This is a genomic window from Streptomyces sp. L500, from assembly GCF_054551825.1.
Window position 1 is genome coordinate 1 of sequence record NZ_JBTOLC010000038.1, and the last position, 56,135, is coordinate 56,135.

50 protein-coding genes are annotated in these 56,135 nt (G+C 71.7%); 30 read left to right on the forward strand and 20 right to left on the reverse strand.

Annotated features, from left to right (window positions below; genetic code table 11):
• Positions 1-318: acyl-CoA carboxylase biotin carboxyl carrier protein subunit (locus ACX9I7_RS25810; RefSeq protein ID WP_459388668.1), on the forward strand; the 318-nt coding region annotated here is incomplete at its 5' end.
• A 215-nt stretch (positions 319-533) separates the two neighbouring features.
• Positions 534-1,085: a TetR/AcrR family transcriptional regulator gene (locus ACX9I7_RS25815; RefSeq protein ID WP_387567320.1), complete on the forward strand. Its 552-nt coding sequence runs from the start codon at positions 534-536 to the stop codon at positions 1,083-1,085.
• Positions 1,086-1,149: 64 nt separating this feature from the next.
• Here the strand turns inward: ACX9I7_RS25815 and ACX9I7_RS25820 are convergent, their stop codons facing one another.
• On the reverse strand, positions 1,150-2,190 hold the full coding sequence (locus ACX9I7_RS25820) for a DeoR/GlpR family DNA-binding transcription regulator (protein WP_459388669.1): 1,041 nt from the start codon (positions 2,188-2,190) through the stop codon (positions 1,150-1,152).
• Between the two features lie 121 nt (positions 2,191-2,311).
• Positions 2,312-3,760, reverse strand: a complete 1,449-nt coding sequence (locus tag ACX9I7_RS25825) for an NAD(P)H-quinone dehydrogenase (protein ID WP_387567097.1) — start codon at positions 3,758-3,760, stop codon at positions 2,312-2,314.
• 176 nt (positions 3,761-3,936) lie between these two features.
• Here ACX9I7_RS25825 and ACX9I7_RS25830 point away from each other — a divergent pair, with 176 nt between their 5' ends.
• The 3 genes from ACX9I7_RS25830 to ACX9I7_RS25840 all read left to right on the forward strand — a co-directional run bounded on the left by ACX9I7_RS25830 (position 3,937) and on the right by ACX9I7_RS25840 (position 7,361).
• On the forward strand, positions 3,937-4,374 hold the full coding sequence (locus ACX9I7_RS25830) for a gamma-glutamylcyclotransferase (protein WP_126915713.1): 438 nt from the start codon (positions 3,937-3,939) through the stop codon (positions 4,372-4,374).
• A 122-nt stretch (positions 4,375-4,496) separates the two neighbouring features.
• Positions 4,497-5,318, forward strand: a complete 822-nt coding sequence (locus tag ACX9I7_RS25835; protein ID WP_126915712.1) for a purine-nucleoside phosphorylase — start codon at positions 4,497-4,499, stop codon at positions 5,316-5,318.
• A gap of 357 nt (positions 5,319-5,675) precedes the next feature.
• The gene (locus ACX9I7_RS25840) at positions 5,676-7,361 is read left to right on the forward strand and encodes a phospho-sugar mutase (RefSeq protein WP_358634647.1); all 1,686 of its coding nucleotides are present in this window, start codon (positions 5,676-5,678) and stop codon (positions 7,359-7,361) included.
• 373 nt (positions 7,362-7,734) lie between these two features.
• On the opposite strand, the gene ACX9I7_RS25845 is transcribed toward ACX9I7_RS25840, so the two are convergent.
• Positions 7,735-9,768: a lactate/malate family dehydrogenase gene (locus ACX9I7_RS25845; protein WP_459388670.1), complete on the reverse strand. Its 2,034-nt coding sequence runs from the start codon at positions 9,766-9,768 to the stop codon at positions 7,735-7,737.
• A complete protein-coding gene (locus ACX9I7_RS25850) occupies positions 9,765-10,925 on the reverse strand; it encodes a phosphotransferase (RefSeq protein WP_459388671.1) in 1,161 nt (386 codons plus the stop codon). The genes ACX9I7_RS25845 and ACX9I7_RS25850 overlap by 4 nt, the downstream gene beginning before the upstream one ends.
• 181 nt (positions 10,926-11,106) lie before the next feature.
• Between ACX9I7_RS25850 and ACX9I7_RS25855 the strand changes: the two genes are divergently transcribed.
• Positions 11,107-12,459 (forward strand): tetratricopeptide repeat protein, encoded by a 1,353-nt coding sequence (locus ACX9I7_RS25855; RefSeq protein ID WP_459388672.1) that lies wholly within the window; start codon positions 11,107-11,109, stop codon positions 12,457-12,459.
• A 54-nt stretch (positions 12,460-12,513) separates the two neighbouring features.
• Here the strand turns inward: ACX9I7_RS25855 and ACX9I7_RS25860 are convergent, their stop codons facing one another.
• From ACX9I7_RS25860 to ACX9I7_RS25870, 3 genes are all read right to left on the reverse strand, one after another.
• Entirely contained in the window at positions 12,514-13,140 is a 627-nt protein-coding gene (locus tag ACX9I7_RS25860) for a PH domain-containing protein (protein WP_459388673.1), read from the reverse strand.
• Between the two features lie 28 nt (positions 13,141-13,168).
• On the reverse strand, positions 13,169-13,852 hold the full coding sequence (locus ACX9I7_RS25865) for a class F sortase (protein ID WP_459388674.1): 684 nt from the start codon (positions 13,850-13,852) through the stop codon (positions 13,169-13,171).
• Between the two features lie 104 nt (positions 13,853-13,956).
• The gene (locus ACX9I7_RS25870) at positions 13,957-15,288 is read right to left on the reverse strand and encodes a hypothetical protein (protein WP_459388675.1); all 1,332 of its coding nucleotides are present in this window, start codon (positions 15,286-15,288) and stop codon (positions 13,957-13,959) included.
• A gap of 337 nt (positions 15,289-15,625) precedes the next feature.
• On the opposite strand from ACX9I7_RS25870, the gene deoC reads away from it, so the two are divergent.
• The 3 genes from deoC to ACX9I7_RS25885 are packed head-to-tail and all read left to right on the forward strand — an operon-like array spanning position 15,626 to position 18,877.
• The gene (gene deoC / locus ACX9I7_RS25875) at positions 15,626-16,567 is read left to right on the forward strand and encodes a deoxyribose-phosphate aldolase (RefSeq protein WP_387567113.1); all 942 of its coding nucleotides are present in this window, start codon (positions 15,626-15,628) and stop codon (positions 16,565-16,567) included.
• Between the two features lie 2 nt (positions 16,568-16,569).
• Positions 16,570-18,000 carry an aldehyde dehydrogenase family protein gene (locus ACX9I7_RS25880; protein WP_459388676.1) on the forward strand — a complete coding sequence of 477 codons (1,431 nt, stop codon included), beginning with the start codon at positions 16,570-16,572 and terminating at the stop codon, positions 17,998-18,000.
• Positions 17,993-18,877 carry an aldehyde dehydrogenase family protein gene (locus ACX9I7_RS25885; protein WP_459388677.1) on the forward strand — a complete coding sequence of 295 codons (885 nt, stop codon included), beginning with the start codon at positions 17,993-17,995 and terminating at the stop codon, positions 18,875-18,877. Before ACX9I7_RS25880 ends, ACX9I7_RS25885 begins: the two co-directional genes overlap by 8 nt.
• A gap of 80 nt (positions 18,878-18,957) precedes the next feature.
• Here ACX9I7_RS25885 and ACX9I7_RS25890 read toward each other — a convergent pair whose 3' ends face one another.
• Positions 18,958-19,326 (reverse strand): hypothetical protein, encoded by a 369-nt coding sequence (locus ACX9I7_RS25890; RefSeq protein WP_387567116.1) that lies wholly within the window; start codon positions 19,324-19,326, stop codon positions 18,958-18,960.
• 152 nt (positions 19,327-19,478) lie between these two features.
• Between ACX9I7_RS25890 and ACX9I7_RS25895 the strand changes: the two genes are divergently transcribed.
• Positions 19,479-20,132 carry a uridine kinase family protein gene (locus ACX9I7_RS25895; RefSeq protein WP_358634521.1) on the forward strand — a complete coding sequence of 218 codons (654 nt, stop codon included), beginning with the start codon at positions 19,479-19,481 and terminating at the stop codon, positions 20,130-20,132.
• 181 nt (positions 20,133-20,313) lie between these two features.
• On the opposite strand, the gene ACX9I7_RS25900 is transcribed toward ACX9I7_RS25895, so the two are convergent.
• Positions 20,314-21,069: a SigE family RNA polymerase sigma factor gene (locus ACX9I7_RS25900; protein WP_387567118.1), complete on the reverse strand. Its 756-nt coding sequence runs from the start codon at positions 21,067-21,069 to the stop codon at positions 20,314-20,316.
• A 218-nt stretch (positions 21,070-21,287) separates the two neighbouring features.
• Here ACX9I7_RS25900 and afsQ1 point away from each other — a divergent pair, with 218 nt between their 5' ends.
• The 5 genes from afsQ1 (at position 21,288) to ACX9I7_RS25925 (ending at position 25,129) form a co-directional block, all read left to right on the forward strand.
• Entirely contained in the window at positions 21,288-21,965 is a 678-nt protein-coding gene (gene afsQ1 / locus ACX9I7_RS25905) for a two-component system response regulator AfsQ1 (protein WP_189453544.1), read from the forward strand.
• 110 nt (positions 21,966-22,075) lie between these two features.
• Positions 22,076-23,590, forward strand: a complete 1,515-nt coding sequence (locus tag ACX9I7_RS25910; protein WP_459388678.1) for an ATP-binding protein — start codon at positions 22,076-22,078, stop codon at positions 23,588-23,590.
• Positions 23,587-24,198 (forward strand): hypothetical protein, encoded by a 612-nt coding sequence (locus ACX9I7_RS25915; RefSeq protein WP_387567122.1) that lies wholly within the window; start codon positions 23,587-23,589, stop codon positions 24,196-24,198. The genes ACX9I7_RS25910 and ACX9I7_RS25915 overlap by 4 nt, the downstream gene beginning before the upstream one ends.
• A gap of 54 nt (positions 24,199-24,252) precedes the next feature.
• The gene (locus tag ACX9I7_RS25920) at positions 24,253-24,807 is read left to right on the forward strand and encodes a VanZ family protein (RefSeq protein ID WP_229820329.1); all 555 of its coding nucleotides are present in this window, start codon (positions 24,253-24,255) and stop codon (positions 24,805-24,807) included.
• A gap of 109 nt (positions 24,808-24,916) precedes the next feature.
• Positions 24,917-25,129 carry a PspC domain-containing protein gene (locus tag ACX9I7_RS25925; RefSeq protein WP_358634528.1) on the forward strand — a complete coding sequence of 71 codons (213 nt, stop codon included), beginning with the start codon at positions 24,917-24,919 and terminating at the stop codon, positions 25,127-25,129.
• 75 nt (positions 25,130-25,204) lie between these two features.
• Here ACX9I7_RS25925 and ACX9I7_RS25930 read toward each other — a convergent pair whose 3' ends face one another.
• Both ACX9I7_RS25930 and ACX9I7_RS25935 read right to left on the reverse strand, forming a co-directional pair.
• On the reverse strand, positions 25,205-25,672 hold the full coding sequence (locus ACX9I7_RS25930; protein ID WP_189452922.1) for a hypothetical protein: 468 nt from the start codon (positions 25,670-25,672) through the stop codon (positions 25,205-25,207).
• A gap of 191 nt (positions 25,673-25,863) precedes the next feature.
• The gene (locus tag ACX9I7_RS25935) at positions 25,864-27,024 is read right to left on the reverse strand and encodes an adenosine deaminase (RefSeq protein WP_459388679.1); all 1,161 of its coding nucleotides are present in this window, start codon (positions 27,022-27,024) and stop codon (positions 25,864-25,866) included.
• Positions 27,025-27,128: 104 nt separating this feature from the next.
• On the opposite strand from ACX9I7_RS25935, the gene ACX9I7_RS25940 reads away from it, so the two are divergent.
• Positions 27,129-27,941: an alpha/beta hydrolase gene (locus tag ACX9I7_RS25940; RefSeq protein WP_373298151.1), complete on the forward strand. Its 813-nt coding sequence runs from the start codon at positions 27,129-27,131 to the stop codon at positions 27,939-27,941.
• A gap of 24 nt (positions 27,942-27,965) precedes the next feature.
• Here the strand turns inward: ACX9I7_RS25940 and ACX9I7_RS25945 are convergent, their stop codons facing one another.
• Positions 27,966-28,970, reverse strand: coding sequence for a LysR family transcriptional regulator (locus tag ACX9I7_RS25945; RefSeq protein ID WP_126915695.1), 1,005 nt, complete (start codon positions 28,968-28,970; stop codon positions 27,966-27,968).
• A gap of 63 nt (positions 28,971-29,033) precedes the next feature.
• Here ACX9I7_RS25945 and ACX9I7_RS25950 point away from each other — a divergent pair, with 63 nt between their 5' ends.
• Positions 29,034-30,356, forward strand: a complete 1,323-nt coding sequence (locus tag ACX9I7_RS25950) for an MFS transporter (protein ID WP_459388680.1) — start codon at positions 29,034-29,036, stop codon at positions 30,354-30,356.
• Positions 30,357-31,063: 707 nt separating this feature from the next.
• Here ACX9I7_RS25950 and ACX9I7_RS25955 read toward each other — a convergent pair.
• Positions 31,064-31,963 carry an MBL fold metallo-hydrolase gene (locus tag ACX9I7_RS25955; RefSeq protein ID WP_459388681.1) on the reverse strand — a complete coding sequence of 300 codons (900 nt, stop codon included), beginning with the start codon at positions 31,961-31,963 and terminating at the stop codon, positions 31,064-31,066.
• A gap of 116 nt (positions 31,964-32,079) precedes the next feature.
• Here ACX9I7_RS25955 and ACX9I7_RS25960 point away from each other — a divergent pair, with 116 nt between their 5' ends.
• Entirely contained in the window at positions 32,080-32,997 is a 918-nt protein-coding gene (locus tag ACX9I7_RS25960) for an AraC family transcriptional regulator (RefSeq protein ID WP_459388682.1), read from the forward strand.
• Here the strand turns inward: ACX9I7_RS25960 and ACX9I7_RS25965 are convergent.
• On the reverse strand, positions 32,937-33,527 hold the full coding sequence (locus ACX9I7_RS25965) for a carbohydrate-binding module family 14 protein (protein WP_459388683.1): 591 nt from the start codon (positions 33,525-33,527) through the stop codon (positions 32,937-32,939). The two genes, ACX9I7_RS25960 and ACX9I7_RS25965, sit on opposite strands and share 61 nt — an antisense overlap.
• A 318-nt stretch (positions 33,528-33,845) precedes the next feature.
• Between ACX9I7_RS25965 and ACX9I7_RS25970 the strand changes: the two genes are divergently transcribed.
• Positions 33,846-34,670 (forward strand): class I SAM-dependent methyltransferase, encoded by an 825-nt coding sequence (locus ACX9I7_RS25970; protein WP_459388684.1) that lies wholly within the window; start codon positions 33,846-33,848, stop codon positions 34,668-34,670.
• A 103-nt stretch (positions 34,671-34,773) separates the two neighbouring features.
• On the opposite strand, the gene ACX9I7_RS25975 is transcribed toward ACX9I7_RS25970, so the two are convergent.
• Entirely contained in the window at positions 34,774-35,994 is a 1,221-nt protein-coding gene (locus ACX9I7_RS25975; protein WP_459388685.1) for a cytochrome P450 family protein, read from the reverse strand.
• 223 nt (positions 35,995-36,217) lie between these two features.
• On the opposite strand from ACX9I7_RS25975, the gene ACX9I7_RS25980 reads away from it, so the two are divergent.
• The 8 genes from ACX9I7_RS25980 to ACX9I7_RS26015 all read left to right on the forward strand — a co-directional run bounded on the left by ACX9I7_RS25980 (position 36,218) and on the right by ACX9I7_RS26015 (position 43,885).
• On the forward strand, positions 36,218-36,610 hold the full coding sequence (locus ACX9I7_RS25980) for a YybH family protein (RefSeq protein WP_459388686.1): 393 nt from the start codon (positions 36,218-36,220) through the stop codon (positions 36,608-36,610).
• Between the two features lie 73 nt (positions 36,611-36,683).
• Positions 36,684-37,082 (forward strand): YybH family protein, encoded by a 399-nt coding sequence (locus tag ACX9I7_RS25985; protein WP_459388687.1) that lies wholly within the window; start codon positions 36,684-36,686, stop codon positions 37,080-37,082.
• Positions 37,083-37,193: 111 nt separating this feature from the next.
• Complete coding sequence (gene ccrA, locus ACX9I7_RS25990) at positions 37,194-38,519, forward strand: crotonyl-CoA carboxylase/reductase (RefSeq protein ID WP_459388701.1); 1,326 nt, start codon at positions 37,194-37,196, stop codon at positions 38,517-38,519.
• Between the two features lie 68 nt (positions 38,520-38,587).
• Complete coding sequence (locus tag ACX9I7_RS25995; RefSeq protein ID WP_459388688.1) at positions 38,588-39,472, forward strand: 3-hydroxybutyryl-CoA dehydrogenase; 885 nt, start codon at positions 38,588-38,590, stop codon at positions 39,470-39,472.
• Between the two features lie 360 nt (positions 39,473-39,832).
• Positions 39,833-41,242, forward strand: a complete 1,410-nt coding sequence (locus ACX9I7_RS26000; RefSeq protein WP_459388689.1) for a flavin monoamine oxidase family protein — start codon at positions 39,833-39,835, stop codon at positions 41,240-41,242.
• Between the two features lie 157 nt (positions 41,243-41,399).
• Entirely contained in the window at positions 41,400-42,623 is a 1,224-nt protein-coding gene (locus tag ACX9I7_RS26005) for a cytochrome P450 family protein (protein WP_459388690.1), read from the forward strand.
• A gap of 14 nt (positions 42,624-42,637) precedes the next feature.
• Positions 42,638-42,847 carry a ferredoxin gene (locus tag ACX9I7_RS26010; protein ID WP_459388691.1) on the forward strand — a complete coding sequence of 70 codons (210 nt, stop codon included), beginning with the start codon at positions 42,638-42,640 and terminating at the stop codon, positions 42,845-42,847.
• A gap of 153 nt (positions 42,848-43,000) precedes the next feature.
• Positions 43,001-43,885 (forward strand): NAD(P)-dependent oxidoreductase, encoded by an 885-nt coding sequence (locus ACX9I7_RS26015; protein WP_459388692.1) that lies wholly within the window; start codon positions 43,001-43,003, stop codon positions 43,883-43,885.
• Between the two features lie 96 nt (positions 43,886-43,981).
• Here ACX9I7_RS26015 and ACX9I7_RS26020 read toward each other — a convergent pair whose 3' ends face one another.
• Entirely contained in the window at positions 43,982-45,157 is a 1,176-nt protein-coding gene (locus ACX9I7_RS26020) for an acyl-CoA dehydrogenase family protein (RefSeq protein WP_459388693.1), read from the reverse strand.
• 185 nt (positions 45,158-45,342) lie between these two features.
• Here ACX9I7_RS26020 and ACX9I7_RS26025 point away from each other — a divergent pair, with 185 nt between their 5' ends.
• Both ACX9I7_RS26025 and ACX9I7_RS26030 read left to right on the forward strand, forming a co-directional pair.
• Positions 45,343-46,245, forward strand: coding sequence for an NAD(P)-dependent oxidoreductase (locus tag ACX9I7_RS26025; protein WP_459388694.1), 903 nt, complete (start codon positions 45,343-45,345; stop codon positions 46,243-46,245).
• A gap of 153 nt (positions 46,246-46,398) precedes the next feature.
• Positions 46,399-47,253, forward strand: a complete 855-nt coding sequence (locus tag ACX9I7_RS26030) for an NAD(P)H-binding protein (protein ID WP_459388695.1) — start codon at positions 46,399-46,401, stop codon at positions 47,251-47,253.
• Between the two features lie 87 nt (positions 47,254-47,340).
• On the opposite strand, the gene ACX9I7_RS26035 is transcribed toward ACX9I7_RS26030, so the two are convergent.
• The 3 genes from ACX9I7_RS26035 to ACX9I7_RS26045 all read right to left on the reverse strand — a co-directional run bounded on the left by ACX9I7_RS26035 (position 47,341) and on the right by ACX9I7_RS26045 (position 50,020).
• Positions 47,341-48,516 carry an acyl-CoA dehydrogenase family protein gene (locus ACX9I7_RS26035; RefSeq protein ID WP_459388696.1) on the reverse strand — a complete coding sequence of 392 codons (1,176 nt, stop codon included), beginning with the start codon at positions 48,514-48,516 and terminating at the stop codon, positions 47,341-47,343.
• Positions 48,517-48,529: 13 nt separating this feature from the next.
• Positions 48,530-49,405: an NAD(P)-dependent oxidoreductase gene (locus ACX9I7_RS26040; protein WP_459388697.1), complete on the reverse strand. Its 876-nt coding sequence runs from the start codon at positions 49,403-49,405 to the stop codon at positions 48,530-48,532.
• 81 nt (positions 49,406-49,486) lie between these two features.
• Entirely contained in the window at positions 49,487-50,020 is a 534-nt protein-coding gene (locus tag ACX9I7_RS26045; RefSeq protein ID WP_459388698.1) for a flavin reductase family protein, read from the reverse strand.
• Between the two features lie 203 nt (positions 50,021-50,223).
• On the opposite strand from ACX9I7_RS26045, the gene ACX9I7_RS26050 reads away from it, so the two are divergent.
• The gene (locus tag ACX9I7_RS26050) at positions 50,224-50,598 is read left to right on the forward strand and encodes a YybH family protein (protein ID WP_459388699.1); all 375 of its coding nucleotides are present in this window, start codon (positions 50,224-50,226) and stop codon (positions 50,596-50,598) included.
• A 61-nt stretch (positions 50,599-50,659) separates the two neighbouring features.
• On the opposite strand, the gene ACX9I7_RS26055 is transcribed toward ACX9I7_RS26050, so the two are convergent.
• Positions 50,660-56,135: thioester reductase domain-containing protein (locus ACX9I7_RS26055; RefSeq protein ID WP_459388700.1), on the reverse strand; the 5,476-nt coding region annotated here is incomplete at its 5' end.

Here is a 56,135-nt window from a genome sequence, read left to right on the forward strand (position 1 = left end):
TCCCTGCCGTCCTCGCTCGGGATGACCCTGGCCCGTACCGCCGCCGCAGGCGGTGCCAAGCCCAAGCGCCGCGCGGCCAAGAAGTCCGGCTCCGCCGCCTCCGGCGACAGCCTGGCCTCGCCGATGCAGGGCACGATCGTCAAGGTCGCGGTCGAAGAGGGCCAGCAGGTCAACGAGGGCGACCTCGTCGTGGTCCTGGAGGCCATGAAGATGGAGCAGCCCATCAACGCCCACCGCTCCGGCACGATCAAGGGGATCACCGCCGAGGTCGGCGCGTCCGTCTCCTCCGGCGCCGTGATCTGCGAGATCAAGGACTGATCCAAGGACCGATCCGAGGGCTGATCCGGGGCGTTCCCCGGTCCGCCGCCGCCCACGGGCCCCGCCGCACCGGCCGGGGCCCGTGGGCGTTCGTCGTCCGGGGCCCCCGGCGGCCTGGCATCCTTGACTGACGGGGGAACGAGGGACTGACGGGGACTGTGATCGGGAGGACGGACGGAATGGCGACCGACGCGGCGCAGACGTCACCACGACCCATGCGCGCGGACGCACGGCGCAACTACGAGCGGCTGCTCACGGAGGCCCGGACGGCGTTCACCGAGCACGGGACGGACGCCTCGCTGGAGGACATCGCCCGGCGGGCCGAGGTGGGCATCGGCACGCTCTACCGGCACTTCCCCAATCGCACGGCGCTGATGAGCGCGGTGTTCCAGGGCGAGGTGGACGGCATCCTCGCACGCTCGCGCGAGCTGCTGGCGGCTCCCGAGCCCTGCCGGGCGCTGGTCGCCTGGCTGCGGGCCATCGTGGCGCACGCCAGCACCTATCGCGGTCTCTCCCGGGCGCTGATGGCCGCACAGACGGACGAGGGCTCCGCCATGTCGCGGTGCAGCCTGCCGCTGCGCGAGGCGGGCCGCGCACTGCTCGCCCGTGCCCAGCGGTCCGGCGCCATCAGCCCCGATGTGGACATCGTGGACCTGATGCAGCTGACGAACGCCATCGCGCTGGCGGCCGAACAGTCCCCGGATGACCCGGAGTTGGCCGACCGCCTGCTCACGCTCACCCTGACCGGGCTAAAAGCCCGGCCGTAGCCTTCGCCGGGGAGAGCTCGCGAATCCCCGGTGCTCCCGCGGCCATGGGGGTCATCGGACCTGCCTACCGTCGGCGGGGTGCCAGGTCCGCCACCCGGGCCGTGGCCTGCTCGCCCAGGGAGACGGCGCTGCGCAGCTGGGCGCCCGGCGGCCCGCCCTGGACCGGGCCGGGCTGCTGGCCGTGGCCCAGCGGCAGGTTTCTGCGCTGGCCGGGCAGCGGGGGTACGTCCCGGCGGCGCGGGGACGCCGTGGGGACCTCCCCGTGGACGACGCCCGCCGCCGGGCCGCTGCCCGCGCCCGGACCGGCCACCGAGATGTGGACGCCCTGGTCGGCCAGGGCCTGGAGCTCGGTGGCGGCCCGCTCGTCGTGGACGGGCGGCTCGTCGGTGACCAGCCGGGTGATCACATCGGTGGGCACGGTCTGGAACATGGTGTCCGTGCCCAGTTTGGTGTGGTCGGCGAGGACGACGACCTCCGCCGCCGCCTGTACCAGCGCCCGGTCCACGCTCGCGGAGAGCATGTTGGACGTGGACAGCCCGCGCTCGGCGGTCAGCCCGCTCCCGGACAGGAAGGCCCGCGAGACCCGTAGCCCCTGGAGGGACTGTTCGGCCCCGCTGCCGACCAGCGCGTAGTTCGAACCTCTGAGCGTGCCGCCGGTCATGACGACCTCGACCCGGTTGGCATGGGCCAGGGCCTGGGCGACGAGCAGGGAATTGGTGACCACGGTCAGACCCGGTACACGTGCGAGCCGGCGGGCCAGCTCCTGGGTGGTCGTACCGGCGCCGACGACGACGGCTTCGCCTTCCTCGACGAAGCTCGCCGCGAGATCGGCGATTGCCGTCTTCTCGGCGGTCGCTAGATGGGATTTCTGCGGGAAGCCGGACTCCCTGGTGAAACCGCCCGGCAGCACCGCACCGCCGTGCCGGCGGTCGAGCAGTCCTTCGGCCTCCAGCGCCCGCACGTCCCGCCGTACGGTCACTTCTGAGGTCTGGACGACGCGGGCGAGCTCACGGAGCGAAACCGCCCCGTTGGCCCGCACCATTTCGAGGATCAATTGACGACGTTCTGCAGCGAACACGAAACCGACAGTAACGCCAACGTCCATCTGTTTTCAGCAGGTTGCAGCAATTAACGGAAGTTGTCCGTAGTGCGACCCAAGAGGTGGTATAGGGAACCGGAACAAACCACTCCCCCACCGCTCCTCCTGGGCCTTCCCTCGGCCTTCCTCAGGCTTCGCGCTGCGTCTTCCTCGTGTGCAACTGCCGCGCCACCTCGGCGACCGACCCCGAGAGGGACGGGTAGACGGTGAACGCGTTCGCGATCTGCTCGACCGTCAGATTGTTGTCGACGGCGATCGCGATCGGATGAATGAGCTCACTGGCCCGCGGCGAGACGACCACACCACCGACGACGATGCCCGTGCCGGGCCGGCAGAACATCTTCACGAAACCGTCGCGAATGCCCTGCATCTTCGCCCGCGGATTGCGCAGCAGCGGAAGCTTGACGACCCGGGCGTCGATGAGACCGTTGTCGACATCGGCCTGGGTGTACCCGACCGTCGCAATCTCCGGATCCGTAAATACGTTCGCGGATACCGTCTTGAGATTGAGCGGCGCCACCGCGTCGCCCAGGAAGTGGTACATCGCGATGCGGCCCTGCATGGCCGCCACCGACGCCAGCGCGAACACACCGGTGCAGTCGCCGGCCGCGTAGACGCCGGGCGCGGACGTCCGCGAGACCTTGTCCGTCCAGATGTGCCCGGACTCCTGGAGCCGGACCCCGGCCTCCTCCAGCCCGATCCCCGCCGTGTTGGGGATGGAGCCCACGGCCATCAGGCAGTGGGTACCGGTGATCACACGGCCGTCGGCCAGCGTGACCTCGACCCGGTCCCCCACCCGCTTGGCGGACTGGGCGCGCGAGCGCGCCATCACGTTCATGCCGCGCCGCCGGAAGACGTCCTCCAGCACGGCGGCCGCGTCCGGGTCCTCGCCCGGCAGCACCCGGTCGCGGGAGGAGACCAGCGTCACCTTGGAGCCCAGCGCCTGGTAGGCGCCGGCGAACTCGGCACCGGTCACACCGGAGCCCACCACGATCAGCTCTTCGGGCAACTCGTCGAGGTCGTAGACCTGCGTCCAGTTCAGGATGCGCTCGCCGTCGGGCAGCGCGTCCGGGATCTCCCGGGGGTGGGCGCCGGTGGCGACCAGCACGGCGTCGGCGACCAGCGTCTCCTCGGTCCCGTCGGCGGCCGTCACGATCACCCGGCGCGAACCGTCCGGCGCCTGCTGCGGCTCCAGCCGCCCGCGCCCGCGCATCACACGGCCGCCCGCGCGGGTCACCGAGGCGGTGATGTCATGCGACTGGGCCAGCGCCAGACGCTTCACACGACGGTTGACCTTGCCCAGGTCCACGCCCATCACACGGGCGGCCTGCTCCAGCGGCGGAGTGTCGTCGGCGACGATGATCCCCAGCTCCTCGTAGGAGGAGTCGAAGTTGGTCATCACTTCCGCTGTAGCGATAAGAGTCTTCGAAGGGACGCAGTCGGTCAGCACCGACGCCCCACCCAGACCGTCGCAGTCGACGACGGTCACCTCCGCGCCGAGCTGGGCCGCGACAAGCGCCGCCTCGTAGCCGCCGGGTCCGCCACCGATGATCACGATCCGAGTCACGTACTCCATTGTCCCGCACCCATCAAAGCGACTCCTTCCGGGGCCTCCTTAGCGCGATCCCTCCGTGATTCCTACGCGAATCCTCTCCGAATCCCGAGCGAAACCCGCCAGAACGTTCGCGCGATCCTCCCTTCGAGATTGCCACCCCAAATGCCGTTCCGCCTCACTCCCGTACCCTCGGAACCATGTCGCTCTACGCCGCGTACGCCGGCAACCTCGACGCGCGGCTGATGTCCCGCCGCGCCCCCCACTCACCGCTGCGCGGCACCGGCTGGCTCAACGGCTGGCGGCTGACCTTCGGCGGAGAGCAGATGGGGTGGGAGGGCGCGCTCGCCACGATCGTCGAAGCCCCCCGCTCCCAGGTCTTCGTCGCCCTCTACGACATCGCTCCGATGGACGAGGACTCGATGGACCGTTGGGAGGGTGTCGGCCTGGATGTCTACCGCCGGATGCGCGTCCGGGTGCACACTCTCGACGGAGAGGAGCCGGCGTGGGTCTACGTCCTCAACGGCTACGAGGGAGGGCTCCCCTCCGCCCGCTACCTCGGCGAGATCGCCGACGCCGCGGAATCGGCGGGCGCGCCCCACGACTACGTCATGGAACTGCGCAAGCGGCCCTGCTGAGCCCCACCGGGTATGTGCGGAAAGTGACGATTCCATCTCGTCGCAACGCACAAAGCAACAATCGGAACACCGTAACCGGCGACATCTACGCGCGTAGGCCAAGAGCGGCTACCCTCGTCCGCGTGAACGCTTCTGTAACCCCCGACATCCAGGCCGACCCGTACGCCGCGGCGGACGCCGCCGCCGCCCGTCTCCGCGAGCTCACGGGCGCCGAGACCCACGACGTCGCCCTGGTCATGGGCTCCGGCTGGGTCCCCGCCACCGACGCCCTCGGCACCCCGGAGGCCGAGTTCCCGGTGACCGAGCTCCCCGGTTTCTCCGCCGCGGCCGTCGCGGGCCACGCGGGCACGGTCCGCTCCTACAAGGTCAACGACAAGCGCGCGCTCGTCTTCCTCGGCCGTACGCACTACTACGAGGGCCGCGGTGTCGCCGCCGTCGTCCACGGCGTCCGTACCTCCGTGGCCGCCGGCTGCAAGACCGTCGTCCTCACCAACGGCTGCGGCGGCCTCCGCGACGGCATGCGCCCCGGCCAGCCGGTGCTGATCAGCGACCACATCAACATGACGGCGACCTCGCCGATCGTCGGCGCCAACTTCGTCGACCTCACCGACCTGTACTCCCCCCGTCTGCGCGCCCTGTGCAAGGAGGTCGACGCCAGCCTGGAGGAGGGCGTCTACGTCCAGCTCCCCGGCCCGCACTACGAGACCCCCGCCGAGATCAAGATGGTCCGCACCCTCGGTGGCGACCTCGTCGGCATGTCCACCACCCTCGAGGCCATCGCGGCCCGCGAGGCGGGCGCCGAGGTCCTGGGCATCTCCCTGGTGACCAACCTCGCCGCGGGCATGACCGGTGAGCCCCTCAACCACGAAGAGGTCCTCGAGGCCGGTCGCGACGCGGCCGCCCGCATGGGTTCCCTGCTCGCGCAGGTCCTGCCCAAGCTCTGACCTTGGACCCCACCCCGTGCCGGGGGCGCCTCTTCGCGCCTCCGGCGCGGGTTTTTCCGCGCCTCCGGCGCGGCTCTACCCCACCCACCCGCCCGATTGCCCGGCAACGGCCGGAGCCGACGCCGGCAGGGGCGGGTTAAGGCCCCACCGGCCCGCGGACGCCGTACGACAGGAGGGGCCGGGGCGGGACGGACCCCGGCAGGGGCGTAAAGCGTTATTTGCGGCGACGTGCCGGGTTCGCTGTTCCGTTGACCCCGGGCCGTAAATAATGCAGCCCCAGAGGGGTCCGTCCCGCCCCGGCCCCGGCCCACCCCGCACGGCGGGCGCACCGCACCCCGAAACCTCCGGAGGAAAAACGTGGAGCGAGACCTCATCGCACAGGCCCGGACCTGGCTCGCCGAGGACCCCGACCCCGAGACCCGCGACGAGCTCGCCAAGCTCATCGACGCCGGCGACGTCGCCGAGATCGGCACCCGCTTCGCCGGCACCCTGCAGTTCGGCACCGCCGGTCTCCGCGGTGAGCTCGGCGCCGGCCCCATGCGCATGAACCGCACCGTCGTCATCCGCGCCGCCGCCGGGCTCGCCGCGTACCTGAAGAAGCAGGGCCACACCGGTGGCACCGTCGTCATCGGCTACGACGCCCGCCACAAGTCCGCCGACTTCGCGCTGGACACCGCCGCCGTCATGGTCGGCGCGGGCCTCAAGGCCGCGCTGCTGCCGCGCCCCCTGCCCACGCCCGTCCTCGCCTTCGCCATCCGCCACCTCGGCGCGGTCGCCGGCGTGGAGGTCACGGCCAGCCACAACCCGCCGCGCGACAACGGCTACAAGGTCTACCTGGGCGACGGCTCCCAGATCGTGCCGCCCGCCGACGCCGGCATCGCCGCCGAGATCGCCGCGATCGCCAGCCTCAACGACGTCCCGCGCCCCTCCGAGGGCTGGGAGACCCTCCGCGAGGAGGACGTCGTCGACGCCTACCTGGCGCGCACCGACGCCGTCCTCACCGACGGCTCCGCCCGTGACGTCCGCGTCGTCTACACGCCCATGCACGGCGTGGGCCGCTCCGTCCTGACCGCCGCGTTCGCGCGCGCCGGCTTCCCGGAGCCCGTCGTCGTCGCCGAGCAGGCCGAGCCGGACCCGGACTTCCCGACGGTGGCCTTCCCCAACCCGGAGGAGCCGGGCGCGATGGACCTCGCCTTCGCGACGGCCCGCGCGGCCGCGGAGGCGGGCGGCGCGCCCGACATCATCATCGCCAACGACCCCGACGCCGACCGCTGCGCCGTGGCCGTGCCGGACCCCGACAACGTCGAGGGCTGGCGGATGCTGCGCGGCGACGAGGTCGGCGCGCTGCTGGCCGAGCACCTGGTGCACAAGAGCGCCCGGGGCGCGTTCGCGACGACGATCGTCTCGTCCTCGCTGCTGTCCCGCATCGCGGCGGGCGCGCCGGACGCGTCGTACGAGGAGACGCTCACCGGCTTCAAGTGGCTCGCCCGCGTGGACGGGCTGCGCTACGCCTACGAGGAGGCGCTGGGCTACTGCGTCGACCCGGAGGGCGTGCGCGACAAGGACGGCATCACGGCCGCGCTGCTCGTGGCCGAGCTGGCGGCCGAGCTGAAGCAGTCGGACCGGACGCTGAGCGACCTCCTCGACGACCTGGCGGTCGAGCACGGGCTGCACGCCACGGACCAGCTGTCGGTGCGGGTGCAGGACCTGTCGCTGATCGCTTCGGCGATGCGCCGGCTGCGGGAGGCGCCGCCGGTGGTCCTGGCCGGGCTGCACGTCGTCTCCGCCGAGGACCTGTCCAAGGGCACGGAGTCGCTGCCGCCGACGGACGGCCTGCGGTACGCCCTGGCGGGCGACGAGGCCGGGACGGTGTCGGGGGCGCGGGTCATCGTGCGGCCGAGCGGTACGGAGCCGAAGCTGAAGTGCTACCTGGAGGTCGTGGTGCCGGTGGCTTCGGCGGCGGCACTGGTGGACGCGCGCCGGCAGGCGGGCGAGGTGCTGGCGGGCATCAAGACGGACCTGTCGCGGGCGGCGGGCATCTGACGCCTGTGGCGGTGGGTCGGGGGCGGGGTGGGGCGGACGGGCCCTTACGGGGCTGAGCTCTTCGCGGCCCCTGCCACTTCAGTGCCGGGTGCCCCGCACTTGGCCCCAGCGGCGAAGAGCTCCTTACGCCCCTACCAGGGCCCATCCACCCCACCCCGCCCCCTCACGCCGTTTGTGAGCAGGCGTTCCGCAGGGCGGAACGGGTGGGCACAAACCCACCCACCGCCCCGCACCCACCCCACCCCGCCCGCCCCCTCGCCGGGCAACCCCGTTCCGGGCAATCGGGCGGGCGGGTGGGGTAGAACCCGCGCCGTCAGGCGCGGGCACCCCCACCGGGGACACCCGGAAAGCCACCGGAACCCCGCCGGAGGCGTCACGCGCGGGCGGCCCGCACCAGCAGGTCCGTGTTGGCCTCGACGTCGTGTCCGAGGTCGATCGCGTGCCGAGGCAGTTCGCCGAGGCGGTCGCGCAGGGCCCCGGTGCCGGTGGTCCCGGCGGGGAGGAAGCCGAAGACGTCGGGGTAGCGATCTTCGGTACCAGTGGTGAAGAAGTCGGTGTCGCGAACGGTGCGCTCCTCGTCCAGGGCGGTGGGTTCGGCTCCGGGGACGATCCGGGGGAAGAGGACGCGGGCCGCGTGGCCTTCGGTGGCCAGGGTCAGGCCGAGCCAGGAGTGAAGCTGGTCGGGGAAGAACTGCGGCTTCAGCTCCTTGCCGGACTCCTTCCACAGGGGTGTGCGGCTGCCGGAGTGGAGGGCGTCGGTCACTTTCTGGTGCTGGGTGGGATGGAGCTGTTCGCCGCGCTGGACGCGTTCGCTGACCTGGTCGTACCAGCCCAGCGCCTCGAGGAGGCCGAAGCCGATGGCGGCGGCCGAGGGCCAGGGCAGGACGCGCAGTCGGCCGTCCTCGGGGCGGATGAAGACGCGGTCGTTGGCCAGCAGCTGCCAGCCGGCGCGGGCCAGCAGAAGCCCCACGGTGGTCTTTCCGGCGCCCTTGTCGCCGAGGGTCAGTACTGCCCGTCCGTCGCGGACGACGGCGGAGGCGTGCAGGATCGACCAGCCGTCTGCCAGCAGCCGGCCACGGACGACCTCGCGGACGAGGCGGGCGGCGGCCAGAGCGACGGGGACGTCCTCACAGCCGTAGATGTGCAGGGGGCCGCCGGGCTCGGCCTTGTAGGCGGTCTTGTCCTCGGGCTGGGCAGCGAAGATCATGCCGTCGCTCTCGCGGCGGATCAGCATGCCGGTGTTGGCGTAGACGGTCTCCTCGTGGGGGTGATCGGCTACGTGCCGGGTGATCTCGGTGACCCGGTCGGGGTTGACGTCGGCGTTCACCGGGGCGTCGGGGGCCGGGGTGGTGCTGGTGGCGTTCCACCAGGGGCCGAAGTAGCGCAGCGCCCAGTCGGTGACCACCGTGCTGTTGCTGGTGACGGTCGCGGCCTGGGTGGCAGTGGCGATGCGGGTGGCGGTCTTTGTCACCGCGGTCTTCTCCTTCCGTGAGGGGTGCGCGGGGGCGTACAGGTGGGAGAGTGGCTGGTAGGCGTCGCGGAGTTTGGCGTCGGCGGCGACGAGTTGCCGGGCCTCGGCGGCGCCGAGCCGGGGGAGGCACACGGTCGGGGTTCCGGCGGTGAAGCGCAACGGAATTCCGATCCACCGGTATTCGTGGTTGACGCACAGCTCCACCACGCGGTCCTCCAGGCCGAGTCCGGCGCTGAGAGTGGCGATGACGGCGCCGGCGGGGCCGCAGCGGGTGCGACCGAGACCGGCGTTGATACGGGCCGGGCGGTCGGCCAGCTCGCGCCGGACCCGGCCGACCGGCACATCAGCGGGCCGGCCGTTCACTCGGGTGGCCGACGCGCAGACCACCGCCTGGTCGCCGTGCTCGCCGATCACGTGGCCCTCGACGGCTTCCACGGGAACGTCCAGGAGGCGGGCGAGGGTGAGGCGGTAGCGGGCGGTGTCGGTGTTCGTGCCGACGCCGTAGACGCGGTGGCAGCCGGAGACCTCGGCGAAGAGGCGGGCCATGATGTCGACGGGGTTGGTCACCATGACCACGAGTCCCTGGTAGTGAGCCAGGGTGCGGGCCAGGGCGGCGATGACGGGGGCGTTGGCGTACAGCCCCGCCATGCGCACGTCGGTGCGGTCGGTGTTGACGAATTCGGCCCTCGTGCAGATCACCACCGCCTCGCAGGAGACCAGCTCACGAGGACTGGTGGTGTGGACCGCCCGGACTGGGGAGCCGATGACCTGGCACATGTCCTCCAGATCGGTCACCAGAGCCCGGGCCGAGAGACCCGTGCGGGAGACGACGCGGACGGACTCGCACCAGCCGCCGGCCGCCAGCAGCATCGCGACACTCTGTCCGACGGCCCCGGCGCCGATCACCCCGATCGCTCCGGACCTTACGGCGGTCACCGGTTTGCCGCCTTCACCACGCCGGCCAGTGCCAGCCGCCACACCGCCCGTGGGTCCGTCCCCGCGACCAGGCCGGCGGTCGCGTTCCCCAGCAGCCCGCACACCGCCTCGGCCTGCGCGATGATCTTTCCCGCGTGCTCGGGCAGGGGCAGGTCGGGCGGGCAGGTCAGGTAAGTGCTGAGGATGTTGGTGGTGTCCATCAGCCACAGCACCACCAGGTGGCGCAGCCACTGGGCCCGCTCGTCCGGCCGCAGGTCGGCGGTGAGCACGTCGGCGAACTCCTCGAGGCCGGCCGCCGTGGCGTCGGCGGTCACCAGGTCCGGGGAGGAGGCCATCAGGTGGAGGACGGTCCGGGAGACGAGCTTGGCCGGGTCGGTCTGGGGGCGGCCGCGCCCGAGGCCGGGGTCGAGGAAGACGGGTCGTCCGTCGGCCCCGTCGGGGAAGACCACGTGGTCGGGCTTGAGGTCGCCGTAGACCACCGGTCGATGCCCGGCCGCCGGGGTGGGTCGCAGCCGCCGCAGCCGGAGTGCCACGGTGGCCAGCGCCTCGCCTGCCTGCCCGGCCTTGCGCAGGTAGGTGGGGCCGCTGATGCCGTTGAACTTGCGGTCGAAGGTGGAGCCGATGCCCCGCTCGATGATGGCGGCCTCGTCGACGGCACGCGCGATGGCCGGCCGCTGGAGCCCGGCCAGTTCGACCACGGCCCTGGTCAGCAGTTCCCCCGCCCGGTGCGGCTTCTTGGCAAGGAGGTCGGCGAGCGTCGGCCCCGATACGGGCTCGGTGAACAGCACCCCGCCGTGGCACCCGGCGACCTGGCAGGCTCGTGCGCCGGCTTCCCGCACGATGGCCAGGCCCCGCGCCTCGCGCTCCAGCAACGCCCCCGGTGAACCCTGGTAGGCGGCCTGGGCCGCCCGCACCTGGGCCCAGTCGCCGGCCGTTCCCCGCAGGACCGAGACCAGCGACAGTCCCAGTAGGGAGACCTTCGCGTACCGGAGACGGCCGTTCACCGTCAGGTGGCGCACGTAGGCGGTGACGCTCGGCGTGTGCTGGCCGAGGCGCACGGCAGCGCCCGGCCACAGCTCGGCGGCAGCCTTTCTGATCTTCTCGTCGGCGTAGGCGAAGACCTCAGCGGCGGAAATGGCGCTCGAAGTGGTGGCCATCAGCGGCCTCCCACTGTGGCCGCGTGCCGGTCGCCGGTCGTACGACACGTATGAGTCACCGTCGTCTCCTTCTCGTCCCAGGGGGCGGTGAGCTTCAGTGAACGGCCGTACAGCGGTCGGCAGGAGGGGCCAGGATGTAGGGCAGGCGTAGGCCCGTGTAGGCCAGGGAGGCGACGGGATCGTGCCGACCAAGCAGGAACTCGCCGAACTCATCCGCAACGCGTGCGAGGAGCGCGGCTGGGGTCCGACCAGACTCGCCCGAGAGGTCAGCATCGCGGCCGGGCGGCCCCCAAGCGCAATCGAGCGACAGTACGCCCGGCGCTGGATGTCCGGTGAACGCTCGCCGACCTACTGGCTCCCGTACGTCGCAAGGGTCCTCGACCTGGACTTGGACACTGCCAGGGCGTCGCGATCCACGGTGTCCGAGGTGGGGGCCACCGATACCGTGGCCTCAGTCATCCAGTTGGGGAGGAGCGACGTGGACCGCCGGAACTTCCTCGCCGCGACGAGCGGTTACGCCCTCAGTACCTTGGCGCTGCCCGACCTGGACGGCATCACCCGCCGTACGAAGACCGCCCGGGCGGCCGGAGTCGTCCGCGTCGGCGTCGGCGAGGTCGCCGCGGTGAACCAGATGGTCAAAGCCCTGGGCGACTCCGCCGCCGAGCTCGGCGGCGGGCACGCCCGGCACCTGGCCGTGCGCTACCTGACCGATGACGTCGCCCCCTGGCTCAACGGCAAGTACACCGAGACCACCGGCCGCGCGCTGTTCGCCGCCACCTCCCAGCTCGTCCACCTCGCCGGCTGGATGGCACAGGACGAAGGCGACGCCCCCGAGCACCAAGGGCGCGCGCAGCAGTACTACGCGCACGCCTACCGTCTCGCCGCCGAGGCCCACGATCCCGAACTCTCCGCGACCGCGCTGCGCGGCCTGGCGGTCCAGGCCGTCGACCTCGGCTTCCGGGCCGAGGCCGTCCAACTCGGTGAGGCGTGCGTGCGATACGGCAAGGACATCGACAACGCCCGAGCCGTCGCCTACTACGAGGCCACCCTGGCCAACGCCGCCGCCCAGGACAACGACCGCCGTCTGGCCACCCGGCACCTCGCCCTCTCCGAAAGCGCCATCGGCCGCTCACCGGCCAGGGCAGGCGGCGAATCCTGGGCCGCCCACTACTCCCCCGGCCGCTGGGCCCACGAATCCGGCATGATCCTCGCCCGTCTCGGCGACCTCGACGCCGCCGAGGAGCACCTGCGCCTCGCCCTCGACATCCACGGCCTCGACCGCCGCCGCACTCGCGCCATCGTCCTCGCCGACCTCGGCGGCGTACGCCTGCGCCAAGGCGACGTGGACGGCGCCCTCACCGCCTGGAGCGAATTCGTCGACTGTGCGGAAGGCATCCGCTCGGTGAAGGTCCACAAGGCCGCCGACGACATGCGCACTCGACTGAACCGGTTCCGTGCCATGCCCGAGGCCGAGGAACTGCGTGGGCGAGCGGCGCTGATCCGTGCCGGGCAATCGGACGGGTGGGTGGGGTAGAACCCGCGCCGCCAGGCGCGGGCACCCCCACCGGGGGCACCCGGAAAGCCGGGCTCAGCCGATCGCGGCGAGCGCGGCGAAGAGCAGCAGCCCCACGGCCGAGGGCGCAATCAGCTCGTAGGCCCACCGCACCGTGGGCGAACCCTGCGCCCCCTCCCGCGAAGCGCCCCGCTCCGCGAGCTCGCGCAGGTCCTCGATCGCCTGGTCGGACGGGGCCCGCAGGGGCCCGGAGGGGCGGGGGGTCACGGAGGCGCGCCCCGTGACGTCCTCCGCCGCGTCCCGCGCCTGCCGCCGCGCCGCCCGCTTGCGCTGCTTCAGCGACACGGGGATGGCCCAGAGCTGGTACTTCTTCCCGTCCGCGAAGACCTCGCTGGAGTAGCCCGCGCGGACGCCCTCGACGGAGGCCCACGGCAGGGTGATCGTGCGGAAGGGGTTCCGCACCAGCAGCCGGTCCTCGCCCGCCCACACCGCGGGCCGCAGCGTGAAGGCGACGATCAGGGGCAGCGCGAAGAGCAGTCCCGCCAGCGCGAGCCACGGCGCGTTGCCCGTGCCGCGCAGCATCACGTCGCCGCCCAGCCACGCGGACAGGGCGAGCAGCAGGACACCGCCGCCGATGCCGGCGGAGGAGCGGAAGCACCGCTCGGCGTAGTCCTGGCCGGGGGCGTCAGGGGATCTCGTCATGGCGCCGATTCTGCACGACCGGGCGCGGCTACGGACGACCGGTGGCGGGCGTGCTCGGCCGGGTGCTCGGCGGCGTACTCGACGTGAGGTCCGCGTAGACGACGATGTTGTCGGGCCGGTGGCCGTCGCGGATGTCGCCGCCGCAGGTGACGAGGCGGAGCTCGGGGCGGTCGGTGTTCCCGTAGACCCGCTGGGTGGGGAAGTTCTTCTTGTCGACCTGTTGCAGTTCGCGAACGGTGAAGGTCGCCGTGGAGCCGTCGGCGCGGGTGACGGTGACGCGGTCGCCGGTGCGGACCTTGGCGATGTCCTTGAGGACGGCCGGGCCCTCGGCGGTGTCGTAGTGGCCGATGAGGACGGCGGGGCCGGTCTCGCCGGGGGTGACGCCCTTGTCGTACCAGCCGATGCGGTCGGCCTGGGCGACGGACGGCACCTCGACGGTGCCGTCGTCGGCGAGGCCGAGTTCCAGGACGGGTCCGGTGTCGACGGAGGCGGCCGGGATGCTGACGCGTACGGGCTTGGAGGCGGGGAGCGCGGGCACGCCGGAGGGGCGGGGGGCCGAGATCGCCGGCACGTGCGCGCCGGCCTTGGCGGTGTGCGGGCCGGTGCCGCAGCCGAGCAGTCCGCCGCCGAGGGCGACGGCGAGCAGCGCGGCCGCCGCGGCCCGGCGGGCGCGGGCGCCGGGGCGGGCGAGGTCGCCGGAGGAGGGTGTCATCGGAGCTCCTGGACGTGGCGCTGCGGCGCGAGGGCGGGCCGCCGGTGAGGTGGCGGCCCGCCCTCGCGGGTCGGTCGGTCGCGGGTCGGTCGGTCTGTCGTGGATCAGGCGGCGGAGCCGGCGACGCGGCGGCGCAGCACGGCGAAGGCGACGCCCGCGGCGCTGACGGAGGCGAGGGCGCCACCGGCGGCGAGGAGCATGGTGTCGTTGCCGTCGCGCACACCCTCGGCGCCTGCCGCCACGCCACCCTGCGGGATCGCCTTGGTCTGGGCGAGCTGGGCGGAGGCGTTGACGGCCTTGGCCTGGGTGGCGTTGGCGGCGGAGCCGGTGGACGCGCCGCTCTTGCCGGCCGGCTGACCCTTGGGGAGGGCGAAGGTCTTGGTGGCGCCGTTTCCGGTCACCTCGAGCACGGGGGCGGAGCCGTCGGCGTCGACCAGGCGCAGCTGAAGGCCCTCGATCGTCGCGGACGTGTTCTCGCGGTCGAGCTTGCCGACGACCCTGACCATGTACGTGTCGCCGGGCTTCCACTGCTCGCCGACGTGGCGGATCCACGCCTCGGGGCCGCCGGCCTCGGGGTCGTTGCGGAGCACGGCGACCATGCCGTTGCCGATGTAGACGGCGTTGCCCGCGTAGCGGACGGCGGTGACGGGGCCCTGGCCGGCGCCGCCCTTGTCGTTGAGGATCTCGCCGGTCAGGGCGGTGAGAGTGAGCGTCATGCCGTTGTACTCGAACGTCACGTTCCGGCCGTTGGCCTTGACGGACTTGACGACCTCGCCACCCGAGATGATGTCCACACGGTGGGTCTCGGGACCCGACTCGTAGACCTTCGCCAGGCTGCCGTCCGCCAGGGTCACCTTGCGGTGCAGCCACCAGCTGCCGAAGACCTTCTGGCCGCCGAGGACCTCTCCGGTCAGGGCGGTGAGGGTCAGCTCCATGCCGTTGTACTCGAACGTCGCGTCCCGGCCGTCGACCTTGACCGACTTGACGATCTCGCCGCCGGAGATGATGTCGACACGGTGGGTCTCGGGGCCCGACTGGTAGACCTTCGCCACGCTGCCGTCGGAGAGGGTGAGGGTGCGGCGCAGCCACCAGGTGCCGACGACCTTCTCCTCGCCACCCTTGCCGGCCTCGGCCTTGGTGCCCGTCTCGGTCTTGGCCTTCGTGCCCGTCTCGGCCCTGGTGCCCGTCTCGATCTTGGCGTCGGCGTCCTTCTTGATGGCAGTGCCGGTGCCGGTGCCCGTTGCGGTCTCGGTCTTCTTCTCCGCAGCCGGCTCGGTCGCCTTCGCGGCGGGAGCCGTGGGGGCGGCGGGAGCCGCAGGAGCCGTCGGCTCGGCCGCGAACGCCGCGGCGGCCGGGGCCAGTACGGCACCCGCGAGGGCGGCGGTGGTGATCGCGGCACGCAGTGCGGAGCGGCGGCGCGGGGACAGAGCAGACATGCAGGGCTCCTAGTGGAGTCAGAGGTAGGGGATTCGCATGCCGCTTTCCTCGGTTCGGTTGAGGCCGGAGAGGTCGGGCGGGGTTGCTGAGAAGAATCTATGGATCTTGTGTGATCACGTCTTCGCGTATTTGTCACCAAACATCGACAGCAACCGGAAGATGACCCATCGCTTGCCACTGAATCAGGATGAGTCAGGACATGTCACCCGCCCTGGAAGAAGGGCCTCCGGAGGGGGTGACACGCGCTACGCGCGTAGATATGCTCATCCGGTGACCATGACCCCCTCCCCGAGGTTCCCCTCATCCGGCAATGAAGCCGCTGAGCGACTCGCTTCGATGGCGGACGTCACCGCCTCCGACGCCTCGCTGCGCCGCTTCCTGCACGGCCTCCCGGGCGTCGACCCGGTCGGGCTGGAGGCCCGCGCCACGGCGCTGGGCACCCGATCGATCAAGACGACGGCGAAGGCGTACGCCATCGACCTGGCGATCTCCATGATCGACCTGACGACCCTGGAGGGCGCGGACACCCCCGGCAAGGTCCGGGCGCTGTGTGCCAAGGCCCTCAACCCGGACCCGACGGACCGCGGCACCCCGCGCACCGCCGCGATCTGCGTCTATCCCGACATGGTGGCGACGGCGGCCGAGGCCCTCGCGGGCTCGGAGGTCAAGGTCGCCTCCGTCGCGACGGCCTTCCCGGCCGGCCGCGCCGCCCTCCCCGTCAAGCTGGCCGACACGGCCGACGCCGTCGCCGCGGGCGCGGACGAGATCGACATGGTCATCGACCGCGGCGCCTTCCTCTCCGGGCGCTATCTGTCCGTCTTCGAGGAGATCAAGGCCGTCAAGGACGCCTGCCGCCGCGCGGACGGTTCCGCCGCCCGACTGAAGGTGATCTTCGAGACCGGCGAACTGTCGACGTACGACAACATCCGCCGCGCCTCCTGGCTGGGCATGCTCGCGGGCGCCGACTTCATCAAGACGTCCACCGGCAAGGTCGCCGTCAACGCCACCCCGGCGAACACGCTGCTGATGCTGGAGGCCGTGCGCGACTTCCGCGTCGCGACCGGGGTACAGGTCGGAGTGAAGCCGGCCGGCGGCATCCGGACGACCAAGGACGCGCTGAAGTTCCTGGTGCTGGTCAACGAGACCGTGGGCGAGGAGTGGCTGACCAACGAGTGGTTCCGCTTCGGCGCCTCCAGCCTCCTCAACGACCTGCTGATGCAGCGCCAGAAGCTGAGCACCGGGCGCTACTCCGGTCCCGACTATGTGACGGTGGACTGATCATGGCTTTTGAATACGCTCCGGCGCCCGAGTCCCGCTCGGTCGTCGACATCGCCCCGTCGTACGGGCTGTTCATCGACGGCGAGTTCCGCGAGGCGTCCGACGGGAAGGTCTTCAAGACCGTCTCGCCGTCGACGGAGGAAGTGCTGTCCGAGGTCGCGCAGGCCTCGGCCGAGGACGTCGACGCTGCGGTGAAGGCCGCCCGCAAGGCGTTCGAGAAGTGGTCCGCGCTGCCGGGTGCCGAGCGCGCGAAGTACCTCTTCCGCATCGCCCGGATCATCCAGGAGCGCTCGCGCGAGCTGGCCGTCCTGGAGACCCTGGACAACGGCAAGCCGATCAAGGAGACCCGCGACGCGGACCTCCCGCTGGTCGCCGCCCACTTCTTCTACTACGCGGGCTGGGCCGACAAGCTCGACCACGCCGGTTTCGGGCCGGGCCCCAAGCCGCTGGGCGTCGCCGGTCAGGTCATTCCCTGGAACTTCCCGCTGCTGATGCTGGCGTGGAAGATCGCCCCGGCGCTGGCCGCGGGCAACACCGTCGTGCTGAAGCCGGCCGAGACCACGCCGCTGTCGGCGCTGTTCTTCGCCGACATCTGCCGTCAGGCGGGCCTGCCCAAGGGCGTCGTCAACATCCTCACCGGTGACGGCACGACCGGCGCCGCGCTCGTCGCGCACGACGGGGTCGACAAGGTCGCCTTCACCGGCTCCACCGCCGTCGGCAAGGCCATCGCCCGGACCGTCGCCGGTACGGACAAGAAGCTCACCCTGGAGCTGGGCGGCAAGGGCGCCAACATCGTCTTCGACGACGCGCCGATCGACCAGGCGGTCGAGGGGATCATCAACGGGATCTTCTTCAACCAGGGCCAGGTCTGCTGCGCCGGCTCGCGCCTGCTGGTGCAGGAGTCGATCCAGGACGAGCTGCTGGACGCCCTGAAGCGCCGGATGGGCACCCTGCGGGTCGGTGATCCGCTCGACAAGAACACCGACGTCGGCGCGATCAACTCCGCCGAGCAGCTGGCCCGCATCCGGGCGCTCGCCGACAGCGGCGAGGCCGAGGGCGCCGAGCGCTGGGCCCCGGCCTGCGAGCTGCCGGCGAACGGCTACTGGTTCGCCCCGACGCTGTTCACCGGCGTCTCCCAGGCGCACCGCATCGCCCGCGAGGAGATCTTCGGGCCGGTGCTGTCGGTGCTGACGTTCCGCACGCCAGGCGAGGCCGTCGCCAAGGCCAACAACTCGGAGTACGGCCTGTCGGCCGGCATCTGGACCGAGAAGGGCTCGCGGATGCTCGCCGTCGCGAGCAAGCTGCGCGCCGGTGTGGTGTGGGCCAACACGTTCAACAAGTTCGATCCCACGTCGCCCTTCGGTGGTTACAAGGAGTCCGGTTTCGGGCGTGAGGGCGGTCGTCACGGGCTGGAGGCCTACCTCGATGTCTGATCGTCTCAGTGTCTTCAAGACCTACAAGCTGTTCGTCGGGGGCAAGTTCCCCCGGTCCGAGAGCGGGCGGGTGTACGAGGTGACCGACTCCAAGGGCAACTGGCTCGCCAACGCGCCGCTGTCGTCCCGCAAGGACGGCCGTGACGCCGTCGTCGCGGCCCGCAAGGCCTTCGGCGGCTGGTCGGGCGCGACCGCCTACAACCGGGGCCAGATCCTCTACCGCGTCGCCGAGATGCTGGAGGGCCGCCGGGACCAGTTCGTCGCCGAGGTCGCCGACGCCGAGGGGCTGTCGAAGTCCAAGGCCGCCGCCCAGGTGGACGCCGCGATCGACCGCTGGGTCTGGTACGCGGGCTGGACCGACAAGATCGCCCAGATCGCCGGGGGCACCAACCCGGTGGCCGGGCCGTTCTTCAACGTCTCCTCCCCCGAGCCGACCGGCGTCGTGGCCGTCGTCGCCCCGCAGGAGTCGTCGCTGCTGGGCCTGGTCTCCGTGATCGCCCCGGTGATCGCGGGCGGCAGCACGGTGGTCGTCGTCGCGTCCGAGAAGGCGCCGCTGCCCGCGCTGTCGCTGGGCGAGGTGCTGGCCACCTCCGACGTGCCCGGTGGCGTGGTCAACATCCTGTCCGGCAAGGCCGCGGAGATCTTCCCGGCCCTCGCCGCCCACCAGGACGTCAACGCCCTCGACCTCGCGGGCGCCGACGCCGAGCTGGCGAAGGCCCTGGAGATCGCCGCGGCCGACAACCTCAAGCGCGTCGTCCGTCCACAGGCTGTGGACTGGTCCGCCGACCCGGGCACCAAGCGCCTGATGGCGTTCCAGGAGACGAAGACCGTCTGGCTCCCGACGGGTTCGCTGGGCGCGGGCGGCTCGTCCTACTGACGGACCCCGGACGTCACGACATGACGACGGCGGCGGTTTCCCTTCCGGGAAGCCGCCGCCGTCCTGTCGTGGCGACCGTTTCAGCCGCCGTTGCCCGGCAGCACGTTCAGCGCCTGGCCCACCAGGGGCAGGTCCCCGACCTGCCCCCGGTTGGTGACCGGGGCCGTCACCACGTCGGTGCCGACGGGCTTGAAGTCCGCGACCTGCGTGCGGGCGCCGTTGTTCAGCGGGTCCACCGGGGTGGCCGCGAGCGGGTGGTACTTGAAGGTCTTCAGCACCGGCGAGAGCCCCTCGACGGACTTCTCCAGGGCGATGCCGGTGCCCGTGAACGCCGCCCCGACGTCCGTGCGGCCCAGCTCGGCGCGCGGCGCCTGCGGTTCCGCGTGGGCCGTGGCCGCTCCGCCCGTGGCGAGCGCCGCGCCCGCAGATACGGTCAGCCCGACGCGCATCAGCGTGCGCCGGCGCGGAGGAGGAGGGGACGCGTGACGTGGGTGACGTGCGTGGGAGGCCATGACCACCTGCCGTGAGAAGGTTGCGAACGACAACGCAACGTAGTGGATTCGCCACTCACCGCGCACGTCGCGACCCAGGGGGATCCCCCATGCGGCCCAATGCCTCACACTGGTGTCCCGTGACCTCCCACTCGCCCGCCGCGCGCGTCATCCTGCTCACCGGCCCCTCCGGCTCCGGAAAGTCCTCCCTCGCCGCCCGTACCGGGCTGCCGGTGCTCAACCTGGACGACTTCTACAAGGAGGGCGACGACCCGACGCTGCCGCTCCTCCCCGAAGGCGGCACCGACTGGGACTCGCCGCTGTCGTGGGACGCGGAGGCCGCCGTGGCCGCGATCGACGAGCTGTGCCGCACGGCCCGGACGAACGTGCCCGTGTACGACATCTCCACGAGCTCGCGGACCGGTGAGAGCGGCCTGGACATCGGGCGGACGCCGCTGTTCATCGCCGAGGGGATCTTCGCCGCCGACATCATCGGCCCGTGCCGGGACCTCGGCCACCTCGCGGACGCCCTGTGCCTGCGTGGCCGGCCCTCCGCCACGTTCCGCCAGCGGCTGCTGCGCGACGTCCGTGAGGCCCGCAAGCCCGTTCCGTACCTGGTCCGGCGCGGCCTGCGGCTGATGCGCGCCGAGCGCGGCATCGTGGCCCGCCAGACGGCGCTGGGCGCCTTCGCCTGCGGCCGGGAGACCGCCATGGGCCGCATCGCCGCGGCGGCCGCCGGCCACCGCGAGACCGTCCGCGTCTGACGCGCGGGCACCGGAGCGCTCGGCAGAAACGTTCCCGCGCGGGCGAGGGAGCGCGAAAACGGCGAGAGCGGGCCCGGCGGTCCCCCCGACCGCCGGCCCGCTCTCTCCCCCCGTTTTCCCCCGTTGGTCCTGCTGTTCCCCCCGTGATCCCCGTGGTCCCCCGTGACCCCGGGTCCGTCCGTTACGCCACGAGCTCCCCGAAGGACTCGCGGACGCCCCGGCCGGAGCCGATCGCCTCGTCCTCGCGCAGCCGCCGCAGCGACCGCCAGATGCTGCTCTTGACCGTGCCGACGCTGATGTCCAGGATCTCCGCGATCTCCGGGTCCGTCCGGCCCTCGTAGTAGCGCAGGACGAGCATGGTGCGCTGGAGCTCGGGGAGCTTGGCGAGGGCCTGCCAGAGCACGGCGCGCAGCTCGGTGCCGCGCATCGCGTCGGTCTCGGCGGCCGTCTCCGGCAGCTCCTCGGTCGGGTACTCGTTGAGCTTCCGGCGGCGCCAGGCGCTGATGTGGAGATTGGTCATGGTGCGGCGCAGATAGCCGCCGACCGCCGCCTTGTCGGAGATCCGGTCCCAGGCGCGGTACGTGGAGAACAGCGCGCTCTGGAGCAGGTCCTCCGCCTCGTGGCGGTCGCCGGTCAGGTGGTACGCGGTCGCGTACAGGGAGGCCCGGCGCTCCTGGACGTAGGCGGTGAACTCCGCCTCCGTCCGCGACACACCGGTGTCGCTCCCCCCGTCGGCCGTGGCGGCGCCCCCCGCGCCCACCGTGGCCTCCCCGTACACGATCGCGTCGATGGCCACCATGTACGGCGGCCTTGAGTTGCGTCCGGTGCCGCGAGCGCACCCCCGCCCGCCCACGGCACCGGACTTCTCGGTGCCCCGCCCGGCGTCGTGCAGGCGCGTGCGAACTGCGCTGGTCGCAGTGGCGTGCAGTGCGTTCATCTCGCGCCCCCCGTCGGTTGGAGCCAGTTGGTCCGGCAGTGTTCCCGGACCGCTGTCCTGCCCGGTGCATCACAGCCTGCCGGGCCAGTTTCATGGCGTTGTCCGCCGACTGTCACAGCCCTGCAACAGGCCCCGCCGCGCCCGTTGCGGGGCCGGCCCCGGTCGCTGCGGCGTCCTTCTGTCGAACTACCGGCCACTCTTAGGCCAGAATGACCACTGTGCCTTTCCTGTTGCTGATCGAGGACGACGACGCCATCCGCACGGCTCTGGAGTTCTCCTTGTCCCGCCAGGGTCACCGTGTGGTGACCGCCGCGTCGGGCGAGGAGGGCCTGAAGATGCTGCGGGAGCAGCGTCCGGACCTGATCGTGCTGGACGTGATGCTGCCCGGTATCGACGGGTTCGAGGTGTGCCGGCGGATCCGGCGGACGGACCAGCTGCCGATCATCCTGCTCACGGCGCGCAACGACGACATCGACGTGGTGGTCGGGCTGGAGTCCGGCGCCGACGACTATGTGGTCAAGCCGGTGCAGGGCCGGGTGCTGGACGCCCGGATCAGGGCGGTGCTGCGCCGGGGCGAGCGGGAGTCCAGCGATTCGGCGTCGTTCGGTTCGCTGGTCATCGACCGGTCGGCGATGACGGTCACCAAGAACGGCCAGGACCTCCAGCTGACCCCGACGGAGCTGCGGCTGCTGCTGGAGCTCAGCCGCCGGCCGGGCCAGGCGCTCTCCCGGCAGCAGCTGCTGCGGCTGGTGTGGGAGCACGACTACCTGGGCGACTCCCGGCTGGTGGACGCCTGTGTCCAGCGGCTGCGCGCCAAGGTCGAGGACGTGCCGTCCTCCCCGACGCTGATCCGTACGGTCCGCGGCGTGGGGTACCGGCTGGACGCCCCGCAGTGATCCCCTCCGGGGGCGGCAGTGACGGACACGAGGACTGAGAGCGGACAGTGACAGAAGAGCCCGGTCGGGTGCGGGGCTGGGCGGCGGCCAGGAACCTCCTGAAACCGAGCATGCGGTGGATCAGCCTGCGGCTGCGCCTGATGCTGGTCTTCGCGCTGGTGGCCCTCGCCGCGGCCGTCTCCGCGTCGGCCATCGCGTACTGGCTGAACCGTGACGCGGTCCTCACCCGGACGCAGAACGCCGCCCTGGACGACTTCCGCAAGTCGTTGCAGGACAACACCGGTTCACTGCCGCTCCTGCCCACGTGCGCGGACCTCCAGGAGGCGGCCGACCGGATGGCGGCGACCTCGCAGAAGTACGAGGTCCTGCTGATCGGCAACGTCAAGGGCGGCGCCGCCTGCGCCGCGCCCTCCGACCGCGATCTGTTCACCCTGTCCGTCGTGCCGAAGTCGCTGATCACCGCCGTGAACCGGGAGCGGAAGGTCGACGAGTCCAATCCGTACCCGTACCACCTGTACTGGCAGCGGATCACCCTCGGCGGCAAGCCGTACCTGGTCGGCGGCGCGAAGGTGATCGGCGGCGGGCCGACGGGCTATCTGCTGAAGTCCCTGGAGAACGAGCGGGCCGACCTCAACTCCCTGGCCTGGTCGCTGGGGATCGCCACCGGCCTGGCGCTGATCGGCTCGGCGCTGCTGGCGCAGGCGGCGGCCTCCACCGTGCTGCGGCCCGTGCAGCGGCTCGGCGACGCGGCGCGCAGACTGGGCGAGGGGAAGCTGGACACCCGGCTGCGGGTCTCGGGCACGGACGAGCTGGCGGATCTGTCGCGGACGTTCAACAAGACGGCCGAGGCGTTGCAGAAGCGGGTGGAGGACCTCAGCTCCCGGGAGGCGGCGAGCCGCCGGTTCGTCGCCGACATGTCGCACGAGCTGCGCACCCCGCTGACGGCGATCACCGCGGTGACGGAGGTGCTGGAGGACGAGGCGGACTCCCTGGACCCGATGATCGCGCCGGCGGTGCAGCTCGTGGTGAGCGAGACCCGCAGGCTGAACGACCTGGTGGAGAACCTGATGGAGGTCACCCGCTTCGACGCGGGCACGGCCCGGCTGGTCCTGGACGACGTGGACATCGCCGACCAGATCACCGCGTGCATCGACGCGCGGGCCTGGCTGGACGCCGTCGAGCTGGACGCCGAGCGCGGCACGATGGTCCGCCTCGACCCGCGCCGGCTCGACGTGATCCTGGCCAACCTCATCGGCAACGCCCTCAAGCACGGCGGTTCGCCGGTGCGGGTCTCGGTGCGACAGACGGAGGAGGCGCTGGTGATCGCGGTGCGCGACCACGGGCCGGGCATCCCCGAGGAGGTCCTCCCGCACGTCTTCGACCGCTTCTACAAGGCGAGCGCGTCGCGGCCGCGTTCGGAGGGCAGCGGTCTGGGGCTGTCCATCGCGCTGGAGAACGCCCATATCCACGGCGGCGAGATCACAGCGGAGAACTCCCCCGAGGGCGGTGCCGTCTTCACGCTGACGCTGCCTCGTGACTCGGCCCCGGCCCCGGACGGCGATCCGGCCCCCGGCGGCGGTGCCTCGGCGCCCGAGCGGGGCCCGGCCGAGGGGGAGGGCCGATGAGGCCGACGATCCGCACGGCCGCCGCGGCGGCCGGGGTGTTCGCGCTCGCGGCCGGGCTCTCCGGCTGTGGCATCCGGGGCACGGCCGTGCCCGTGGACGCCGGCAGCGCGCCCTCGCGGGCCACGTGCGTGGTGCACGGCCCGCAGGCCTCGGCGACACCGGGCAGCGCCACCACGTCCGTTCAGCTGCTGTGCACCTCGCTGCTACTCCCCGTGACGCGGCTGGTGTCCGTGCCGGAGGGCGGCGACCCGGCGGCGCTCGCCCGGGCGCTGCTGGACGAGCTCAAGCGGCCGCCCTCGCCCGCCGAGGACGAGGCCGGTTTCTCCACGGCCGTCCCCCAGCAGCTGACCGTCAGCGGCCCGGCGAAGGGCGATCCGGCGGGGGCGCTCCGGCTGAACATGCCCCCCGACGACCTGGCCCCGCTCGCGCTCGCGCAGGTCGTGTGCACGTTCGCGGGGACGCCGGCGGCCGACGCGCGGCCCACGGTGATCCTGGGCGGCCCGTCGGGCGACCGTCCCAAGAGTTACGCCTGCACCGACGCGACGCGTACGCATCCGGAGACGGTGCAGGGCAACGGCAGTCCACTGCCGCCGGCCGACGGGCGCTGACTCTCTGTACCCGGACGCGGAACCGCGCGCCCCGCGTGCGGCGTCATGGGGGGCGTGCAGCGTCATGGCTACGGCGGTACGCCCGCCCTCCGACACCGCTACCGCGTGGCGGGCTGTGTCCTCCTGGCCGCCCATGTCCTCGTGGTCGGCTGGCTCGCCCTGCGGCCGTTGACCGCACCCTGGGTGAGCGCCGCGCATATGGAGCCGCTGGCCACGATCCGGGCCGATCTGGCGCTGAGCCCCTGGGAGGCCGCGCGTTCGATAGGGGCCGGGGTGCTGCCGTTCGCGCCGCTGGGAGTGCTGCTGCCGTGGGCGGGGGGCCGGATCGGGGCGTCGACGCTGGGTTCGCTGGCCCGGACGGTCTTCACCAGCGCGATGCTCTCGCTGGCCCTCCAGGTGGTGGGCAGCGGGGTCGCGGGCCAGGTGCTGGACGTGGACGCGCTGCTGCTCAACATCACCGGGGTGACGGCCGCGCACCTCGCGGTCGTCCCGGCGGTACGGGCCCGGCTACGCCGCAGGGCCGAGGCGGGACCTACCCGGGCCCCCCGCCGGGAGGAGGCGGAGTGCGCCCTGACCCCGACGATCCCCAGGGTCGGGATCGCCCCGTAGAGTGACGCTTTGCCCGGTCCGGCGGCCGTAGCGTGGAGTCATCGTGAAGGCGAGGGGACGGCCCCTCTCCTCCCGCTCCATGGCACCTCGATGTGAAGGAGTCGCCGCCATGTCCGCTCCGCTGGTCCGCCCCCGTAACCACAGGATGATCGCCGGAGTCTGCGCGGGTCTGGCCGAGCGCTTCGGGATGTCCCGGACGACGGTGCGGGTGCTGTTCCTGCTGTCGTGCCTGCTGCCCGGCCCGCAGTTCGTCCTCTACCTCGCGCTGTGGATCCTGATGCCGTCCGAGGGCAGCGCCCGCGCGTCCGCCAAGTCCTGGTGAGCTGTCGTACGGCGAACGGGCCGCGCTCCCCTGTCGGGGTGCGCGGCCCGTTCGCCTCGTCCGACGCCGTACGCGTCACTTGATGTTGGGGGTGCCCAGGCCCGGCAGGGAGAGGCCGTTGGGGGCGATGGCCTTGGTGGGCAGGCCGCCGAGGAGACCGGCGTTGCCCTTGTTGTCGGCGGGGGCGGCGTGCTTTCCGGTGGGGGTGGTGGCCTCGGCCGTCGCCCCCCGCGGGTGCCCGGCGAGCTTCTCCGCGTGCCCGGTCAGTTTCTCGGTGGGCAGGTGCGGGGCCAGCGCGGTGTCGGCGGCCTTCGCCGACTGCTCCAGCACGCCGGAGCGGATCAGCCGGTCCGAGGCGACGAGCGCCGGGCCGCCCATCGGGGCCGCCGGGGCGAGCTGCTCCAGCGGAAGCCCCTTGGCCGCGCCGGTGGCCGTGGTGGTGACCGACTCCAGCGTGCCGGCGGCGGCGGGGCCCGCCGCGCCGACGGCGAGGGCGGCACCGACGACGGCGGCGCCAAGGGCCTTGAGAGAAGCCTGCTTCATCTGTTCTGTCCTCGACTCGTGACGGGGATCGTGACGGGGATGCCGTAAGAAATGGGGAGCGGCATTGCAAACTAGCCACGAGTCCGCCGCACCCGCAATCAATGACACGGCCGGGGCCCTGTCGGACCCCGGCCGCATTCACGGTATCGGCCGCCGTCCGGGCATTACCGGGCCCGGCGGGGAATTGCTGGTCAGGCGGTTCCCGTCGTCGTCTGGCGGAACAGCCACTCGGACTTCAGCTCCGCGTAACCCGGCTTGATCACGTCATTGATCATGGCCAGACGTTCATCGAATGGGATGAAGGCCGACTTCATGGCGTTGACGGTGAACCACTGCATGTCGTCCAGCGTGTAGCCGAAGGCCTTGACCAGGTGCTCGAATTCCCGGCTCATGCTGGTACCGCTCATCAGACGATTATCCGTATTCACGGTCGCCCGGAAATGCAGTTTCCGCAGAAGTCCGATCGGGTGCTCTTCATACGAAGTGGCCGCGGCGGTCTGGAGGTTGGAGGTGGGGCACATCTCCAGCGGAATGCGCTTGTCCCGCACATAGGACGCGAGCCGGCCGAGCTTGACCGTGCCGTCCTCCGCGATCTCGATGTCGTCGATGATCCGCACACCGTGGCCGAGCCGGTCCGCGCCGCACCACTGGAGGGCCTGCCAGATCGACGGCAGGCCGAACGCCTCGCCCGCGTGGATCGTGAAGTGGTTGTTCTCGCGCTTGAGGAACTCGAAGGCGTCCAAGTGGCGGGTGGGAGGGAAGCCCGCCTCGGCGCCCGCGATGTCGAAGCCGACGACGCCCGAGTCACGGTAGTTGTTCGTGAGTTCGGCGATCTCCAGCGCCCGCGCGGCGTGCCGCATGGCGGTCAGCATCGCGCCGACCCGGATCCGGTGGCCGTTGGCGCGCGCCCGGCGCTCGCCCTCCCGGAAGCCCTCATTGACCGCCTCGACGACCTGCTCCAGGGAGAGCCCCGCCTCCAGGTGCTGCTCGGGGGCGTAGCGCACCTCGGCGTAGACGACGCCGTCCGCGGCCAGGTCCTCGGCGCACTCGGCCGCCACGCGGAACAGCGCCTCGCGGGTCTGCATCACGGCGCAGGTGTGCGCGAAGGTCTCCAGGTAGCGCTCGAGCGAGCCGGAGTCCGCCGCCTCGCGGAACCAGACGCCCAGCTTCTCGGGGTCCGTCTCGGGGAGCTTGTCGTAGCCGATCGCGGCCGCGAGGTCGACGACCGTGGCGGGGCGCAGACCACCGTCGAGGTGGTCGTGGAGCAGCACCTTGGGCGCCCGGCGGATCTGCTCGGGAGAGGGCAGGGACGGCTGTCCCGGGATCGTGTGGGAGAACGTCTCGCTCGTCATTTCCGCACTCTAGCCCCTACGCGCGTAGATGTCGGCGAACGATACGGAACGGTGACCCATCGGCGGGGTGGACACCACCGGTCCTTCTGCCATCGTTGTCTGCCATGGTCCAGCAAGCGTTGCCGCAGCGAGACCCCAGCGATCCGGACGGCCCGGCGAGCCCCGTCCTCCAGGCCCCGCGCCTCGGCAAACCCCTCGGCGCGACGGGCCTGCCGCCCGGCCCGACCGTGCAGGCGGTGGCCCTGCTGCTGCCCGGCGGCCCGGCCGCCGGCGTGCGCCGCCCCTCGTACCGCGCGCTGGCCGCCCAGCGCCCCCTGGCCCGCCGGCTGACCCGGGCGGCCGGCGAGGAGGGCCTGGCCGTCCACGTCCTGCGCTACCGCCACCGCGGCTGGAACGGTTCGGCCGCCGATCCGGTGGGGGACGTGCGCTGGGCGGCGGACGAGGCGGTGCGGCGCTACGGCGACGTACCGGTGTGCCTCGCGGGTCAAGGCATGGGCGCCCGGGCCGCGCTGCTCGCCGCCGGGCACCCGGCGGTGGCGTCGGTGCTGGCGCTGGCCCCCTGGCTGCCCGAGCCCGACGCCGTCCTCGCCCCCGACCCGGTGCGCCAGCTGGCGGGCCGCCGGGTGCTGATCGTCCACGGCACCAACGACGAGCGCACGGACCCGGACCTGTCCTACCGCCTCGCCGAGCGCGCCAAGAAGCTCAACCGCGACGTCTGCCGCTTCGAGGTCCACTCCGACGGCCACGCGCTGCACCAGCACCGCCCCGAAGTCCTCGCGCTGGCCGCCGATTTCGTCCGCGGCTCGCTGCTGGGCCACCCGTACGCCCGCCCGGTGGCGGACGCCTTCGCGGCCCCGCCGCCGCTGGGGTTGCGGATGCCGCTGGCATCGGGCTTCGGGGAGTCGCTGCGGCACTGAGGCGCCGAGGCGCTGAGGCCCGCTTCAGCGGTGCAGCAGCAGCTGACCTCTCCGCGACAGCAGAAACCGCTTGAACGCCGCGACGGGCGGCGTGTCCGGGTGCCCGTCCAGCCACGCCACGCCGATCTCGCGCACCGCGCGCGGCGCCGTCACCGCCAGCTCGACCACCCCGGGCCGGGGCACGGCGGGCGGCGGCAGCAGCCCGACCCCCAGCCCGGCGGCGACCAGGCCGCGCAGCGTCTCGGGGTCCTCCCCCTCGAAGGCGATCTTCGGGGTGAAGCCCGCGTCCGCGCACAGCCGGTCGGTGATCTTCCGCAGCCCGTAGCCGGGTTCGAGGGTGACGAAGAGTTCGTTCGCGGCCTCCGCCAGCCGGATCCGCTTGCGCGCCGCCAGCGGATGGTCGTCCGGCACGATCAGCCGCAGCTTCTGCTCGTCCAGCCGGCGCGCCACCAGGTCCGGCTCGTCGGGCACCGGCGAGGTCAGGCACAGGTCGAGCTCGCCGTCGCGCAGCCGCTCGATCATCGCCTCGCCGTAGTTCTGCACCAGCTGGAACCGGACGCGCGGATGGTCGGTGCGGAAGGCCCTGATGAGCTCGGGTACGGTCTCGGAGCCCATCGTGTGGAGGAACCCGAACGCGACCTTGCCCGACTCCGGGTCGGCGTCCATCCGCACGGACTCGGCGGCCCGCTCGACCTCCGACAGCGCGCGCTCGACCGTCGTCAGGAAATCCCGCCCGGCGGCGGTCAGCGAGACCTGCCGCCCGTGGCGGGCGAACAGCGCGACGCCCAGGTCCTCCTCCAGCCGGGCCATCGACCGGCTGAGCGTGGACTGCGGCATGCCGAGCTGGTGCGCGGCCCGCGTCACGTGCTCGTGCCGGGCGACGGCCGTGAACTGCGCCAGACGCGGCGTCAGGGTCGCCGCCCAGGAGCCGGCGGCCAGCTCCGCCGTAGGCGTTCCATCAAAGTCTTCGGTAACACTCCTGTTGCCGATCGGTGACAGAGGGGCCTTTGACCTGCGGTCATGCTGCATGGGATCGATTATCGCCATTCTGTGCATTGGACGCATCAGATGCACCGCGCATACGTTTGATTCATGCCTCCCGCTGATACCGGGGCATCCGTCGTCATCGCGCGCTCGGATGCCTCTACCGCGTCGTCCCCGTCGCCTCTCCCGTCCTCCTCGAACGTCGACTCCGACGACACCCGGCTGGTCCCCGGCGGGTCCGGCTACCGCCGGATGAGCTTCGCGCTCTTCGCCGCCGGCGTCGCCACCTTCGCGCTCCTCTACTCCACCCAGGCCCTGCTCCCCGCGATCTCGGGCGGCCTCGGTGTGACGGCCGATCAGGCCAGCTGGACCGTCTCCGCCGCGACCGGCGGCCTCGCCCTCGCGGTCGTCCCGCTCAGCGCCCTCTCCGAGCGCTTCGGCCGCCGGGCCACGATGACGGCCGCCCTCTGTGTCGCCGCGCTGCTCGGCCTCCTGGTGCCGTTCGCCCCCGACCTGGGCTCGCTGATCGCGCTGCGCGCGGTGCAGGGCGCGGCGCTGGCCGGAGTGCCGGCCTCCGCGATGGCGTACCTGGCGGAGGAGGTCCGCCCCAAGGCGCTGGTCGGCGCGATCGGGCTGTTCGTGGCGGGCAACGCCATCGGCGGGATGACCGGCCGGATCCTGGCCGGCTGGGTGGCCCAGGCATGGGGCTGGCGCGCGGGCCTGTGCGCGGTGGGCGCGCTGGCGGTCGTGTGCGCGCTGACCTTCCGGCTCATGATCCCCAAGGCGCGGCACTTCACCCCGTCCACGGTCTCGGCGAGCTCCCTGGCCCACACGCTGCGCACCCACCTCACCGACCCGCTGCTGTGCCGGCTGTACGCGATCGGCGCGCTCTTCATGACCGTCTTCGGCGCGGTCTACACCGTCATCGGCTACCGGCTGGCGGAGGCGCCCTTCTCCCTGCCGCAGGGCGTCGTCGGCTCCATCTTCCTGATCTACCTGGTCGGCACGGCCTCCTCCGCCGCCGCGGGCACGCTCGTCGCCCGCCTCGGCCGGCGCGGCGCGCTGTACCTCGCGGTGGGCACGACGGCGGTGGGCCTGCTGCTCACCGTCACGTCCTCGCTGACCGCGATCCTGGTCGGCCTGGTCCTGATCACGGCCGGCTTCTTCGCGGGCCACGCGGTGGCCTCGTCCTCCGTCAGCCGCGCCGCGACGACGGGCCGCGCCCAGGCCTCGGCCCTCTACCAGTTCGCGTACTACGCGGGCAGCTCGGTCGGCGGTGCCCTCGGCGCGATCGCCTTCCGCGCGGCGGGCTGGGAGGGCACGGTCGTCCTGGGCCTGCTGGCCATGGTGGCCGCCGCGTCGATCACGCTGTACGCGACGCACCGCGCGGCGGTCCAGCGCCGCCTCCTGATCGCGGCGGCGCGCCGCTAGGCGGTCTCCGCTTCCGCGGATTCCGCTCGCAGAGCCCGGAGGGGCCGCACCCGCTCTTGACAGGCGGCGGGTGCGGCCCCTTCGTCATGGGGACGCGTCGTGGTTCACCCGTTGGGTGTGGGGGGCTGAAGTCGGGTGGCGGATTCGGTACGGTGGGGGCGGCATCCTCTCGGGGGCGCCCGGTGCCGTGCGGGCACCAAAGAGGCCCCCGCCCGGACCGAGACTCCAGACGGGGACCAGAACACCGCATGGGCGTTCAGTCGACCGAGGGTCCCCAGTTGGTCGGGGGATCGTCGGTCACCGCACAAAGAGGCCCCCGCCCGGACCAGGTATCCAGACGAGGGCCCACACCGTTCAGCCAGTCATCTGACCGACGGTCCCCAGGGTCTCGGGGGATCGTCGGTCACCGGCCGATCAGCCACCTCCCGAACTCACGGACTACGAAGTAGATCCGCTCGATCAGAGTCGGCTTACGGTGACGAGCCATTGCCCGCCCTCCTCCACAAAGGCGGCCGAATATCCCGGTCGACCGCGCCTGTTGGATTCGGGCCGGGCCCCGAGGACGTGGGGCCCGGTCCTTCCTTGGAGGAGGGCGTGCCATTGGCACGCACAGCGACACTATCGCTCCGCTGAGTCCCCAAATGGCCCATAAGGCAGGGCGCTTGAGGCGCACAAGGGGCGCGCGGCGGAGGTGCGCACTTCCCCGATCAGATCGACGCGAACGGCGCCCAGCGCGACAAGGCGAACTTGTCACCGTCCCGCCGCACCTCAGCCGCCCCGTGCCCCGGCAGATGCGCCGGGAAGATCAACGACCGGGTATCAGCGGCCTCTTCCAGGATCCTCCGCCGGGAACGCGTCGCCTCCACCTGGTCCTCGCTCAGGCACGTGTCGCAGTCGGGTTCGGCGAACTGCAACGGGCTGTGCACGAGGTCGCCCACGAACACCGCCCGATCCGTTCCGGACGCCAGCCGGAGGACCGACGAGCCGGGGGTGTGCCCGGGAGCGGGCGCGAGGGCGAGGCTGCCGTCGATGCGGTACTCGCCGTCACTCCCGTCCCGCAGGACGGCCTGCCCGGCGCGCCGGACCGGCAGCACACTGTCCGCGAACGCGGCGCCCGCAGGCCCGGCGGCCGCTTCCGGCCGCGCCCAGTGCTCGAAGTCCGCCCTGGGGACGAGGTAGGTGGCGTTGGGGAAGGTGGGCACCCACTCCCCCGCCACCAGCCGGGTGTTCCAACCGACGTGATCGGCGTGCAGGTGGGTGTTGACCACGACGTCCACGTCCTCCGGCCGCACCCCGACGGCGGCCAGCCGCTCCAGGAAGTCTCCTCGCAACCGTGACCAGACCGGCCGGTCCGGCCGCTCCTTGTCATTGCCGAGCCCGGTGTCGACGAGGATCGTCCGCCCCTCGTTGCGCAGCAGCCACGTCTGTACGGCGACGCCTAGCCTGTCGGTGCCGGGGTCCCAGAAGTCGGGGGCCAGCCACGACTCGTTCTCCCGCCACATCCGTGGCGTGCTGTCGGGAAAGATCTCGGTGATGGGCGCCGCTGCCGGGGCGTGCCATTCCACGATGCGGGTGATCTCCACCGCGCCCAAGGTCATCGTTCGCATGGGTAAGACGCTAGGGAGCGTCCGGAAGACGCCCAATACGTCACCGTCCACGGTGTATACGCGATCGTCTCGCACCCGCTCGCACCCGCTCGCACCCGCTCGCGCATACTCACGGCATGGACGTTCTCAGCGACACCCTCGCCGCCCTGCGCACCGGGCGGCCGTACTCGACGCTGACACGACAGCAAGGCCACTGGGAGACGGACATCCCGCCCTTCGGCGGAGCCGGCTTCCATGTGGTGCTGGACGGCTCCTGCCGGCTGATACCCCGGGCTCCGGGGGAAGCGGTGACGCTCGTCAAGGGCGACGCCGTCTTCCTGCCGCACGGCACGCCGCACACCCTGACGGCTTCCGCCGACCGCCCGTCCACCGTGCTGCTCACCGGCGGCTACCGCATGGACCAGGCCCGGGCCCATCCCCTCCTCGCGGACTTCCCCGCCTTCCTCCCCCTGCCCGCACGCGCCACCCCGCACCCGTCGCTGCACACGGTCATCCGCCTGCTCGGCGATGAGCTGGAGTCTCCGGGTCAGGGCACGGACGCCGCCCTGCCCTCCCTGCTGGAGCTGCTGCTCATCCACCTGATGCGCGCGGTCTACGAGGCCCGTTCCACCGTGGCCACCACCGGCTGGTGCCGCGCCCTGGCCGACCCCACGGCGGGCGCCGCCCTCCGCGCCCTCCACACGGAACCGGCCCGTCCATGGACGGTCGCCTCGCTCGCGGCCACGGCGGGCCTCTCCCGGGCAGCGTTTTCCCGCCGTTTCACCACGCTGGCCGGAAGGCCACCGCTGACATACGCGACGTGGTGGCGCCTGACCCTGGCCGCCGGGCTCCTCCGGAACTCGGACGCGACCCTGGCGACCGTCGCCGAACGCGTCGGCTACGGGTCACAGTTCGCCTTCGCCAACGCGTTCAAGCGAGAGTACGGGACCTCGCCGGGACGGTACCGGCTGCTGGCCGCCGGGGACGACGGCAGCTATCGAGCGACTACGGTGCCTCTGCCCATGGAGCCGGCGAGAGTGCTGATGCCGTCGTAGGTGGCGGTGTAACCGCGCAGCAGTTGGTCCGCCGCCGTCATGGAGATTCCGTCGGCGTCACAGGAAGCGGTACCGAGGAGGCTGGTACGCGCGGTGCAGAGGGTCGTGCCGTCGAGGGTGGCGAAGGTGACGGTGGCGCCGGGCAGGTGCCGGCCGCCGTCGTAGGTGACCTTGGCGTTCAGGCCCTTCACCCCCAGCGGGGTACGGGTCAGCTTCGCCGTCCCCGCCTTGAGGCTGGTAGCCGTCACGTGCGCCTTGTCCGGCGCCGCGCACTGCTTGTCCGTGGCGTCCCACACGGAGCCTTGCGGGCAGGTGTAGTCGTATCGAATGCCCTTGTGGCAGAAGGAGTAGCGACTCGGGTCACCGCCGTCGGGCAGGCGCGCGCCCTCGACCCCGACGACGACCGGGCACGGCGCGGTGGCCCTGGCCCCGACCCCTGGGACGCCGGTGGCGTGAGCCGACACGGCCGCCCCTCCGACGACGAGCACGGCGGCGGCGCCGAGAGCGGTGGCGATGCGACGAAGCGGCATGATGTCCCCCAACGGTGATTGATCACGACAACACACGAGACGTTAGTGATCAGCCGTGATCGCCAGCGACAGCCCTTTCGGCCAGACCGGCTTCTGCCAGCGCGGATCCGCCCCGCTGGGCGCCCTCACGTGAGGATCAGCGCTGCCGGATCGGCGGCCCACGGCCGTCGCGACGCCCGCATCACCCCGCCGCTCCGCCTGCGGAAATCCCCCGGGCCGGGCACACTGCGGTGGTGAATTCCGCTGCCACCACTGCGGAGTTCGCCGCTCCGCGACGACATACGGCGCGAGGCGGACCGGCGGCGGCACCATGGGGCCATGACCGAGAATCCCATCGACCGCGCCCCCGAACGGCGCGTCGCCTTCGGTGAGGCCGCCGAGCAGTACGACGCCGCGCGCCCCGGCTATCCAGACGAACTCGTCACCGACGTGCTGGAGTTCACCGGGCGCCGGCCGCAGGGCGTGGACGCGCTGGAGGTCGGCGCGGGCACGGGCAAGGCGACGCTCGCGTTCGCCGCGCGCGGCGTCACGCTGACCTGCCTCGAACCCGACCCCCGGATGGCGGCCGTGCTGGCACGGCACTGCGCCGGCATGCCTCATGTCACCGTCGAGAACGTCGATTTCGAGAGATGGCAGGCCTCAGACCGGAGGTTCGCGCTGCTTCTCGCCGGCCAGGCGTGGCACTGGGTCGACCCGGAGGTGCGCTGGAGGCGGGCACGGGAGTTACTGGTCCCGGGCGGGGCCATCGCCCTGTTCTGGAACGACTGGCTGGTGGCCGACGAGGCCCTTCGGCACGAGCTGAGGGCCGTGCACCACCGCCACCTGCAAGGGCTGCCGCCACACTCGATCATGGACGCCCAGCCCCGCGAGTCGGTCATGGCTCCGAACTCCTGGGTGTGGGAGGAACTGCAGGCCCAGGAGGACTTCACCGACGTGGAGCACCGCCTGTATCACTCACAGCACACCCGCACCACGGCCGGGATCGTCGACCTACTGTCGTCGCTCTCCTCGTACCTGATCCTGACGGAGGAGACCCGTCGGGCGGTGCTTTCCGATGTCTCACGGACGGTCGACGCCCACGGCGGCGCGCTCGGACTGGCAACGCGCACGGGCCTCTTCCTGGCCCGCGCCACCCCGGCGTGAGCAGCCCGGAGGGCGGGAGAGGAGCCCCCGTTACCGGGGCTCCTCCGTCGGCCCCTGGCGTCAGCCGTTCGTACGCGCCTGCACGACGGGCCTGCCGCTGGTGTCAGCCGAGGTAAACCGGCAAGCTCTGCAGGCCATTGACAACGAAGGACTCCAATGGGCGGGGGGACTCGGCCAGGGTGAGGCGGGGGAAACGGTCGAAGAGGGCGGGGAGGGCGACCGCGGCTTCCAGGCGGGCCAGGGAGGCGCCGAGGCAGAAGTGGACGCCGTGGCCGAAGGCCAGGTGATCCTTGCGGGTGGGGCGGGTGATGTCGAAGGCGTCGGCGTCCGGCCCGTGGACGAGCGGGTCGCGGCCCGAGGGGCCGAAGCCAGTGATGATCGCGTCGCCCTTGCGGATGGTGACGCCCGCGATATCGATGTCTTCCACGGCGTAGCGCAGCGGCAGGTTACCGGCCGGGGATTCGGCGCGCAGGGTCTCCTCGATGGCGTCCTCCCAGGTGGCCTCCCCGGAGCGGATGAGGGCGAGCTGGTCGGGGTGGAGCAGCAGCTGGTGCGCCGCGTTGCACAGGAGGTTGACGGTGGTCTCGTAGCCGGCGCTGATGATGGACAGGACGGTGTCGACGAGTTCGGTCTCGGTCAGTCCGGCGCCGTTCTCGTCTCGGACGGCGATGAGGCCGCTGGTGAGGTCGTCGGCGGGGTGGGCCCGTTTGGCGGCGATGAGCTCGGCCATCATGGCGTAGAAATCGCGTTCGCTCTGTTCGGCCTCCTCGTCGGAGGCCGAGGTGCGGAAGAAGGTGTCGATGGCGTGGCGGGGGTTCTCGCGCAGCTCGTCGGGGACGCCGAGCAGGTCGCACAGGACGTAGATGGGCAGCATGACCGCGAACTCCTCGCGGAGGTCCACCAATTGGCCTTGGCCGGTGTGTGCCACGCGGTCCAGGAGCTGGTGGGTGACCTCTTCCACCCGGGGGTGGAGGGCGGCGACGCGGCGCGGAGTGAAGGCCTTGGAGGCCAGTTTGCGCAGGCGGGTGTGGTCGTCGCCGTAGGACGTGAACATGGAGCGCACGGCCACCCACATGGCCAGTGACCAGTTCCGCGGTACTTCGCCCTCGATCCAGGCGGGCCAGTGCCGGTAGGCGTCCTTGGAGACCCGGGGGTCCATGAGGAGCTGTTTGACCTCGGCGTGCCCGACCGCCGACCAAGCCAGGACCCCGCCGGGCAGCCGCACCCGGGTCACTGGGCCCCGGGCGCGCAGACGGGCGCCTTCGGCATGGACGTCGGTGCCGTTGGGATCGAGAACGTAGGGGCATGAGGGTGTGTTCGGCATGAAGGGTCTCCCCGAGGGGTGTGGTGGTTGCATCGACCATCGAAGCGGACGGCGAGCAGTGGGCGTTCCACAGGCGTTCCACCGCGCGTCCATTACGCCGCCGCCCGAGGGCCGGGCGGTGTCGCCCATTGCCCCGCGGCTGACCGGGCGATGGGACGGGCGCGCCTACGGTGACCGGACGCATCTCACGCAGACGTATCCGACAGAACGGAAGTGGTTCGCCATGGCAGCGAATGACGTCGCGGTCAGGGAAGTCCTGGAGCACACCGAGGCCTATGTCCGGGCCTTCAACTCGCACGATCCTTCGGCCGTCGACCGGCTCTACGCCGAGGACGGGATCTCGGTGTGGGAGAAGGGGAACGCGGTCGGCGGCGCGCGGCGGCGCGAGGAGCTGGCCGCGTTCCTGGCCCGCAAGCCGGTGATGACGATCGAGGTCCTGGAGCAATACGTGGTCTCGGACGCCGCGTTGCTGGTCGTGGACTGGTCCATCGACATCCCGGGCGTGGACGGCGGAGCGGCGGAGCGCCATGCCGGCATTGGCCTCGACGTGCTGCGTCGTGGCACGGACGGCCAGTGGCTCTTCGCCATCGACAACCCCTACGGCAAGGAGCTGTGAGCACCCGCCGGCGCATCGCGACCGGCGGCGCGCAAGGAATCGTTTCTCACACCCCAGAAAGGGATTTCCGGCAATGAGCGCGACTTTGGATCTCACTCTCACCGACGACGCGGACCAGCAGAACGACGTCTTCGTCGCCGCGTTCAACTCCGGTCAGGGCGCCATCTTCGACCAGCTGTACCGCGCGGACGCGATCTCCAATCTCACCGGAACGCCGCGCACGGGCGCCGACCGGACCAGGGCGATCACCGAGTTCCTGGCCACGGGCCCCAAGCTCAACTCCAAGGTGCTGCGTACGTACAACACCGGTGACACGTCCTTGCTGATCGTCGAGTTCCACCTCGAGGTCACCGGTGAGGACGGCACGCCGCAGAAGATCGACGGCACGTGCACCGATGTCCTCGTCCGTGACGAGAACGGCAAGTGGATCATGGCGATCGACCGGCCCGTGGCCGACGAGAACGCCGGCTGACCCTCGCCGCCCGCCGACCGACCAGGCCCTGCGCCGCGCGCCACGGCCCGGCGCGGGGCCTGCCCCCCTTCCCGAGACTTTCCCTGAGTCTTTTCCTGAGACTGGAGCATGATGGATTCCCTGACCGAGGCTGTACTCGCGGGCGCGCCCGCGCAGGTGCTGGAGCGGGAGCCGGTGCCGGAGCAGTACACGGCCGCTCATCTGCGGGCCGAGGACACCGCGATGTTCGAGGGCGTCGACGACAAGGACGTACGCCGGTCCATCCACGTCGGCCGCGTGCCCATGCCGGAACCGGCCGCGGACGAGGTGCTCGTCGCGGTGATGGCCAGCGCGATCAACTACAACACCGTCTGGTCGGCGACCTTCGAGCCCGTACCGACGTTCGGTTTCCTGCGGCGGCTGGGCGGCCAGGGCGGCCTCGCCGCCCGCCACGACCTGCCGCACCAAGTCATCGGATCCGACGGCGCCGGTGTCGTGGTCCGGGCCGGCAGCGCGGTGCGCCGCTGGCGAGCCGGTGACCACGTCGTGGTCAGCTGCGTCCAGGTCGACGACCACGAGCCCGCCACCCACGCGGACGCCATGCTCGGTGCCGGGCAGCGCATCTGGGGCTACGAGACCAACTTCGGCGGCCTGGCCCACTACACCCTCGTCAAGGCCAGCCAGCTCCTGCCCAAACCCGCCCATCTGACCTGGGAGGAGTCGGCGAGCATCCTGCTCACCGCGGCCACCTCCTACCGGATGCTGATCAGCGACAAGGGCGCCCGGATCAAGCTCGGCGACGTCGTGCTCATCTGGGGCGCCACCGGGGGGCTGGGGGCGTTCGCGGTCCAGCTGGTCAAGGCGGCCGGAGGCATCCCGGTCGGTGTCGTCAGCTCCGAGGAGAAGGCCAAGATCCTCAAGGCGCTGGGCTGCGACGTGGTCGTCAACCGCGCCGAGATCGGCCTCGGCGGCGCCTCCACCCCCCAGGAGTCCATCGAGCAGGGCAAGCGTCTGGGCCGGATCATCCGCAAGGAGACCGGCGAGGATCCCCACGTCGCCTTCGACTACATCGGCAGCGCCACCTTCGGAATCTCCGTGTTCGTCGTCCGCCGGGGCGGCACCGTGGTCACCTGCGGCTCCAGCACCGGCTATCAGCACACCTACGACAACCGCTATCTGTGGATGAACTCCAAGCGCATCATCGGCAGCCACGCCGCCAACCTCCAGGAGCAGGACGAGCTGAACCGGCTCGTCGCCCTGGGCCGGATCTCGCCGGTGCTCTCCACCGTGTACCCCCTCGAGGAGGCCGGCGAGGCCGCCAGGCTGGTGCAGACCAACAGCCACACCGGCAAGGTCGGCGTGCTCTGCCTCGCCCCCCGGGAGGGCCTGGGCGTCACCGACACGGCACTGCGCGAGCGGATCGGCGTGGCCACGCTCAACCCCGTACGGAGCCTGTGACGCCGCCCGTGGGCGCTTCCGTCATGACCCAGAACCCACCAGGACACCCCCCGAGGAGTGACAGCACCATGACCACGACAGCAACCGGCGCGCCGGCGATCCACCGGGTGGGAATCGTCGGCTGTGGCCTGATGGGGTCCGGAATCGCCGAGGTCTGCGCCCGGGCCGGCCTCGACGTCACGGTCGCCGTCTCCCGCCGGCGGTCCGTCGAGCCCGGGCTGCGCCGTATCCAGGACTCGCTCGCCAGGGCGGTGGCCAAGGGCAAGCTGACCGGGGTCGAGCGCGACGCGGTCCTCTCCAGGATCACGGTGGTCCCGGACCTCAAGGCACTGGCCGACCGCCAGCTGGTCATCGAGGCGGTCCGTGAGGACGAGACGGTCAAGACCGAGCTGTTCGCCGCCCTGGACAGCATCGTCGAGGACCCGGACGCCGTCCTGGCGACCAACACCTCCTCCCTGCCCGTCATCCGCCTCGCCCGCGCCACCAGCCGACCCGGCCAGGTCCTCGGCCTCCACTTCTTCAGCCCCGTGCCCGTGCTGCCGCTCGTCGAGCTCACCGGTTCCCTCCTCACCGAGGAACACGTCGCGGACCGCGCCGACCGGTTCGTCACGGACGTGCTCGGGAAGCGGGTGATCCGTACCGCGGACCGGGCCGGGTTCGTCGTCAACGCCCTGCTGATCCCCTATCTGCTCTCCGCCATCCGCATGGTCGAGTCCGGCCACGCCCCGGCCGAGACCATCGACGAGGGCATGCGGCTGGGCTGCTCCCACCCCATGGGGCCGCTGCAGCTGTGCGACCTGATCGGCCTCGACATCGTCGCGGCCATCGCCCGGTCCCTGTACGAGGAATTCAAGGAGCCGCTCTACGCCCCGCCCTCGCTCCTCGTCCGCATGGTCGACGGAGGAATGCTGGGGAGAAAGACCGGACGCGGTTTCCACACCTACGACCGCTGACGCACGGCCCGGAAGTCCTGTTCCTCCGCTGTTACCGGAGGATGGCATGGCTGAATTCCCGCTCGGCTACGCTGACTTCCGGACATCAGGTGGAACACATACCGGTGGTATCGCTCATCACCGATCGCCTGACGCCGGCCATCGCCGGCATACGGGCCGCCTTTTCCCATCGACCGGATTCCCCGCCACGATTTCGTAGCCGCATATGCGGGCGGGTATCCGCGTATACGGGTTCCCGGAATGTGACTGCCTGGTCCCACGGCGTCCCGACGACGCCGTAACCCACCATCGCCGCCTGGTGCGCGGTCCGCCGCGACCCGCGCACCGGGGGCCTTCCGGACAGCCACATTGAGGATGCCCATGACCACCCAAGACACTCGCCTGTCGCGCCGGTTCCTGCTCAAGGCCGCCGGCGCCGCCGCACTGGCCACCTCCCTGACGGCGACCGCGGCGGGCACCGCCCACGCCGAGGAGGACGCCCTCATCGACGTCATCGTCATCGGCGCAGGCTTCGCCGGTGCCACCGCCGCCCGCGAACTCGCCGCGAAGGGCCTGCGGGTACGGGTCCTGGAGGCGCGTGGCCGCGTCGGCGGCCGGGTGTGGACCTCCACCTTCGCCGGTGAGCAGGTCGAGATGGGCGGCACGTGGGTCGACGAGAAACAGCCCTATGTGTGGCGGGAGATCCAGAAGCGGGCACTGAAGCTCACGGCCGACGCCGCGCCGGCCCGCAGCTACTTCCCCACCGCGAGCGGCACCTGGCAGGCGTACGACCCCGCCGACCTGTTCGCCCGCCAGGGCAAGGTGATGGCCCCGCTCTTCGAGGGGGCGCGCGACTGGTTCCCCAAGCCCTTCGAGCCCTTCACCCGCGAGGACCTCCTTCGCGACCTCGACAAGCTGTCCATGCGCGACCGGCTCGCCCAGATGCGCTACACCGCCGAGCAGGAGCTGCTCGTCGACCCCGCCCTGTCGGGGCTGACCGGTTCCTCCGCCACCATCGCGCTGACCGAGATGGCCCACTGGTGGGCCCTGTCGGGCTATAGCTGGGAAGGCATGGCCGGGGTCAACACCTACCGTCCCGAGGTGGGCTCGACGGCACTCGTCCAGGGCATCCTCCAGGAGTCCGGTGCGCAGCTCCGGCTCAACTCCCCGGTGGCCTCGGTCAAGGACGACGGCCGCAAGGTCGTCGTCACGACGCGCGCGGGAGCGATCCACACGGCCCAGGCGGTGGTGGTCGCCGTCCCGGTCAACCTGTGGAACAGCATCGCCTTCTCCCCCGGCCTGCCCAGCGAGTACACCGGCCTGTCCACGGCCGGGCTCGGACAGCGCGGCGCCCAGAAGTTCCTCATGCACGTCAAGGGCACCGGCCTGGTCCGCTTCTCGGCGGACGCACCCGCCGGATCCAAGATCCACGCGGTGTTCCCGTTCAAGGAGCGCGCCGACGGCAACATCGTCATCGGCTTCTCCAACCACCCCTCGTTCAACACCGCCGACCGGGCCGAGGTGGAGGTGGAGATGCGGAAGTTCATACCGGGCATCCAGGTGGTCGAGGTCAAGGGCCAGCACTGGGGCAAGGACCCGTTCTCCGGGGGCGGCTGGGCCGTACGCGCCCCCGGGGTGCTCCTCGGTCCGCTCCGCGCGGTGCAGAAACCGCGCGGCCGGGTCGCGTTCGCCACCGGTGACATCGCCAATGGCTGGAACGGCTACATGGACGGGGCAATCGAAAGCGGATTCACCGCGGCCGGCCAGATTTCCGGGATCCTCGGTTCCTGACGCCCCATCGCAGTGCTGCGGCCCCTCAACATCCTGGAAAGGGGCCGCGGCGCTGATTACCGGACCATGACCGGGCACTGGGACGGCCCTGCCTAGCCTGCCCGGGCACGGAACTCCGCCGCACACGACACGCACACCGAGCACGAGAGGTTCCTTTATGGCAGCGTCACCCCAGCCACCCGCCGAATTGTTCGGGTACGACTACTACCAGGATCCGTACCCCACCTTGGAATGGCTCCGCGAGAATTCGCCGATGCACCCGTTCACCTTTCCCTTCGGGAATATCCCGATGTGGATCGCCACGCGGTTCGAGGACGTGCACCAGCTGCTCGGCGACACCCGGTTCAGCACCAACACCGTCTGGGCCGACCGGAGTTTCACCGACGCCGGCATGACCGTCGGCAGCGGCACCGCAATCGAGCGGATCATCACCATGCTCGACCCGCCGGACCACACCCGGGTGCGCCGCCTGGCCATGAGCACCTTCACCCCTCGGCGCATCGCGACCTGGCACACCCCGACCGTGGACGCCGTCGAGGAGGCCCTGGACCAGCTGGAGCGGCAGGACCGGCCCGACGTCATGGAATTCGCCGGCGCCATCCCCGCCGCGCTGATGGGACGGATCCTCGGGCTCCCCCTGGACCGCTACACCGACCTCCTCCACGCCCTGGACCGGGCCTTCAACACCGACCCGGAGCATGCCGAGGACCACCACAAGGCGTTCGCGGAGATCGCCGACTACGGACGTGACATCATCCGCGCCAAGCGCAAGAGCCCCGGCGACGACCTGACCACCGCGCTCATCGAGGCACGCGACGGCGGCGACCGGCTGGACGAGGACGAACTGGTCGCGATGCTGGCCGTCCTGCTGATGGCCGGCCTCGACACCACGCGGAACCTCATCGGCACCTCCGTCCTGTCCCTCCTGCGCCGGCCCGACCAGCGGGAGCTGCTGGCCAACCGTCCCGACCTCACCGACCGCGCCATCGAGGAGTTCATCCGCTTCAACGGCGGCGTGATGGTCGGCTTCTTCCGCTTCCCCAAGGAGGACCTGGAGTTCGCCGGCGTCCACCTGCCCGCCGGCAGCCCAGTGATAGCCGGCATCGCGGCCGCCAACCGCGACCCGCGCCGCTGGCCGGACGCGAGCCGTTTGGACATCACCCGCGAAGGCCCGCGCCACGTCGGCTTCGGCCACGGCCTGCACAACTGCCTGGGCGCCGCCCTCGCCCGCCTGGAGGCACGCGTCGCCCTCCCCGCCATCGTCCGGCGCTTCCCCCACATGGAACTCGCCATCGCGCCCGAGGACATCCGCTACGACGAGATGTGGCTCGTGCGCAGCATCCAGAAACTGCCCGTCACGCTGCACGGCAGCCGGCACTGAACCCGGGGACGGCCATGCCGACACTTCTGCGAGTCGACCAGAGGGAATGCATCGGCTCCGGACTCTGCGCCTCCATGCACCCGAATCTGTTCCGGCTCACCGACGGGGGCACCGCCGAGGCCGTGCGCACCGCTCTGACGGACCCCGACGATGTCGAATTCGCCCAGGACGTCGCCGACTGCTGCCCCGGCGCGGCGGTATCACTCGACGATCCCGAGGAATAGCCCCGCGAACCATAGTTTGTCATTTTCCGGCGACATCGACCCGGGGGCGAAAAGGCGCCAACCGGCCGGATTCTCAAGCGACTTGATATTCACCGGCGCAGCGGTAAGACTCCCCCCGGCACCTGTTTTTCAACCATGCGAGAGGGAACACAGATGGCGGGCAACACCGCAGTTACTGTCATTGGCCTGGGCGACATGGGAACGGCCCTGGCCGACGCGTTCCTCAAGGCCGGTCACTCCACGACCGTCTGGAACCGCACCGCGTCCAAGGCCGACGCTCTGGTGGAGAAGGGCGCCGTGCTCGCCGCCTCGCCCGCCGAGGCGGTACAGGCCAGCCCCGTGGTCATCGTCTGCGTGCTCGACTACGACGCCGTCCACGCGGTCCTGGATCCGCTGGGCGACGCTCTCAAGGGCCGCACTGTCTACAACCTCACCAACGGCACTCCCAAGCAGGCTCGTGAGACCGCCGAGTGGGCCGCCGAGCGTGGTTACGACTACATCGACGGCGGCATCATGGCCGTACCGCAGATCGTCGGCACCGACGCGGCGTACGTCCTCTACAGCGGCACGAACAAGGACTCCTTCGACCGCGACAAGAAGCTCCTCGACGTCATGGGCGACGCCCGTTTCTCGGGCACCGACGCGGGTCTGGCCTCCCTGCTCGACCTGGCCGTCAACGGCGCGATGTACGGCATGCTCGGCGGTGCCATGCACGCCATCACCGTGGTCGGCACCGAGGGTGTGAGCGCGCGGGAGTTCTCCGACGAGCTGCTGATCCCCTACCTGACCGCGATCACCGGGATCATCCCGAACCTCGCCCGGCAGATCGACACCGGCGAGTACTCGGTGGGCGTCTCGGCCACGCTGGGTATGCAGCAGGTGGGCTTCCGAAACATCCGCCAGGCCAGCAAGGACCAGGGCGTCAGCACCGAACTGCTCGACCCGGTGCAGTCACTGATGGACCGCCGAGTGGCGGACGGCTTCCCCGGCGACGACTTCTCCGCGGTGGTCGAGCTGCTCAAGGACGCCAAGAAGTGACCGTACGGGACCGCTGACGGCGGTTATGGTTGCGGCCCCCGGGAGAGTTCTCCCGGGGGCCGCAACCATAACCGCCGTCAGCGGTCCGTGACCGGATTACAGGAACGGCGTATTGGGGTCCAGGCCCAGCAGTACGCGGCCGTAGAGCTCCATGTTCGCGTCAGGGGACATCACCGCGTGCATCGAGATTCCCTGGACGTCTCGGAAGAACCGCTGGATCGGCTGGGTGCGCGCGATGGCCGAGGCGCCGCTCGCGGTGAACAGCGTCCGGGTCGCCTCACGCGCCAGGTGCACGGCGTATCCGCAGTGGCCGCGCACCGTGGCCTTCTCCAGCATGGTCAGCGCACGGCCGGCGTCTGCCCCGCGCTGCACCAGCGCCACCTGGTCCATCAGCAGGGCGCGGGCCGCGGCGATCTGCCCGGCCGCGGTGGCCAACTGTACCTGGGCCAGCGGGTGCTGAGCCTGATCCGTCCAGGCGGTGTAGGAGACGGGCCGGCCCGGTACCCGTTCCATGAACAGCTCGTAGGCGCCTTGGGCCATGCCGACGAGCACGGCGGTGGACTCGGTCATCACGGTGCTGACCAGGCCGTACCCCCGCCCCCGGCCGGGTTCCGCGGGCGCTCCGCCGGCGGCGGCGAGGGCCTCGCCCATGTCGATGACGCGATGGGCCGGCACGAACACGCCGGCCGCCGTGGCGGTGGAGCTGCCGGTGCCGGAGGCCGCCATGGTGTGCCAGTCGTCGGCGAGTTCGAACTCGGCCATCGGGACGAGCGCCATGACCTGCCGGTGGGAGCCGTCGGCCTCCTGGAGGACGGTGGCGGCCAGGTTCCAGTCGGCGCCCCGGCAGCCGGTGTTGAACCGCCAGCTGCCGTCGAGGACGTAGCCGCCGTCGGCCGGCACCAGCGTCCCGGAGGGGGTGAACCCGCCCGAGACCCGGACCGAGCCGCCCGTGAAGACCTCCTGCTGGGCGAGTTCGGGATACAGCCGCACCATCCAGGCTCCGGTGATCCAGCCCTCGCTGACCCATCCGGTGGAGCCACAGCCCCGGGAAATCTCCAGCAGGATGCCGACGTGGTCGGCAGCGGACAGGTCCAGCCCGCCAAACCGCTCCGGGACGGCCGCCCTGAACACCCCCGCCTTGTCCAGCAAGGCGGCGTTCTCATCGGCTATCCACCGCTGTTCGTCCGCTTTCAGACCGTTCTGCCGAAGCGTCGGCACGGCCTCGGCCACCGCTTCCAGGACAGCGGTGGCTCCATTGCCGGTCGTGGTCATTTTTCCTCCTCATCGGCTTGCCCCGCCAACATTTCCCCAGCGCGTCCACGACGCGGTAACCGGTCGGCTCTCGCATTCCGCTCGTGGTCAATTCCACCGCCGACACCGCCCATTTGACGGCGAGTTGAGCGCTACTTGACCGGATGCCCTTGTGAAGGCCGGAAGGAATGCTGATGCTGCCTGACATGACTGCCGAAACGAATTCCGGGAAATCCCCCGTCACCGTGCTCGGGCTCGGCGCCATGGGCCGGACCCTGGCCGGCGCCTTCCTGGGGGCGGGCCATCCCACCACCGTCTGGAACCGCTCCGCGGGCGCGGGAGACGAACTCGTCGCACGCGGGGCCCGCCGGGCGGCGACGGCCGCCGAGGCCGTACGCGCGGGCGACCTGGTCGTCGTCAGCGTGACCGACTACGACGCTGCCCAGGGCGTACTCGACACCGTCGACCCCGGCGACCTGCGCGGCCGCGTCCTGCTCAACGTCTCCACCAGCACCACCGAGCGCTCCCGCGAGGCCGGCGCCTGGGCGGCCCGGCACGGCGTCGACTACCTCGACGGCGCCATCATGATCGGGCCGAGTCTCATCGGCACCCCGGAATCGCTGGTGTTCCTCAGCGGGTCCCGCTCCGGGCACGACCGGCACCGCCGGACGTTCTCGGCCCTGGGCGGCCGCGTCGTCCACGTCGGCGACGACCCCGGCTTCGCCGCCCTCTACGACATGTCGCTCCTCGACTTCTTCTGGACCAGCATGGCCGGCATGATGCACAGCTTCGCCCTGGCCGGCGCGGAGGGCGTCAAGGCCTCGGACTTCGCCCCGTACCTGAAGGTGATGCTGGACACCGTCGACCTGCTCGCGGCCGACAGCGCCCGGGAGATCGACCAGGGGCGGTACCCGGGCGGGGGCGAGCTGCTCACCATGCGGTGCTCCAGCGTCGACGACATCATCCGCGCGGCGGAACGGCGCGGCCTGGACACGGGCGTGCTGCGCGGCGTGGCCGGCGTGGAGCACCGCACCCGTGCCCTGGGCCACGGCGGAGACAGCTACACCGCCACGATCGAGGGCGTGCGCCGCCCCGGGGAGGTGGACTGAGTCTGCCGGGCCCCGACGGCCGGGCCGCCGCCACCGTTCGTCCACTGCCCCGGCACTGCCCCGCCCACAGCCGGGGAATCCACAGGTCACCACCGGTTTCCCGAGGCCCGGCACCCCTTGCCTGGGCCTCGTGGAACCGGTGGAGTGAAGCGCATGACACACCAACCCATCGTCATTCTCGGCGGCCTGGGCAAGGTCGGCCGCCGACTGGAGCCGGTCCTGCGGGACGGCGGCCACCCGGTCAGGGTGGCCTCGCGCTCCTCGGAACAGCGCTTCGACTGGCACGACAGCCGTACCTGGGCGCCCGCCCTCGACGGCGCCCGGGCCGCGTACGTGGTCTACCTCCAGAACCTGTTCAGTCCGCAGGCCGCCGAGCGACTGCGCTCGCTGGGTGAGCTGGCGGTCTCGCTCGGGGTCGAGCGACTGGTCCTGCAGTCGGCGCGGGGCTGGCCGGAGGCCGCCCCCGCCGAGGAGGCGCTGCGCTCCTCGGGCGCCGCGTGGACGATCCTGCGCCCCGCCTGGTTCTCCCAGAACTTCAGCGAGGCGCTGCTGCTGTACCCGTTGCTGGCCGGAGAGGTGCGTCTTCCCACCGGCGACGGCCGGGAGGCCTTCGTCGACGCGCAGGACGTGGCCGAGGTGGCGGCGGCCGTGCTCACCCGGGACGGTCACATCGGCCGTGTCCTGGAGCTGACCGGGCCCCGGCTGATGACCTTCGGCGACGCGGTCGCGGAGATCGCCGGCCACACCGGCCGTGACTTCCGTTTCACCGCGCAGGACCCCGAGGCGTTCGCCGCCGAGCTGCTGGCGGCCGGTGTTCCCGAGCTGTACGCGTACATGGACACCGAGGAGTTCACACGGATGGAGTCGGGTCTGTTCGCCCATGTGCGCAGTGGCGCCAACGGCTATCTCACGGACGCGGTGGAGCGTGTTCTGGGCCGTGCGCCGCGTGACTTCGCCGACTATGTGAAGGAGACGGCTGCCACGGGCGTGTGGGACGCCCAGCCGTAGCGGAGACTCGACAAGGGGCGCTCCCCCGGCCGCGGAGCCGGGGGAGCGCCCCTTGTCGTCACCCGGGTGCGGGTGTGGGCCGGAGGGTCAGAGGTAGTCGTTGGCGGGTTCCAGGCCCAGCAGCAGGCGGCCCTGGACCTCCAGGGAGGCCACGGGGGCGACCAGGCCGTGGACCGAGAGGGCCAGGATGTCGCGCTGGACACGCTGGAGGGTGCCGCTGCGGACGATGGCGGAGGCCGGGCTGAGGGTGTAGAGGATCTGCACCGCTTCCTTGGTCGTCTGCACGACATGGGCGATCTGGCCGCGGACGGTGGCCTTCTCCGCCGTCGTGAGCGTCCGGCCCTCGTCGGCCCGCTCCTGGATGAGCTCCAGGAAGGAGCGTCGCAGCGCCCGGCTCGACTCGATCTTGTTGGCGGCCTCGGCCACCTGTAGCTGGATGTGCGGGTGCTCGGCCTGCTCGGTCCAGTTCGAGTAGGCGATGCCCTTGCCGGGGAGCCGTTCGACGAACGCTTCGAGGGCGGCTTGGGCCAGGCCGGTGAAGACGGCGGTGGATCCCGCCAGCGTGTAGCTGAGCAGGTGGTAGTTGCGGCCCTTGAGGTCGGCGTTCCACCGATCTTTGGTGGCAGCGTCATAGGCTGCGGCGCCGGCCACCCGGTGAGCGGGGACGAAGACGTCCTTGGCGGTGGATGTGACGCTGCCGGTGCCGGCGGCGCCGAAGACGTCCCAGTCGTCGCCGATGGTCAGGTCCTCGGCCGGCACCAGCGGGTAGAGGTCCTCGACGGTTCCGTCCTCGTGTTCCACGAGAGCCGCGCACACGTTCCAGTCGGCGCCGCGGATACCGGTGTTGAACCGCCAGCTGCCGTTGAGAAGGTAGCCGCCCTCGGTCGGCATGAGGGTGCCGGAGGGGGTGAACCCGCCGGAGACGCGTGTCTGCCCGTCGGCGAAGACTTCCGCCTGGGCCTTGTCGGGGTAGAGGCCGGCCATCCAGGCCGTGGTCACCCATACGGCGGTGACCCAGCCGGTGGAGCCGCAGGCGCGCGCGACTTCCTCCAGGACCGCGGCCTGCTGTGCCGCGGAAAGGTCGAGTCCCCCGAACCGTTCGGGGACGGCCATACGAAAGACCTGGGCTTTTTCGAGGAGTTCGATGTTCTCCTGCGCTATCCAGCCCTGTTCGTCGGCGTACGGAGCGTTCTCCCGAAGCGTCGGGGCGATGCCGCGCACCGCCTCGAGCACCATCGGGAAACCGTCTTCGGAAGCGGTCATCCCACCCACCCCCTTACGAGTTCTCGTGCTTGCGGAGGACGTTCACGACGCTGGTGGCGCTGTCGTCGGCGTGGCCGGCGGCCATGCCACGCCGGAAGATCTCCAGGACGGCGGCGGGCAGGGAGGCGTCGACGCCGGAGTCGTGCGTGGTCTCCACGACGTGCTCGACGCTCGCCAGGCCCATGGAGAGCCGTTCCACGTCGCCGGTGAAGTCACCCGCGTCGAGCCGGGGGGCGTAGAAGCCGAGGAAGTCGGGCATCGAGGCGAACGTTCCCGAGGCGTAGGGCAGCAGCTCGCTCGCCGGGATGCCGTTGGCATCGGCCACGGCGACGGCGTGCAGCCAGGAGCTCATGGCCGTCCAGAACATGTCGAGCTGGAGCTGGTAGTAGAGGGCGGCCAGGCCCTGGTCCTCACCCCGGTAGTCGGTGCTGCTGATCACCTCCAGGGTCTCCCGGTGGGCGTCGAAGACGTCGCGGGGGCCGCTGTAGAAGGTGACGGACTCCGGGGAGCCGATGCGGTGGGGCGGCACCGTCACGCCGCCCGTGAGGTACGCGGCACCGTGGTCAGCGGCCCAGGCCGCCGCCGCGCGGGACTTGGCCGGGGTGTCGGAGCTGAGGTTGACCACGGTGGTGTTCGCCAGGGCATCGGTGGCCTGGCCGAGGATGGCGTACATGGCGTCGTGATCGGTCAGGCTCAGGATCACCAGGTCGTGCGCGGCGAGAGCGTCGGCGACGGTGGGGGCCAGGACCGCGCCCTTGGCCACCAGGGGCTCGGCCTTGGCTGCTGTCCTGTTCCATACGGTCACCTCGTATCCCTGGTCGATGTACGCGCCGGCCATCGCGCTGCCCATCGGGCCGAGCCCGATGAGGGTGAGCGACTTCTTCGTCATGGGTGTCCTGCTCTCTCGTGATCTGGATGAAGCGTGCGAATGTATCCGTCCGCCCGCCATGGGGCGGTAACAGTGGGGTAATCAGGAGGCGGTGGCCCCGGTCCGGCCGAAGCGGCCGTCGAAGAACAGCAGCCCGGGTGTGCCGGGGGCGGTGACGGCGCGGAGGACGTCACCGATGAAGACCGTGTGGTCGCCGCTGTCGTGGGACTCGGAGAGTTCGCACTCGAGCCAGGCCGCGGCGCCGCGCAGCAGTGGCGCTCCGGTGAGCGGGCCCGGTTCCCAGTCGAGTCCGTCGAACTGCTCGGGGCCCAGGGGCCGGTTCTTGTCGGCGAAGTGCCGGGCGACGGGCTCCTGGGCGGCGCCCAGGATCGAGACGCCGAACCGGCGGGCGTCCGTGAGGGACCGGTGCATGACGGCGCTGTGGGCGACGCAGCACAGGACCTTGGGCGGGTCGAGGGAGACCGAGCTGAACGCGTTGGCGGTCATGGCGTGCGGGTGTTCGCCGCCGACGCCGAGCACGATGACGCCGGTGGCGAACCGGCCCATCGTCGCTCTCATCGAGGCGGGTTCCACCGGTATGCGCCCGGTGGTCGTTTCGATCGCTGCGGGGTTCATCGGCCCCCTCCAGAGGCTCATGGGTGGACAACATAGGACCGGTTTCGCCGCGACCGGCCCATCACGAGGTAACAGCCCGGCCGTGGGGCCGTATTACCTGGTGATCACCGTGGGGTGGCAGGCTCGCGCGGGGCCGCCTTCGCGGCCCTCACGCGGCTCCCGGCCCGGCCGGGACGACAAAAGCTGGGGAGAGTGATCAGGCCATGACGGCTGTCGACGAAGAGCTCACCGCACAGGTCCTCGCGCGGGCGGAGGAGGCCGTCCGCGCCTTCAACGCCGGTGACGCCGCCGCCCTCGATCGGCTCTTCGCGGAGGACGCCGTTTCCGTCCTGGAGGACGGGAGCGTCGTGAGCGGTAACGAACGGACGGCGGGCCGTGCGGAGCTGCTGGCGCTGAGGCCCGTGATGACAGCGCGGGTCCTGGAGTCGTATGTGACATCCGATACCGCTCTGCTGGTCGTGGACTGGTCCGTCGAGGCCGGCACCGAGCGGCAGGGGGGCACCGCACTGGATGTGCTGCGCCGGCGCGGTGACACCTGGCTGTATGTGATCGACAATCCGTACGGCACGAAGATCTGAGGTCACCGGAGTGCCCGCCGCGGCCGGAGGCCCCGAGGGGCCTCCGGCCGCGGCGGTGTTCTCACCGGATGGTGACCTCACCCTCCACCGGGGCAGGGAAGTAACCCGTCTGCTCGAAGAACTCGACGTAGGTCCGGAAGAGTTCGCCGGTCACCGGGGGGCAGCTGATGCCGGTGCCGTCCAGCGCTGCGAGGGTCTCCGTGGTGGCGAGGGCAGGGTAGAAGGCCTCGCTGTCGGCGATGAGCAGCTCGACGGCGTCGAGCAGCGGCGCCGCGGAGTTGTCGGGGGATGCTTTGACGAGCTCGAACCAGGTGTCCTGGTCGACGTCGTCGAGCCGGTAGCCGTGGGCGCGCAGGTGTGTCACCGCATCGGCGATCGTCACATGGCTGGTGTTGCACAGGTGAAAGGTGCCACCGGCAGCGTCCGGGCGCCGGGAGATGGCGACGAGCGCGGCGCTGGCGTAGTCGACGGGCATCAGCCGGAAGAGGCCGGGCAGGCCGGTGGGCGCCGCTCCGGCCTGCAGCATTCCCTTGATGGTCAGCCACACGAAGTCGCGGGTCTGGCAGGCGCCGTTGACCTGGTCGCCGGCGATCTGGTCGACGCGATGAACGGTCACCGGCAGGCCGCGTTCGCGGGCGATGCCGATGATCTGCTCGGCGACCCACTTGCTCTGGGTGTAGCCGTTGGGCAGTGCCTCGCCGGGCCCGGTCGGGTCGGTCACCTCCAGGGGCACGCCCCGGGCCACGGGTCCGGGGAAGACGCCGGTGGTCGAGACGTAGTGCAGCGGGACGGTGCGGTGCCGGGCGGCCAGACGCAGCAGTTCCTCGGTGCCGAGGACGTTGGCGGCCCTGACGGTCGTGTAGGGGTGAATCCAGTTGACCGAGGCCCCGGCGTGGTAAACGACGTCGACGGTGCGGGCGAGGGCATCGAAGGCGGCCTCGGTCAGGCCGAGCCGGGGTTCGGCGAGGTCGCCGACGACGAGCCGCAGCCGGTCCGGGTCGATGTCGTCCCAGATGCGGTACCAGGTGAGATTGGCGCGCAGCCGCCGGAGGGCGTCGGCCTCGTCGGTGGCGCGTACCAGGACGTGGACGCGGGCGCGTGTGGTCCGCATCAGGTCGCGCAGGACGAACGCGCCGAGGAAGCCGGTGGCGCCGGTGAGCAGCGCGTCCCGGGGGTCCGGGGTGACGGTGTGGACCTCTTCGGCGAGGCGGATGTCGTCGGCGAGGCGGATGTCGGCGGTGAAGTCCGGGAGCGGGACGGTGTTGGTGCCCGTGTCGGTCGTGCCGGTGAATTCGGTGTGGAGGTAGGTGGCGAGGGCGGCGGGTGAGGGGTGGTCGAAGACGAGGCTGGCGGGCAGCCGGCGGCCTGCGGCGGCGCCGAGCCGGTTGCGGAGTTCGACGGAGGTCAGGGAGTCGAAGCCGAGTTCGGGGAAGGGCTGGTCGGGGTGGATGCCGGTGGGGTCGTGGTGGCCGAGGACCGCCGCGACCTCGGCGCGGACCAGGTCGAGGACGATGCGCCGCTGCTCGGTGTCGTCCTTGCCGTCGAGCAGCGCGGTCAGGCCCGCGGTGCCCAGTGCGGAGGCGCGGACGGTGGGGCGCAGCGGGGTGCGGGCCAGGTCCTGGAAGAGAAGGGGCGCGGTGGTGCTGTTCTCGCGCAGTGTCGCGACGTCGACGGGTACGCCGACCAGGGCGGGTTCGCCGAGGGCCATGGCGGTGTCGAGGATGTGCGGTCCGGTGTCGGAGGCGATGAGGGGGAAGCCCGCGCGGATGATGCGGTCGATGTCGGCGGCGTCGAGGTTGGCTGCCATGGTGCTGAGCTGTTCCCACAGGCCCCAGGCGACGGAGGTGGCGGGCAGGCCGTGGGCGTCGCGGTGCTGGGCGAGGGCGTCGAGGAACGAGTTGGCGGCGGCGTAGGTGGACTGGCCGGCGCCGCCGATGACACCGGCGAGGGAGGAGAACAGCACGAAGGCGGAGAGGTCGAGGTCGCGGGTGAGGTCGTGGAGGTGCAAGGCGGCGTCGACCTTGGGGCGCAGGACCGCGTCGAGGCGTTCGGGGGTCTGGTCGGTGATCAGGCCGTCGTCGAGGACGCCGGCGGCGTGGACCACACCGGTCAGCGGGCGGTCGGTGGGCAGGTGTGCCAGGAGGTTCGCGAGGGCGGCCCGGTCGGCGGTGTCGCAGGCCGCGATGGTGACATGGGCGCCGAGGCCGGTGAGGGAGTCGTGGAGCTCGGTGGCGCCGGGGGCGGCGGGGCCGCTGCGGCTGGTGAGGAGCAGGTGGCGGATGCCGTGCTCGGTGACCAGGTGGCGGGCGATGAGAGCGCCGAGGGTGCCGGTGCCGCCGGTGATCAAGACCGTGCCGCTGGGGTCCCAGGTACCACCGGGTGTCGCCGTGGCCGCCGGAGGGCTGGTGCGGGTGATGCTGGGGGTGAGGGCCTGGCCTGCGCGGAGGGCGGCCTGGGGCCGGCCGGTGCGGATGAGCGCGGGCAGGGCCGCCAGGGAGGCGGGGTGGTCGTCGATGTCGATGAGGAGGAACCTGCCGGGTGACTCGGACTGAGCGGTGCGCAGCAGGCCCCAGACGGCGGCGGCACCGAGGTCGGTGATGTCCTCGGTGCCGGTGCGGACGGCGCCGTGGGTGACCCAGACGAGAAGGGTGTTCTCCAGGCGTTCGTCGGCCAGCCATTCCTGGACGAGGCCCAGGGCGTGGTGGGTGGCGGCGTAGACGGAGGCGGTGCTCTGTTCCTCGCGCGCCGGGGTGTGCCAGGTCAGGACGGCGTCCAGGGTGGTGCCGGCGTCGGCGGCCTTGGCCGCGGCGGGGACGTCCGCGAGCTGGAGGGCGTCGAAGCGGTCGGTGCCCAGCTGGGCCAGGGTGACCGGCTGATGGGAGGCGGGCAGGCCGAGGGGACGCCAGCCGACGCGGAGGAGGGAATCGTGGCCGCGAGCACTGCTCGCGGTGACGGCTTGGGGGGTGACGGGCCGGAGGGCCAGCGAGGTGATGGTCGCCAGGGGCCGTCCGGCCTGGTCGGTGACGTCGGCGCGCACGGTGCCGTCGTCCTGCGGGGTGAAGCGGGCGCGCAGGCTGGTGGCCCCGGCGGCGTGGAGGTGGTAGCCGCTCCAGTGGGTGGCGAGTTGGGCCCCGGCGCCGGTGGGGAGGTCGAGGGCGAGGGGCAGGGTGTGCAGCGCGGCCTCCAGAAGGGCGGGGTGGAGGGCGTACTCGGCGGCTTGCGCCTGGAGCGTGTCGGGGAGGCGGACTTCGGCCAGGAGCGCGTCGGCGTCCTGCCACAGGCCGGTCAGGCCCTGAAGCGCCGGACCGGGGGTGATGCCGTCGGTGGCGAGGCGCTCGGCGGCCCGGGCCGGGTCGAGGGGGGTGGCGCCGGCGGGCGGCCAGGGGGCGGGGTCGGTGGGCGGCTGAAGGGCGCGCAGGCTCAGCCGGCCGGTGGCCACGCGGGTCCACGGCACGTCGCCGCTGTCGGGCCGGGTGTGGACGGTGAAGGTCCGGGCGGCCGCGGCGTCATCGGGGTCAGGGGCGTTGAGGGCGACTTGGATCTGGGTGCCGTCGCCGGTGGCGAGGGTGGGCGGATGGTGGATCGTCAGCTCGTCGACGGTGGTGAGGCCGGCTTCGTCGCCGGCGCGCACGGCCAGTTCGGCGAGCGCGGCGGCGGGGAGCACAGTGGCGCCGTGGAGGGTGCTGTCGGCGAGCCAGGGGTGGGTGTGGGCGGAGATCCGGCTGGTGAAGAGGGTCTGGCCGGCTTCGGCCACGGTGACGGCCGCGCCGAGCAGCGGGTGCGCGGCCGGGGACAGACCAAGGCGGGTGACGTCGGCGCTGGAGGCGGAGGCCGCGTACCAGTAGCGCTCGCGCTGGAAGGCGTACGTGGGCAGCTGAACGGCGCGGACGGCGTGACCGGCGAAGACGGTGGGCCAGTGGACGCGGCCCCCGTGGGTGTGGAGGGTGCTCAGGGAGGTGAGGAACCGGTCGAGGCCACCCTCGTCGCGCCGGAGGGTGCCCACCACCACGGCCTGCTCGTACTGCTCCTCCAGGACCGGGGCGAGCACGGGGTGCGGGCCGACCTCGACGAACGTGTGGTGCCCGCTCTCGACGAGGGCGCGGGTGGTGGCCTCGAACTCCACCGGCCTGCGCAGGTTCGAAAACCAGTACTCCGCGGTGAGCTCGGTGGTCGACAGGGGGCCGGAGGTCACCGTCGAGTGGAACGGCACGGTGCCCGGGCGGGGGCGGATGGGCGCGAGGGCCTCGACGAGCCGGTCGCGGACCTCCTCCACCTGTGCCGAGTGCGAGGCGTAGGCGGCGGAGAAGGAGCGCGTGCGGATGCCGTCCTTCGCGCACTGGGCGACGAACTCCTCGAGCGCGTCGTTGTCCCCGGACACCACGGTCGAGCGGGGACCGTTGACGACGGCGACGGACAGCCTGCCGTCCCACGCTTCGAGGCGGGCGGCGAGTTCGTCCCGCGAGAGTGCGACCGAGACGATGCTGCCGCGGCCGTGGAGGGCCACGGTGACCTGGCTGCGTACGGCCGCCACCCGGGCGGCGTCCTCCAGGGTGAGCCCCCCGGCGACGTAGGCGGCGGCGACCTCGCCCTGCGAGGAGCCGATGACGGCGTCGGGCTCCACTCCGTAGGAGCGCCACAGCGCGGCCAGGGAGACGGCCACGGCGAAGGACACGGGCTGCAGGACATCGACGCGGTCGAGGGACGGTGCCCCGTCGGCCTGCCGCAGGACGTCCTCCAGGGACCAGTCGACATACGGGGCCAGGGCCCGGCCGCAGGCCCGGACGGAGGCGGCGAACACCTCGGAGGAATCCAGGAGGCCGACGGCCATGCGGTCCCACTGACCGCCCTGCCCGGGGAAGACGAACACCGTCTTGCCCGCGTCGGTGGCACGCCCCTGTACCGCGTGGGGAGAGGGGATGCCGTCGCGCACGGCACGCAGCCCGTCGCGCATTTGCTCCAGGTCCGTGCCGGTGATGCCGGCGCGATGGGGGAACACGGCCCGGCCGGTGGCCAGTGAGTGGGCGATGTCCAAGGGGGTGGCCGAGGTGTTCTCCTCGGTGTGGGCGAGCAGGCGGGCGGCCTGGGCACGCAGGGCCTCGGGGGTCTTCGCCGAGAGCACCCAAGGCACGGCGGGGGTGACAGCGCCGGTGGCGGGCTCCTGCGGGGCCGGTTCGGCGGAGTCGGCCTGCGGTGCTTGTTCGATGATGACGTGGGCGTTGGTGCCGCTGGCGCCGAACGCGGACACGCCGGCGCGGCGGGGGCGGCCGGTCTCGGGCCAGGGCCGGGCCTGATCGAGCAGGCGTACGGCGCCGGCCTCCCAGTCGACCACCGGGGTCGGTTCCTCGCTGTGGAGCGACCTGGGCAGGACGCCGTGGCGGATGGCCTGAACCGTCTTGATGATGCCGCCGACACCGGCCGCCGCCTGGGCATGGCCGATGTTCGATTTCAGCGAGCCCAGCCACAGCGGCCGCTCCCGCGTGTGCTCCTGGCCATAGGTGTTGAGCAGGGCCTGCGCCTCGATGGGATCGCCCAAAGTA

Coding starts and splice junctions, on each gene's coding strand:
- ACX9I7_RS25965 (WP_459388683.1), bottom strand. CDS start 33,527: ATGCCGCTTCGTCGCATCGCCACCGCTCTCGGCGCCGCCGCCGTGCTC.
- ccrA (WP_459388701.1), top strand. CDS start 37,194: ATGGATTCCCTGACCGAGGCTGTACTCGCGGGCGCGCCCGCGCAGGTG.
- ACX9I7_RS25970 (WP_459388684.1), top strand. CDS start 33,846: ATGACCGAGAATCCCATCGACCGCGCCCCCGAACGGCGCGTCGCCTTC.
- ACX9I7_RS26045 (WP_459388698.1), bottom strand. CDS start 50,020: ATGAACCCCGCAGCGATCGAAACGACCACCGGGCGCATACCGGTGGAA.
- ACX9I7_RS25960 (WP_459388682.1), top strand. CDS start 32,080: ATGGACGTTCTCAGCGACACCCTCGCCGCCCTGCGCACCGGGCGGCCG.
- ACX9I7_RS25900 (WP_387567118.1), bottom strand. CDS start 21,069: ATGAACGCACTGCACGCCACTGCGACCAGCGCAGTTCGCACGCGCCTG.
- ACX9I7_RS25825 (WP_387567097.1), bottom strand. CDS start 3,760: ATGGAGTACGTGACTCGGATCGTGATCATCGGTGGCGGACCCGGCGGC.
- ACX9I7_RS26040 (WP_459388697.1), bottom strand. CDS start 49,405: ATGACGAAGAAGTCGCTCACCCTCATCGGGCTCGGCCCGATGGGCAGC.
- ACX9I7_RS26035 (WP_459388696.1), bottom strand. CDS start 48,516: ATGACCGCTTCCGAAGACGGTTTCCCGATGGTGCTCGAGGCGGTGCGC.
- ACX9I7_RS26015 (WP_459388692.1), top strand. CDS start 43,001: ATGGCGGGCAACACCGCAGTTACTGTCATTGGCCTGGGCGACATGGGA.
- ACX9I7_RS25895 (WP_358634521.1), top strand. CDS start 19,479: ATGCGGCCCAATGCCTCACACTGGTGTCCCGTGACCTCCCACTCGCCC.
- ACX9I7_RS25955 (WP_459388681.1), bottom strand. CDS start 31,963: ATGCGAACGATGACCTTGGGCGCGGTGGAGATCACCCGCATCGTGGAA.
- ACX9I7_RS25815 (WP_387567320.1), top strand. CDS start 534: ATGCGCGCGGACGCACGGCGCAACTACGAGCGGCTGCTCACGGAGGCC.
- ACX9I7_RS25925 (WP_358634528.1), top strand. CDS start 24,917: ATGTCCGCTCCGCTGGTCCGCCCCCGTAACCACAGGATGATCGCCGGA.
- ACX9I7_RS25930 (WP_189452922.1), bottom strand. CDS start 25,672: ATGAAGCAGGCTTCTCTCAAGGCCCTTGGCGCCGCCGTCGTCGGTGCC.
- ACX9I7_RS25820 (WP_459388669.1), bottom strand. CDS start 2,190: ATGGACGTTGGCGTTACTGTCGGTTTCGTGTTCGCTGCAGAACGTCGT.
- ACX9I7_RS25945 (WP_126915695.1), bottom strand. CDS start 28,970: ATGCAGCATGACCGCAGGTCAAAGGCCCCTCTGTCACCGATCGGCAAC.
- ACX9I7_RS25830 (WP_126915713.1), top strand. CDS start 3,937: ATGTCGCTCTACGCCGCGTACGCCGGCAACCTCGACGCGCGGCTGATG.
- ACX9I7_RS26005 (WP_459388690.1), top strand. CDS start 41,400: ATGGCAGCGTCACCCCAGCCACCCGCCGAATTGTTCGGGTACGACTAC.
- ACX9I7_RS26010 (WP_459388691.1), top strand. CDS start 42,638: ATGCCGACACTTCTGCGAGTCGACCAGAGGGAATGCATCGGCTCCGGA.
- ACX9I7_RS25885 (WP_459388677.1), top strand. CDS start 17,993: ATGTCTGATCGTCTCAGTGTCTTCAAGACCTACAAGCTGTTCGTCGGG.
- ACX9I7_RS25940 (WP_373298151.1), top strand. CDS start 27,129: ATGGTCCAGCAAGCGTTGCCGCAGCGAGACCCCAGCGATCCGGACGGC.
- ACX9I7_RS25870 (WP_459388675.1), bottom strand. CDS start 15,288: ATGTCTGCTCTGTCCCCGCGCCGCCGCTCCGCACTGCGTGCCGCGATC.
- ACX9I7_RS25975 (WP_459388685.1), bottom strand. CDS start 35,994: ATGCCGAACACACCCTCATGCCCCTACGTTCTCGATCCCAACGGCACC.
- ACX9I7_RS25915 (WP_387567122.1), top strand. CDS start 23,587: ATGAGGCCGACGATCCGCACGGCCGCCGCGGCGGCCGGGGTGTTCGCG.
- ACX9I7_RS25865 (WP_459388674.1), bottom strand. CDS start 13,852: ATGACACCCTCCTCCGGCGACCTCGCCCGCCCCGGCGCCCGCGCCCGC.
- ACX9I7_RS25860 (WP_459388673.1), bottom strand. CDS start 13,140: ATGACGAGATCCCCTGACGCCCCCGGCCAGGACTACGCCGAGCGGTGC.
- ACX9I7_RS26000 (WP_459388689.1), top strand. CDS start 39,833: ATGACCACCCAAGACACTCGCCTGTCGCGCCGGTTCCTGCTCAAGGCC.
- ACX9I7_RS25910 (WP_459388678.1), top strand. CDS start 22,076: ATGCGGTGGATCAGCCTGCGGCTGCGCCTGATGCTGGTCTTCGCGCTG.
- ACX9I7_RS25935 (WP_459388679.1), bottom strand. CDS start 27,024: ATGACGAGCGAGACGTTCTCCCACACGATCCCGGGACAGCCGTCCCTG.
- ACX9I7_RS25890 (WP_387567116.1), bottom strand. CDS start 19,326: ATGCGCGTCGGGCTGACCGTATCTGCGGGCGCGGCGCTCGCCACGGGC.
- ACX9I7_RS25950 (WP_459388680.1), top strand. CDS start 29,034: ATGCCTCCCGCTGATACCGGGGCATCCGTCGTCATCGCGCGCTCGGAT.
- ACX9I7_RS26030 (WP_459388695.1), top strand. CDS start 46,399: ATGACACACCAACCCATCGTCATTCTCGGCGGCCTGGGCAAGGTCGGC.
- ACX9I7_RS26020 (WP_459388693.1), bottom strand. CDS start 45,157: ATGACCACGACCGGCAATGGAGCCACCGCTGTCCTGGAAGCGGTGGCC.
- deoC (WP_387567113.1), top strand. CDS start 15,626: ATGGCGGACGTCACCGCCTCCGACGCCTCGCTGCGCCGCTTCCTGCAC.
- ACX9I7_RS25995 (WP_459388688.1), top strand. CDS start 38,588: ATGACCACGACAGCAACCGGCGCGCCGGCGATCCACCGGGTGGGAATC.
- ACX9I7_RS25850 (WP_459388671.1), bottom strand. CDS start 10,925: ATGGCCACCACTTCGAGCGCCATTTCCGCCGCTGAGGTCTTCGCCTAC.
- ACX9I7_RS26025 (WP_459388694.1), top strand. CDS start 45,343: ATGACTGCCGAAACGAATTCCGGGAAATCCCCCGTCACCGTGCTCGGG.
- ACX9I7_RS25985 (WP_459388687.1), top strand. CDS start 36,684: ATGAGCGCGACTTTGGATCTCACTCTCACCGACGACGCGGACCAGCAG.
- ACX9I7_RS25980 (WP_459388686.1), top strand. CDS start 36,218: ATGGCAGCGAATGACGTCGCGGTCAGGGAAGTCCTGGAGCACACCGAG.
- ACX9I7_RS25880 (WP_459388676.1), top strand. CDS start 16,570: ATGGCTTTTGAATACGCTCCGGCGCCCGAGTCCCGCTCGGTCGTCGAC.
- ACX9I7_RS26050 (WP_459388699.1), top strand. CDS start 50,224: ATGACGGCTGTCGACGAAGAGCTCACCGCACAGGTCCTCGCGCGGGCG.